Origin of the sequence: Azospirillum sp. TSH64 (genome assembly GCF_003116035.1) — a bacterium.
Taxonomy (GTDB): Bacteria; Pseudomonadota; Alphaproteobacteria; order Azospirillales; family Azospirillaceae; genus Azospirillum.
On sequence record NZ_LGQW01000015.1, the window covers coordinates 5,137,418 to 5,180,342 of the forward strand.

Below are 42,925 nucleotides of genomic sequence, written 5' to 3' on the forward strand. Positions count from 1 at the left end.
GAAAACGCCCCGCGTCCCCCAAAATCCACCCCACGCCTCCCCCTCACCCCGACCCTCTCCCCGGGGGGGAGAGGGGGAATCCCCCAACGGGGAGGGCGCCAAAGCCGCCGAATCAAGGAATCCCCCCCATGAACCGCGCGACGCGCATCGCGGTGATCGTCGCCATGGCGATTGCCGTGCTGGCCCCGATCGGCCTGGTCGTCTACCAGAGCTTCCTCGACGGGCCGTTCTTCCAGCCCAAGACCGCCTTCACGCTCAGCGCCTACGAGTTCGTCCTGGACGACGAGGATTTCTTCGACGCCCTCTACAACTCGTGCATCATCGCCTTCGGCATGACCGCCATCGCGGTGCCGGTCGGCGCCATGCTCGCCTTCCTGATGGCCCGCACCGACCTGCCCGGCCGCCGCTGGATCGAGCCGGTGATCCTCGTGCCGATGTTCGTGTCGTCGGTGGTTCTGGCCTTCGGCTTCGTGGTCAGCCTCGGCCCGGCGGGCTTCGTCACGCTGTGGTTCAAGGGCGTCTTCGGCTTCGTCCCCTGGTACCTCTATTCCAAGACGACGCTGATCGTCATCGCCGGCCTGACCCACGTCCCGCACGTCTTCCTCTACACCTCGTCCGCCCTGCGCAGCCTGGGCTCCGACGTCGAGGAGGCGGCGCGCATGACCGGCGCCGGCCCGCTGCGCACGGCGCTGACCGTCAGCCTGCCGATGGTGATGCCGAACATCCTCTACGCCGCCGTGCTGGTCTTCTTCCTGGGATTCGAGCTGTTCGGCCTGCCGCTGGTGCTGGGCGACCCCGAAGGCATCCTTGTGCTGGCCACATACCTCTACAAGCTGACCAACAAGCTGGGCACGCCGTCCTACCAGCTGATGGCGGTAGTCGTGGTCGCGATCATCTGCATCGCCCTGCCGCTGGTGGCGCTCCAGCGCTTCCTGCTGCGCGCCGCCAACCGCTACGTCTCGGTGAAGGGCAAGGCCGCGGCGCAGAAGCCGGTGTCCATCGGCGTCTGGCGCTGGCCGGCCGCGGCGATGATCACCGCGTGGCTGCTGTTCACCGTGGTGATCCCGATCAGCGGTCTGGTGCTGCGCGCCTTCGTGTCGAGCTGGGGCGAGGGCGTCAACCTGCTGGACGTGCTGACGCTGGCGCATTTCCGCGAGCTGATGGAGTTCCCCAACCTGACCCGCGGCATCGTCAACACGCTGCTGATCGCGTCGGTCGGCGGGGCGCTGTCGGTCGGCGTCTACACCATGCTCAACCTCGCCGCCCACCGCTGGCAGTCGGGCTGGACCAGGCTGATGGACTATCTGGTCCTGCTGCCCCGCGCCATGCCGGGCCTCGTCGCCGGTCTGGCGATCTTCTGGGTCTTCCTGTTCACGCCCTTCCTGTCGCCGCTGCGCCAGACCATGATCGCCATCTGGGTCGCCTACACGCTGGTCTGGCTCGCCTACGGCATGCGTCTGGTCAGCGGCGCGCTGCTCCAGATCGGCCCCGAGCTGGAGGAGGCCGGCCGCATCGTCGGCGCCAGCCCCGGCCGGGTGTCGCGCGACCTGACGATCCCGCTGGTCAAGGTCGGTCTGTTCTCCAGCTGGCTGCTGATCTTCGTCACCTTCATGCGCGAATACTCCACGGGCGTCTATCTGCTGGCCCCCGGCACCGAGGTGATCGGCTCGCTGCTGGTCTCGCTGTGGGGCACCGGTGCCGTCGACCTCGTGACCGCGCTCTCCACCGTCAACATCGCGATGATCGGCGGCGGCCTGCTGCTGATGTCGCTCTTCGGGAAACGCTCCCATGGCTAAGCTCATCATCGACGACCTGCACCTGTCCTATGGCAGCACCGAGATCCTGAAGGGCATCACCGCCACCTTCGCCCAGGGCGAGATCGTCGCCCTGCTCGGCCGGTCGGGCAGCGGCAAGACCACGCTTCTGCGCTCCATCGCCGGGCTGGAGGAGCCGAAGAAGGGCGTCATCTCCATCGGCGACCAGCCGGTGTTCGACGCCGCCGCCGGCCTCAACGTGCCGTCGGAGAAGCGCGGCCTCGGTCTGGTCTTCCAGTCCTACGCGCTGTGGCCGCACAAGACGGTGTTCGAGAACGTCGCCTACGGCCTGCGCCTGCGCAATGTGCCGAAGGCCGAACTCCAGCAGCGCGTCGCTGCCGTTCTCGACGGCGTCGGGCTCGGCCATCTCGGCGACCGTTATCCGCACCAGATGTCGGGCGGCCAGCAGCAGCGCGTGGCGCTGGCCCGCGCGCTGGTCTACAACCCGCCGGTCATCCTGCTCGACGAGCCGCTGTCGAACCTCGACGCCAAGCTGCGCGAGGAGGCCCGCATCTGGATCCGCACGCTGATCAAGCGGATGAACCTGACCGCCGTCTTCGTCACCCACGACCAGGTCGAGGCGATGGCGATCGCCGACCGCATCGTCCTGCTCGACGGCGGCCGCATCGTCCAGGCCGGCACGCCGGAGCAGCTCTACACCGAGCCGGTCAGCCTGTTCGCCTCCGAGTTCATGGGCGTCAACAACCAGATCAAGAGCCGGGTGCAGGACAAGCGCGGCGGCTACGCCCGCATCGAGCTGTCCGGCCACCCGCTGTGGGGCAAGGACCGCGCCGGCAAGGGCGTGTCCGAGGAGGCCACCGGCGTCATCCGCCTGGAACAGGTCGAGATGGTGGACGGCCCAGGGGGAGGGGATGGCGAGAATCGCATCCCGGCCGAGCTGGAAACCTCGGTCTATCTCGGCAGCCACTGGGAGCATGTCTTCCGCTGCGGCGACCAGACGCTCCGCGCCTTCGGCCGTCCGCTGGCCGCCGGCACCCACTGGCTGCACCTGCCGCCGGAACAGCTCTGGGTGTTTTAAACGTGTAATTGTCCCGCCCTTATATCCCCTCTCCCCCCCGGGGAAAGGGTCAGGGTGAGGGGGACGCATTGCGAGGATCTCTTCGGCTACGCCGAACCCCCTCATCCCAACCTTCTCCCCGGGGGGAGAAGGGGTTTTCCACGTGATCGTTTAGACCTCGATCAGCGCATAAGGCCGCCCGGTCTCCTTGGGGATGGTCTGCGCCACATTGTAGACCGGCGTCCCCCGCAGCGTCTTTCCGCTGTATGTCCCGTGATGCGCATGCCCATGCGCCACCGCCCGCACATTGTCGAAGCGGTCGATGGTCTCCGCCAGCCGCGACGAGCCCAGGAAGGGGAAGATCTCCGTCGGCTCCCCCTCCACCGTCGCGGCGATGGGGGCGTAATGCAGCACGACGAACACCCGCTCGGTGTCGAGCTGCCGCAGCGCGCTCTCCAGCCGCATCGCCTCGTTCACCGCCTCATGGACGAACTGCTTGATCGCCGGCTCGCCGAAGCTGTCGAGCATCCGGTTGCCGAAGCCGCCGCCGAAGCCCTTCACCCCGGCGAAGCCGACGCCGCCGATCTCCTGCGGCGCCCCGTCGAGGAACCGCACCCCGGCCTGGGCCAGGATGTGCTGGACCTCCTCCACATGACCGCATTCGTAATCGTGGTTGCCGAACACCGCGACCACCGGAATGCCGATGGAGCGCAGGGCGTCGGCCAGGATCTCCGCCTCGCGCGGCTTGCCGTGGTTGGTCAGGTCGCCGCACAGCGCCAGCACGTCGGCCTTGCCGGCGATCTCCTGGAACAGCTCGCGATAGGGATATTGCGTGGTCTCGCCGACATGGATGTCGCCGATGGCGGCGACGGTCAGCCTGCGCTCATCCATTCCCGTTCTCCTTCGGGTTCTGCCTGGTGCCCTCCTCCCCGACCACGTCGGCGAAGCCCCACTCGGTGACGTCGATCAGGTAATCCTCGCGCGAGAACAGCCGGCCCCGGCAGATCCGGGTCTGGGCGACCGGCAGCTTGGCGCGTTCCTGCATCCTCTCCAGCAGCTCCGCCACCAGCCAGTCGGGCACGCGGTCGCGCTCGGTCGGATAGATGAAGCGGAAGTTCAGCAGGTGGATCAGCAGCACTTCCCAATGCTGCTCCATGTGGGCGAGCAGCCGTTTCCAGTCGATCCTGTCATGCTGCTTCAGGATCATGTGGACGACGTCCGGCCCGTCGTATTTGTGGCGCATCTGGACGAAGGATTTGGAGAAGATCATCTCGGTCGGCGCCACCAGCGGCACGTCGCTGCCGCAGATCACCGCGCGATGCTCCTCCTTGAACCAGCGGTCATTGACCGGGTTGATGGCGACCGCCGAGTTGAAGATGACATCGAAGAACAGCTCGCCATGCTTGACCTTGCCGATCCAGCGCTCGTCCTCGATCTCCGTCTCGAAGCCATGGTCCTGGAAATGGGACAGGATGCGCGGGAAATCGCCGCCGCGGCAGAAGATGTCGATGTCCTTGGTCGGCCGCGTGATGCCGGTATAGGCGCTGATCGCGTAGGTCCCGCCCAACAGGAACGGGATGTTGGACTGGGTCAGCAGCTTGAGGCTTTCGGTATAGAAGGCCTCGGCCTCCGCGGTGACGGTGGCGCTGCCCTCACGGAGTTCGCTCATGGACCACTCCCCATTTCACCGGCCTTGCGCGGCGGTGCTGCACGTTGACCCGGTACAACAGGGCAGGGCGGGGAGTGTTGCGGGACAGGCGTCTGCCGTGCCCTGCGTTTCCGGCTGTGCTTGCCGCGGATCGGGAAATTTGATCTGGTGCGGCAGGGTGGCCTTACCGGGGGTTGAACCATGGAGCTGTCGGCGGGAAGTTCCGCGGATGCCGTCGCCGCGCTCAGCCGGGCCATGCTGCGGCCGGTCGAAAGCGCGTCCGCCTTGCGGGAGATCGAGTCCTTGCTGGAGCGTCTCCGCCATGCCCCGCCGGACGAGCGTGCCGCCTGCGCCACGCAGCTCGGCCGCCTGACCGGCGCTGCCGATCCGGTCCTGCGCCTGTCCGCGCTGGCCGCGATCACCGGCGACCTGCGCCGCTACGACGAGTTGCTCGACCTGATCGAAGCCGAGTTCGAGCGCCCAGAGTTCGAGCACCCGGATCTCGACCGCCTGCTTCACATCTATTGCTGCATGGGCCGCCAGCTTTTCCTGATGCGCATGAACGGGGCGAGCCGGCCCGGCTTCTTCGAGGATCGGCTGTTTCCCCACTACACCCGCCTGATCGGCGCGATCCGCGACCGGCTCGGCCTCGCGCCGCGGCCCCGCCCGGCGGGCAGCCCGGCCACCGGGCGGGTCGTGCTGGTGACGAACCAGTTTCTGTCGCTGCGCCACCAGCCGTCGCGCGACCTGCTGTCCTATGCCGCGGTTCTGGAGGAGCGCTGCGGCCGGGAGGTGGTGATTCTCAACACCAACATCATGCCGGCCGACATCCACAGCCTGTTCGTGCCGTCCTTCGCATCCTCGGTGGAGCCGGCCTTCGACGGCAAGCAGGTGATCGAGGCGGACGGCCGCTCCTTCCGGATGCTGTCCTCGACCGGCCGCGGGCTGAGCCGGGACAAGATCGACTGGTTCCTGCGCGCGGTCGACTGGCACGACCCGGACGTGGTGGTGTCGCTGGGCGGATCGGTCATCGTCGCCGACCTGCTGGCGGCGGCGCGGCCCACCCTCTGCATCCCCACCACCAGCGGGGCCACGCCGTCGCTGGCCGGCATCGTGCTGGATTTCGGCGGGGGGAGCCGGCCGGAAAGCGGTCCGCTTGCGGCCTCATGGCGGCCCTTCCGCTTTCTGCATTCACTGATCGGCGCACCGGAACCGGACAGGACGGTTCCCGCCAAGGCACCCTCCAAAGCGGCGGCCAGGGCCGGCTACGGCCTGCCGGACGATGCCTTCCTGTGTCTGGTGATCGGCAACCGGCTGGACGAGGAGGCCGACGGCGCCTTCCTGGCGATGCTGGAGTCCCTCATCGACCGTGCGCCGCGGGTGGCGGTGGCGTTTGCCGGCGAGGCGGCGGCGCTGCCCTTGCGCCTGCAAGGGTCGCGGCATGCGGAACGCCTGGTCCACCTGGGCTATGTCACCGGCATGGCGGATTTGATGCAGGCGGCGGACGCCTATGTGAACCCGCAGCGCACCGGCGGCGGGGCGAGCGCCGCCGAGGCGCTGGCGGCCGGCGTTGTCCCGGTTTCGCTGCCGGTCGGCGACGTGTCGGCCGTCATCGGCGCCCGGTTCGTCGTGCCCGATTATGCCGCCGCCGTGGAGCGGCTAGCCCTGCTGGCCGAGGATCCCGCCGCCTTCGCCGCTGCCTCTGCCGACGCCCGCGACCAGGGGGCGGGGCGCGCCGATCCGGCGGAAGCCGCGGCTGCCCTGTCGCGCTACCTGGACGAGGCCGTGTCGCTGCACCGGCCTTGCCCGTGACCGCCGGCGGGACTGCCCCACAGGGTCATAGCCAAGGCTATAGAATGAAATATTTTTAATCCGACAGTAACGGAGAGCGTTCATCCGCCTTCTGGCCAGGGCCGTGATCGTCTTTGAAGTGCAAATGACTGTTCGACTTGGCGGTTGACGCGCGGTGACTGCCGCTCTATGGTCGCCGCCGTTGGGGAGTAGCTTCCGGCGGCCTCGCCGGGAACGTGTCAACATTCTTGCGCCCGATGCGGCGCATGGCACGTTCAGCGGACATTCGTCTGCCTAGCGAGACCAGTGTGCCCGAGACTCCGCGCCGGCCGGATTTCGGACATGCTGTCTCATGTGTCCGGCAGGAACCGCTCCCGTGACTCCTCTGTCTATCGTCGTGCTGTCGCTCAGCATGTCTGCCGACGCCTTCGCCGCCTCCATCGGCCGTGGCGCATCGCAGCGCCCCAGCGTCGCCGTCGCCATCAAGGGCGGTCTGGTGTTCGGTGTGGTCGAGGCCATCACGCCGCTGGTCGGCTGGGCGCTGGGTCTGGCCGCCGCCAGCTATGTCGCCGCCGTCGATCACTGGATCGCCTTCGTGCTGCTGTCGCTGGTCGGCGGCAAGATGGTCTGGGAAGGCTTCCAGCCCGAGACCGACGATCCAGAGCGGCAGGCCCGCCGCGCGAGCCCCTGGACGCTGGTCGCCACCGCGGTCGGCACCAGCATCGATGCGGCGGCGGTCGGCGTCTCCCTGGCTTTCCTCGGGTCCGACATCGTCACCATCGCCCTGTCCATCGGCTTCGCCACCTTCGCGATGACCACCATCGGCATGCTGATCGGCCGGGCCGTCGGCCATCGCATGGGCAAGATCGTGGAGGTGCTCGGCGGGTTGGCGCTGATCGCGCTCGGAACGTCGATCCTGTTCGAGCATCTCGAGCTGTTCGCCTGACCGGCGGCGGTGGGGAACGACGAGAAGGGGCATGCATGAAATGAAAATAATCCTATAAAACGGGAAAATTTCTTATAGGCTTGCCGCGTCCTTTTGCCAAACGCGGAGCCACGCCATGCCCCTCGATCCCCGCAGCTTCACCACCGACAATTTCCCCCGCTGGGCCGAGGAGCCGCCGACCCCGTCGGAAGGCGCGCTGGTCCCCGGATCGCAGTTCCAAGAGGAGCAATGGATCATGGCCGCCGGGATGCTGGCCCGCGGCAACAGCTTCCTCCAGGTTTCGCGCGCCATGGGGTGCAGCCGCACCACTTTGTGGCGGGCCTATTACGGATCCAAGGATTTCCGTCACAGGGTGTGGTGGGAGCGGCAGGCGCTGAACCGCGAGGCCGAACTGCGCCTGTCCTCGCTGCGGGTGCTGGTGGCCGAGCAGATCGAGCGGCTGGTCACCTCGGGCGATCCCGCCACCGTCCGCTGGCTGGCCGAACGGCTCGGCCTCATCCCCGGTCTCGGGGCCGCCCGCAACCCCGCGCGGGACAATCGGGAGATGGGGGCGGAGGAGGGTCCGGATGAAATGCCGCGTGCGCCGCGCCCGGAGGACCCGCCCGCCGTCACCGTCCCCGAACTCGACGACGACATCCCCGGCGCCATCCGCGAACGCTGCCCGCCCAGCCCGGAACTGGTCGCCGCCGTCGTCGCCCAGCCGGAAGCGGTGGGGCCGAAGGGTGTCTTCCCCTGGACCATCAACCAGTATGAGGAGTACCCGAATCTCAACCCCGGCCCGGTGAGCCGCCGCGCCGCCGGCCCCTTCTGCCGGCGGTAGATGGAACAGTCGGCGGAGTCTGTTCCACGCCGTTCCATCCCCCCGCCGGCCAGGACGGAGACAACATCCCCCGGTCAGCCCCCGAAATTCGGCTTCCCCGCCAGGATGTTGGAAGTCACGTGCCGGATATCGCGCAGGCCGCACATCGCCATGGTCACGTCCATTTCCTTACGGATGATCTCCAGGCACTGGGACACGCCGGCCTCGCCGCCGGCCCCCAGCCCATAGAGGAAGGCGCGGCCGATGAAGGTGCCCTTGGCGCCCAGCGCCAATGCCTTGACCACGTCCTGGCCGGAGCGGATTCCGCCGTCCATCAGCACTTCGATGCGGTCGCCCACCGCCTCGACGATGGCCGGCAATGCCGAGATGGAGGAAATCGCGCCGTCGAGCTGCCGGCCGCCATGGTTCGACACGATCAGCGCGTCGGCGCCGGTGTCGGCCGCCATCACCGCGTCCTCGGGATCGAGGATGCCCTTCAGGATCAGCTTGCCGCCCCAGCGGTCCTTGATGCGGCGCACGTCGTCCCAGTTCAGCGTCGGGTCGAACTGCTCCGCCGTCCAGGAGGACAGCGACGACAGGTTGCTGACCCCGGTGGCATGGCCGACGATGTTGCGGAAGGTGCGGCGGTGGGTCCGCAGCATGTTGATCGACCAGCGCGGCTTGGTCGCCATGTCCAGGATGTTGCCGACGGTCAGCTTCGGCGGGGTGGACAGCCCATTCCTGATGTCCTTGTGGCGCTGGCCGAGGATCTGGAGGTCGAGCGTCAGCACCAGCGCCGAGCAGCCCGCCGCCTTGGCGCGGTCGATCAGCTTGTCGATGAAGGCGCGGTCGCGCATGACGTAGAGCTGAAACCAGAAGGGCTTGTCGGTGTTCTCCGCCACGTCCTCGATGGAACAGATGCTCATCGTCGACAGGGTGAAGGGCACGCCGGCCTTGGCCGCGGCGCGGGCGGCCAGGATCTCGCCGTCGGCATGCTGCATGCCGGTCAGGCCGGTCGGGGCCAGCGCCACCGGCATCGCCACCGGCTGGCCGACCATCGTGCTGGCCAGCGTCCGGTTGGTCATGTCCACCGCCACGCGCTGGCGCAGCTTGATCCGGCCGAAGTCGGACTCGTTGGCGCGGTAGGTCGATTCCGTGTAGGAGCCGGAATCCGCGTAATCGTAGAACATCCGCGGCACGCGCCATTCCGCCAGTTGCCGCAGATCCTCGATGCAGGTGACGGGCCGGTCGGTGAACAGGTTCGCCCAGCGCGACGGCGGCCGCGAGGAGGGCATGCGAACGGAGGTCATGGGGCGTGTCTCAACGGTTGCGCGCGAAACGGAAGGGCATCGATTTGGCCACTCCCTCCGCGCACCGTCAAGCCATGGCTGCGGCACCCCCGCTTTCAGCCGGTCGTGCGTCCGGCTTTCAGCGCGCCGGCTTCGACCTAGGCTTCGCGTTGGGCTTCGGCTTCGACGGCTTGGCCTTCGGCGGCGTCATCATGGCCTTGACCATCGCCGTCTGGGCCGCCGACTGGTTGCGTCGGGCCGCTGACATCGCTGCGGCGGTCCACATGCCGCCGGCACGGTTGGCCCAGGACAGCCACGCGCTCATGAAGGGATTCTTGGTCATGGTGCAGGCGACTCCGGAATGAGGGATACCGACGACAACAGCGCCGGGCCGCCGATGTTGCGCCGCACAATTTTGCGGCGCTTGCCCGCCCAAATTTTTGGCGGACCTGCCGATTCTTGGGCAGATGCACCAGGGCCGGGCGGCCCTGTTCGCCGGAAGACACCCTTATCCCCGCAAGGGAAGAGGGGCTTTTTCGCCGGCATATCCCTGGCATATCCATTGCTTGTGCAGCCCCAGGGGCTGGGCGATGTCGGGGGAACGGGCTGGATGGGTATGGAACGCGACGCCATGAAGAAAGGAACCAGCGCCGCCGCGGCGCGCTTCCTGCGCACCGCCAAGCTGTGCCGCATCCGCGACGTCGAACAGCTTCTGGCGGTCAGCGCCCTGGTGCGCGACCTCAGCGCCCTGATCCATGCCCTGCAGAAGGAACGCGGCGCCTCCTCCATCTATCTCGGGTCCGGCGGCACCCGCTTCGCCGAGGACCGCGCCCGCTGGCAGGCCGATGCCAGGACGCTGGAGTCGGTGCTGCGCGACCGGCTGGACCTCGTGGACGAGCAGCTCGACCGCCTCAGCTGCGGCGCGCAGTTCTACAGCCGGGCCGCCATTGCGCTCTATGCGCTGGACGGGCTGCCCGCCCTGCGCGATCAGGTGTCGTCGCTGGCGCTGGTGCCGCAGGATTCGGTGAAGGCCTTCACCGACATCGTCGGCCATCTGCTGTCCGTGCTGTTCGAGGCGGCCGACATCGCCGCCGATCCGGCGATCTCCCGCGCGCTGGTCGCCCTGTTCAACGTCGTCCAGGGCAAGGAATTCGCCGGGCAGGAGCGGGCGACCGCCAGCGCCGGCTTCTCGCGCGGGCGCTTCGACGGGGTGGAGCATGGCCGGCTCGCCCATCTGATCGACGCCCAGAACCGCGCCTTCCGCATCTTCGCCGAGTTCGCCGACCCCGCCCATGCCGCCGCCTTCCGCACCGCCCTCACCGACCCGTCGGTGGCGGAGGTCGAGCGGATGCGGGCGGTGGCGCTCAGCGACGATGCCCGCCACGGCGAGCTGTCGGGCATCACGCCGGAGGTCTGGTTCGACCGGTCGACCCGCCGGATGGAATTGCTGAAAACGGTGGAGGACCGTCTGACCGACGATCTCCGCCGCCTGTGCGAGGCCAAGCTGGCCCACGCCCGTGCCGATCTCGGGCAGGCGGACGCCGGCGGTCCCGACGCGGTGCTGCCGGTCGCCATGATGCTGGTCGATGCCGGTGCCGCGCTGTCGGGATTCACCGGGCCGGTATCGACTGCGCCGGGCCAGGACGGCGCCGGTCTCTACGCCCCCGACGGGCTGCCGCCGAAGCTGATGCGCTCGGTCCTCGACGTCATGCAGGCGCAGTCGCAGCGCCTGCGCGACGTCAGCCTGGAGCTGGAGACGGCGAAGGCGGCGCTGAACGAGCGCAAGGTGATCGACCGCGCCAAGGGCCTGCTGATGTCCACCCGCAACCTGTCGGAGGAGGAGGCCTACAAGCTGATCCGCAAGACGGCGATGAACCAGAACAAGCGGATCGTCGAGGTGGCGGAGGCCATCCTCAGCATGTCGGACATCCTCCGCGGCGTCACGGCGGGAACGGGGGGAGGGGGGACGGCGGGAGGATGACCTGACTACTGCACCGTCCGCACCGGCGAGAAGGGCAGCCCCGCCTGATCGAGCGCCCGGTCGATCACCTCCTCGGACTTCTGGTCGAACAGCTGCAGCAGCAGATCGTCGACCATCCAGTCGTTGGTGGGCGTGCAGGCGGTGAACAGCTCGCCGATGACCTCCGCCTGGAAATCCTCGCGACGGTCATCGCCGCCCTCATACTCCATCCGCTTGGCGACGCCGACCGCCACCTGGAAGGGCTGGGTCAGGCCGGGGGTGACGGCCGCTTTCTTCATCAGCGCCGCCATGCCCAGCTCGCCGTCGTCCCAGGCCAGCCGGCGGGCATTCTCCGCCGGGATGCCGGCGCGGACGGCCATGCCGGCGACGAACAGCGACAGGTCGCCGGCGCACAGCGCGCGGAACAGCAGGACCGGCGTCAGGCGGCGGTTGGCGTGCAGCCACTGGATCACCGCGTCGATGTCCTCGGCCCCGCGCAGGACCGGGCGCAGCAGGCGCATGGTCGCCGCCTCCCGGCCGCGCTCGACCAGCCGCTCGACCAGTTCGCGCGACAGGCCATGCGCCTGCATCAGCGTGGTGCGCATGCTGTCGGAGACGAAGGCGACCACCCGCTCGACCATCGCCAGCGACAGGCCGGGGCGGGTCGCCGCCGCCTCGCTGACCATGCGGACGCGGCCGAAACGGTCGAGCGCGCGGCTCATCGCGCTGTCCGGCACCTCGGCGCCGTCGTTGCGCAGCAAGGCCGTCACCGCGATGACGTTGCCGCGCTCGGCAATCGCGCCGGACACGCGGGCGGAGACGGTGGAGCGGCTGGCGACCGCCACATGCTTGCCGGCATCGGGATCGGACAGCACGTCGAGCAGCAGGTCGTCGGTCAGGCCGGCGGCATCGCGCAGGATGGGGAAGGCCACCCGGCCGACGTCGCGGACCAGCCGCTCCGCCAGATCACCGGTCAGCAGCGGGCTGTTGCGCAGCTGCCAGGCCACCGCCTCGCGCACCGCCACCTGGGCGTCGCCGGCGAAGCAATGGACCACCTCGATGGCCAGCGACCGTTCGGCCGGGCTCAGCGCGCCCGATTCCAGATCGTGGAACAGCTTGTTCATCGTCTCGATCCGCGTTTCCGCATTCGGCGAGACGAGCAGCCGCTCCACATCCTTCGACGACAGGCCGTTGGGGTGGGGGGCGTCTGGTTGGGCGGCGGCGTGTGGCATCATGGCACCCGGCTGCGGCATCGGAGGAGACCCTTCAGTCGAAATCGAGGCAGGAGTAGCGGACCATGTCGCCCCACAGCCGGTCGAGCCGGCGGAGCGTGCGGTAGCTGGCCTTCAGGTCGCGGACCTCGGTCTCGTTGCGCACCAGCGCCTCGGCCTGCGCCTGCTCCATCCGCCGCAGCCCCTCCCACAGCTCCCGCCCCTTGTCGGTCAGCTGGAGCCGCGCGGTGCGGCGGTCGCGCTGGTTGGCGGCGCGGTTGATGTAGCCGGCATCGACCAGGATCTTCAGGCTGTAGGACGCGTTGGATCCCAGGTAATAGCCGCGCTCCATCAGGTCGCGGACCGACAGCTCGTCCTCGCCGATCAGCATGACCATCAGCGCCTGCACCGGGCCGATGTCCTCGATGCCCTGCTTGGACAGGCCGACGCGGACGACGTCGAGATACCGGCGGTGCATCCTCTCGATCAGCCGCGCCATGCCGTGGAAGTCGGCGAGGTCGAGATCCTCGCCGGGCTTGCCGCCCGCCCGGTCGGTTGCCTTGTCGTCCGCGCCCGGTTCGGGCGCGTCGTCATCGTCCCAGTTCAGGTTGCTCATCGCGTCCATGATCCTGCCGGCTCAACCATTCCTGTTTCCTTCCTGCCCGGCTCACTCCGCCGCGGCGGCAAGGCCGCGGAAGCCATGCGGGTGCGCGCTGCGCCATGCCCAGGCGCTGCCGATGATGCTGTCCAGTTCCGGGAAGCGCGGCTGCCAGCCGAGATCGCGGCGGATGCGCTCCGACGAGGCGATCAGCACCGGCAGGTCGCCGGGGCGGCGCGGACCGACCTTGACCGGGACGCTGCGGCCGGTGATGCGCTCCACCGACGCGATCACCTCGCGCACGCTGTAGCCGGTGCCGTTGCCCAGATTGTAGCGGACAGACCGCTCGTCCAAGGCGTCCAGCACCCGCAGATGGGCGTCGGCCAGATCGCAGACATGAATATAATCGCGGATGCAGGTACCGTCGCGCGTGTCGTAATCGGTGCCGAAGATCTCGATGTGCGGGCGCTTGCCGGTGGCAGCGTCCATCACCAGCGGGATCAAGTGGGTTTCGGGGCTGTGGTCCTCGCCCAGCCTGCCGTTGGGATGGGCGCCGGCCGCATTGAAGTAGCGCAGGCAGGCCGACCGCAGTCCATGGCAGCGGTCGGCCCAATGCAGGGCGCGCTCGATCATGAACTTCGATTCGCCGTACGGGCTGCCGGGGTCGATCGCCTCGTCCTCGTCGATGGGGATGCGCTTGGGCGAGCCGAACAGGTTGGCGGTCGAGGAGAAGACCAGTTTCATCACCCCCGCCTTCACCGCGGCGCGGATCAGGTTCAGCGAGGTGACGGTGTTGCCGTGCAGGTAGGCGTGTGGGTCGCGCATCGACTCGCCGACCACCGACAGGGCCGCGAAATGGAACACGGCATCGAAGCGCCATTGCCCGAACACGCGGGCCAGCGCCGCCTCGTCGGCCAGATCGGCCTGGACGAAGGTCGCCTCGGGCGGCACGGCGGCGGCGTGGCCCTGGCGCAGATTATCGAACACCACGACCCGGTGGCCGCGGTCGAGAAGCTCGGTCACGCAGTGGCTGCCGACATAGCCGGCGCCGCCGGTTACGAGAATGGTTTGGGACGTCGTCATGGAGTGTGGGTTTCCTTGAACCGGTTTTCGGGCCGCAACCGGAATCGGGCGGCCGGCGTGGTGGAAGGAAAACGGGGGGCGGGTTTGGGGCGGTGCAGGGGGCCGGATGGGGGGATCACGGCGCCTTGCGCAAATCTCATGCAGCGCAGCATGCACGATGTCGGCCGCGTCTGACCAGATTGCTGGAAACCCTCCCCCGAAGGGCCTAAGACCTTAGGTGAAGTCCGGTTTCTTCTTTTTCTGTCAGTGACTTAGCTGTTGTTTCCTACCCCTTTTTCGAGTGCTGGAAAGGGGTGATGCCCAAAACTTGTCACACGTCTCTAAAATGTCTCCGGTGTAAAGCTTAAGCGTGCCAAATCCGCCGACGCTTCCCCCCGCGTCCGGATCTGTCCCAGCATAGGCGGTCTCCCGGTCACCGGGCAGGCTGCATCCGGCATCCCCCCAGCCGGCTTCCTGTCCCGCGTCCGTCGCCGCCGGCAGCTTTTCCTGTTTTCCCCGATTTCCAGCGCCGCATAGGTGGCGAATCCTCCTTCAGGAAGGATCGAAGATGAGTTCCGTGGATCGGCCCCTGCTGACCCAAGCCTACCGGAAGATCGGACAGGGCCTGCTGCTGGCCGGTGTCCTCAGCCTGTTCGTGAATGTCCTGATGCTGGTGCTGCCGCTTTTCACCATGCAGGTCTACGACCGTGTGATGAGCAGCCGCAGCCTGGAAACGCTGACGATGCTGGCGATCATCGCGGTTGGGGCGTTGGCGCTGTACGGCGTGCTCGACTTCATCCGCGCCCGCGCCTTCCTGGTGACCAGCGCGGTGATCGCCCACCGCTTCAACGTCCCGGCGCTGGAGGCCTCCATCGTCGACGCACTGTCGGGCGGCCCGCGCAATGCGGCGCAGACCATGCGCGACCTGAACGACCTGCGCAGCTTCATGACCAGCAGTGCCGTGACCGCCCCGCTGGAACTGGCCTGGGCGCCGATCTTCCTGGCGATCCTGTTCCTGCTGCATCCGGTCTATGGCGTGCTCGCCATCGTCTCCGCCCTGGTGCTGCTGGTGATGGGCGTGCTGACCGACATGCTGACCCGCCGGCCGATGGCCCAGGCGAACGAGGCCTCGGCCCGCGTCTTCGCCGACATCGCCGGCACGGTCCGCCATGCCGAAGCCATCGAGGCGATGGGCATGCTGCCGGCGCTGGCCCGGCGCTGGCAGTCGGCGCAGAGCGGATCGGCCGGGATGATCGACCGCGGCGCTACCCTGTCGCGCGGTCTGGCTGCCGCGTCGCGCTCACTGCGGATGATCCTGCAGGTCGGGGTGATCGCCGCCGGCGCCACGCTGGTGATCGACAATCTGGTGACGCCCGGCAGCATGATGGCCGCCGGCCTGATCACCGGCCGCCTGCTGCATCCCTTCGAACAGTTGGTGGATGGCTGGCGCCAGTGGGTCAAGGCGCTGGAGGCGCACCGCCGCATCCGCGAGCTGCTGAACAACGGCGCCTCGGCCCGCTCCACCATGCCGCTGCCCCAGCCGCAGGGCGCCCTGACCGTCGACCGCGTCACCCATGTGCCCTCCGGGCTGAACCGACCGGTGCTGCGCAACGTCACCTTCGCGGTCCAGGCGGGGGAGGTGCTGGGCGTCATCGGCCCGTCGGGGGCGGGAAAATCGACGCTGGCCCGCCTGCTGGTCGGTGTCTGGCAGCCGACAGCCGGCGGCATCTATCTGGACGGTACCAGCACCTACCTGTGGGAGCGCGAGAGCTTCGGCAAATATGTCGGCTACGTCCCGCAATCGGTGGCGCTGCTGGACGGCACCATCGGCGAGAACATCTCGCGCATGGCCAGCGCCGACCCGGCGGAGATCGTCCGCGCCGCCCGGCTGGCCGGCGTGCACGAGATGATCGGCCGCTTGCCCTTCGGCTACGACACGCCGGTCGGCGACAGCGCCTTTTCCCTGTCCGGCGGCCAGCGGCAGCGCATCGCGCTGGCCCGCGCCCTGTTCGGCCGCCCGCGCCTGCTGGTGCTGGACGAGCCCAACTCCAACCTCGACCATGACGGTGAGCAGGCCCTGCTGAGTGCCGTTCAGAAGGTGAAGGCGGATGGCACGACCGTGGTGATGATCGCCCACCGCCCCTCCATCGTCGCCATCGCCGACAAGCTGGTGGTGATGAAGGACGGCGCGGTCGAGCATTTCGGCGCCCGCAATGACGTCCTGAAACTGGTGCAGCCCGGCGGTGCTCCCGCCGGCCCCAACACCACCATTGCCCGCCTCGTCCGCAGCGGAGAACAGCGATGAGCAGCGATACGCCCCTCCTGTCGTCCCAGCCGGTCTGGACCGCGACCATCGATGTGGCTCCGGTCGAGCCGTCCCTGCGCGGCACGGCGCTGGCCGGCGCGCTGGCGGTGCTGGTGGGCTTCGGCGGCTTCCTGACCTGGGGCTTCACCGCCAGCCTGGACAGCGCGGCACTCGCCGCCGGCACGGTGATGGTTGAAAGCCATCGCAAGACCCTCTCCCATCTGGAAGGCGGCATCCTGCGCGACCTGCTGGTCAAGGACGGCGACCTCGTGCATGCCGGTCAGGTGCTGCTGCGGATGGACTCCACGCAAAGCCAGGCGGTGGTGGCCCAGTTGCAGGGGCAATATTGGACGGCCCTGGCCCGGTTGGGCCGGCTGCGGGCCGAACAATCGGAAGCACCCAAGCCGCTGTTCACTGACGAGTTGGTGAAAGCGGTGCGTGACAATCCGGTGGCTGCGGAGGCGATGGCGGTCGAGGAACGGCTGTTCCGGTCCCGCCATGACAGCTATGAGGCGCAGCTGGGGATCCAGCGCAGGCAGATCTCCCAGCTGCGCGACGAGATCGCGGCACTGGAATCCCAGCGGATCGCCACCGCCGACCGGCTGCGCTACACCCAGGAGGAAACTCGCGTGGTGCAGGGCCTGCTGGCGAAGGGATACGAGCGCAAGCCGCGCCTGCTGGAGCTTCAGCGCAACGTCGCCGATTCCGAAGGGCGGCTGGGCGAGCTGATGGCAAACAAGTCCAAGGCGGAACAGGCCATCGCCGCCGCCGAACTGACCATGATCAACATCGGCAACACCCGGCGCTCGGAGGTATCGACCGACCTTCAGGCCGCCCAGGCCAGTGTCGCCGACCTGTCGGAACGGCTGCGCAGCGCCGATGACGTGCTGCTGCGTCAGGCGGTCACCGCACCGCAGGCCGGGCGGGTGACGGGCCTGAAATTCTTCACCACCGGCGGTGTGATCCCGGCCGGTGCCGGCATCCTCGACATCGTGCCGCAGGACGACGCGATGATCGTCGAGGCCCGCGTCTCTCCCCACGACGTCCAGAATGTGGAGGTCGGCAGCAAGGCGATGGTGAAGCTGACCGGCTACCGTCAGCGCGCCGTGCCGCCGGTGGCGGGACAGGTGGTGTCGTTGTCGGCCGACCAGCTGGAGGACGAACGCACCGGCGCTTACTACTTCGCTGCAAGGATCAGCATGGATGCGGGGGAACTGAAGGCCCTGCCCAATGTCGAACTGCATCCCGGCATGCCGGCCGAGGTGATGATCCACGGCCATGCCCGCCGCGCCATCGACTATTTCCTGACGCCGTTGACCGACGGTCTTCAAAGAGCCTTCCGCGAAAAATAAGCGGAACCGCCTTCCCACCCGGCCCTCCCCCGTTCGGGCCGGTGCGGGTGGGGGCTCTTGCACGGGTTCCATCCCCTGGCAAGCGGCCCCGTGGAAGGGCCGGCGTCCCCCACGCCGGCCCTTTTGCACGCCCGCGACAGAAGCGATGCATTTTTATTGCAGTCAAATCCGCCTATGCTTGCATAAGAGAGTATTCAGGCATTGTTTTGGTCGCTGACTGATAAAATGATTTTCTTTTTTCATCGCCGATGACGGTTTCGTCATGGGCGGCATGAGCGGTCCCGCCGTCGCCGGAAAATTCGCTGTGGCTTTGGGCGGGCCATTCGATTTTTAAAACTTTCTTTTAACGATTCGGGCTTTTTCCTGCAAATCCAGCCAGTCTATGGCGTTCCGGTGGCGAAAATGCGGGTCTGACCATCATTTCTAAAGCGGAAACTGCTTAGAAATTCGATGCAATTCAAAGTAACTGTCTTTTTGAAAATATCGACAATGCGTTCTACTGCAAGAATCCGCGGTCTAGACTCAACTTTCTCTTCCATGTGCCCGAGTTTTATCACACTATCCGCCCGATAGATTTGGTTACACCGAAAGGCGAGCTCAGCCTTTCGAGCGAGGCCTAAAGAAGGCCCAAAAATCCCAATCACATCGCAAGGAGACACCTACGATGGCTACGGTTCCTGGGGGCAGCTACGACGTGCATATCGGCACGAATCACGACGATCTGCTGGTCGGCGGCGAGGGTGACTCTCTGTTGCTGGGGGGCAACGGAAGCGACACTCTGCTCGGCGGCAATGGACATGACCTTCTGTTGGGGGGCAACGGAGCGGACGTGATCCATGGCGGTTCGTCGGCGGATGTGCTGCTGGGGGGTAACGGCAACGACATCATCGACGGCGGTTCGGGCGACGACATCATCCTGGGGGGGAATGGTGACGACGTGCTGATCGGCGGTGCCGGGCGCGATCTGCTGGATGGCGGCAAGGGCGACGACGTGCTGTCGGGGGGCGACGGTGACGACGTGCTGAACGGCGGCGCCGGCGACGACACGCTGTACGGTGGCGGTCATAACGATATCCTCAATGGCGGCAAGGGCGACGACCTGCTGCGCGGCGGCACCGGCGACGACGTGCTGAATGGCGGTGACGGCGACGACACCCTGTTCGGCGACGACGGCAACGACCGCCTGGAAGGCGGCAAGGGCGACGACCTGCTGATCGGCGGGGCCGGCCACGACGTCTTCATCTTCTCCGGCGGCGGCGGCCAGGACGTGGTCCTGGACTTCAAAGCCGGCGAGGACGTTCTGCAGATCTCCCGCAACATCAACGGCCTGAAAGTGACCGACGCCGCCGATCTGGCCGCCCGCGTCACCGACCAGCATGGCGACGCCGTGATCGACCTCGGCCATGGCGACAGCATCACGCTGAAGGGTGTCTCGGCTGCGGACATCCACAACCACCCGAACGACTTCTTCGTCATCCACTGACCGAGCACTGCCCGGGCACTGATCGTCCACTGCTTATTTGAGCAGTGAACAAGAAGGACGGACCGGTGGTGTCACAGCCGCCGCCGGTCCCCCTTTGCCCGCAGTCAGCCGATTTCGACTTTCCAACCCACCGACGCTGCCGGAATCCCATCCATGACCGTCATCGCCGTTCTGCCGAATTCGGTGTCGATCGCCCCCGCCCAACGTCTGGCGCTGGGTCCCCGCTTCCTCCTCGTTTCCTGGACGATGGATGGAAAGGCGGACGGCGCGGCCGATGCCGTCGGCCCGATCACGCCGAGCGTCGACGGGAAGCCGGTGCGTCCGCCCTTCACCACGCTGACCATCGACACCGGCTGGGGCGGACGGCGCGTCCTATCGATCCTGCCGGCGCCGCGCGATCCGCGCATGCCCATCCATTTCATTGCCAGAAATCGCGTGATCGCCGAGCTTCGCACCGAGTCCGGTGCCGCCGATCTCGATCCCGCCGGCTTGCTGGGCAGCCTCGACGGCGCCGCCCGCCTGCGGGTGCAGCGCTTCCTGTTCGATTTTGCCTGCTCTACCCCGGCGCTTCGCCGCGATGCCGCCTTTGCCGGGCTGTGCCGCCGGCTGGTTCTGGACCGTGCGGCGGAGCCGGCGATGCTGGCGGTCCGCGCCACGGCGGGCGGCGACCTTCTCCTCTGTGCCGGGGCGCTGTCCGGTCGCTTCGGCGCCATCAGCGGTCTGGTGGTGCTGTCGCCGAACGCGGTGGCGCGGGCGCCCTTCGATGCCTGCATCGGACCCGACCCGGCCGGCAAGGGGCGCATCGCCTTCGACCTGCTGATCGACCGCAGCCTGTGCATGCCGGGCAATCTGCTGGTTGTGCTGGGCGCCAACGGGGTCGCCTGCCGCCGCTTTCCCGTGGAATCCGCCGGCCTGCCGACCCTGACCGACCGACTGAACGCCCGTCCCGACACGCCGGCCGCACTGCGCCATTATCTGCTGACCTGCCTCGCCCAACGCGGCCGCAGCGATGCGTCCGCCGCCTCGGCGGTCAGCGAGTTGCAGGCGTTGGCCCCGCTGCCGCGCCGGCAGGCCGCCGATGCCAAGCGGCCGATCGGTGCCTCGCTCGACCTCGCGGTTCCCACGGCCGATGGCGGCCTGTTCCTCGCCGGCTGGCTGCACGACCCGCATGGGCTGGCGGCGGAGTTGGTGGTGCGCACACCCTTCGGCGGCGAACGCCGGGTCGAGCGGTTCGCCCACCGCTTCCCGCGCGAGGATGTGGCGAAGCTCTACGGCACCGGCGGCATCGACCGCAGCGGCTTCGTCCTGCATCTTCCCGGCAATCCCGAACCGGCGGAAGCGCTTCAGGTGACGGCGGAGCTTCGGCTGGCCTCGGGCGGGGCCCTGCGTCTGGTTCCGCCGCCGCGTCCGCGTGCCCATGCCGATGCCCGCGCCGCCGTGCTGGGCAGCCTGCCGCCGCGCTTTGCCACGCCGGAGCTGCTGGAGACCGTCATCGGTCCGGCCGTCGCCCCGCTGCATGCCGCCCATCTCGCCACCCGCGGCGAGCCGGAACTGGTCGTCTATGGCGAGCGCAAGGCCAAGCCCGCGGTGTCGGTCATCATCCCGCTCTACCGCACGCTGGAGTTCCTGCGTTTCCAGATCGCCTGCTTCGCCACCGACCCGGCGATGGCCGACGCCGAACTGGTCTTCGTGCTCGACAGCCCGGAGCAGCGGGACGAGGTGGTGCATCTGCTGCGTGGCTTCCACGGGCTCTACGGCCTGCCGATGCTGCTGTTGGTGCAGAGCGCCAATTACGGCTATTCCGCCGCCAACAATGCCGGCGTCGCCGTTGCCCGAGCCAACCGCCTGCTGCTCCTCAATTCCGACGTGGTGCCCGACCGCGCCGGCTGGCTGCCGCAGCTGGTCGCGGCTCTGGAAGAGCGCCCCGGCATCGGCGTCGTGGGGCCGAAGCTGCTGTTCGACGACGACAGCCTCCAGCATGCCGGGCTCTATTTCGACCGCGACCTGCAAGGCGCCTGGTACAACCATCATTACTTCAAGGGCTTGCCGCGCGACTTCGCCGCGGCCTGCCGGCCGCGGTCGGTGCCCGGCGTCACCGGTGCCTGCCTGCTTACCACGCGCGCCGCCTACAGCGCCGCCGGCGGCTTTTGCGAAGACTACATCATCGGTGACTTCGAGGACTCGGACCTCTGCCTGCGCATCCGCGACCAGGGGCTCGACATCCGCTATGCTCCGTCGGTGGAGCTGTACCATCTAGAGCGCCGCTCCATCGGCCGGCACCAGGGCTACACCCGGGGAGTCGCCTCAGAATACAACCGCTGGCTCCATGGCCGCCGCTGGGCCGACCGCATGGCCGGACTGATGGCGCACGACTGGTGTGCCGATGACGAGGCGCAGCCGTCCCGGAGCAGCCGGACCCGCAAGACAGCACAGGTGATCCGATGAATGCGATCGTGCCGACCCCGCAGCTTGCCGTGCTGCGCCGCCAGACCGATCCGCGGCTGGAGTGGCTGTGCGCCCAGATCGCGCGCAACCGTTTCCTGCCGGTGCCGCCGCCCGAGCTGCATTTCATCGGCGACGGCGATTTTCGTGCCATCGGGGCGGAGTTCCTGCGCCATTTCGTCCGTCTTGGGGGCCTGCGTCCCGACCACAAGGTGCTGGAGATCGGCTGCGGTGTCGGCCGCATGGCGCTGCCGCTGACCCAGTATCTGGACTCGTCCTACGATGGCATCGACATCGTGCTGGACGGCATCCGCTGGTGCGCCTCGACCATCACGCCGGCCTACCCGGAGTTCCGATTCCACCATCTCGACGTCGCCAACGGCCTCTACAATCCCGATGGCCGGATCGAGGGGGAGACGGCGACGCTGCCCTTCAAGGCCGGCGCTTACGACTTCGTTATCCTGACTTCCGTCATCACCCACCTGCGCACCGCCGATACCGAGCGCTATGCGGCGGAGATCGCGCGGGTGCTGAAGCCGGGCGGACGCTGCTTCCTCAGCCTGTTCCTGGCCGACGCCACGGCGCGCGCCGGCATCGCCAAGGGGACCGCCCGTCCGCCTTTCCGCGACGCGCCCGGCGTGGAACTGCTGGCCGATCCCGAGCATCCCAACGCCGCCGTCGCCTATGACGAGGAATTCCTGCTCGGCCGCTTCGCCGCCCATGGCCTGCGTCCCGCCCGCGTCGTCATGCGCGGCCACTGGAGCGGCCAGCGCGAGGCCGAGAATTTCCAGGATCTGCTGGTTCTGGAGAAGGGGACCGTGCCATGAGCCGGCGCCGCCTTCCGCTGCTCCCCGCCAATCAGGCCGCCCGTCCCGCTCCGCGCCAGCCGGCGCGGCCGCTGGTGGCCGCCCGGCCGCCGCGGGTGCTGCTGATCGCGCACAACCACCCGAGCCTGCATCCGGGCGGCACCGAGATCTTCGCGCATGAACTGTTCGGCGGCCTGAAGGCGGCCGGTGCCGAGTGCCTGTTCCTGGCCTGCACCAACGACATCCACCGCGCCCCGCGCCCCGGCACCGGTTTCCAGACTCTGGGCCGCAGCGCCGACGAGGTGCTGCTGTGGGCCGGCCATTTCGATCACTTCCATCAGAGCCAGATCGACCTGCACGGGCTGGTCCCCGACCTGTCCAACCTGCTGCGCGCCTTCCGGCCGGACATCGTGCATGTGCATCACACGCTGTTGCTGGGCGTGGAGATGCTGTTCCTGATCCGCCGTGTCTGCCCGGATGCGAAGATCGTCTACACCCTGCACGACTACTACCCGATCTGTGCCAATGACGGGCAGATGGTGACGCCGCCGCGCGGCGAAGGCGGGACGCGAACGCTCTGCACCAAGGCGTCGCCGGACGCCTGCCACCGCTGCTTCCCCGACCGGCCGGCCGACCAGTTCCTGCTGCGCGAGAAGCACATCAAGGCGATGTTCGGGCTGGTCGACCGCTTCCTGGCGCCCAGCCGCTTCCTGCGCGACCGTTATGTCGCCTGGGGCCTTGACCCCGCCCGGATCGAGGTGATGGCGAACAGCCGCCCGGCCGTCGAGCCGGCCCCGGCACGCGACCTCGCCCCCGGTGCTGCGCGCGACGTCTTCGCCTATTTCGGGAATCTCAATCCGTTCAAGGGCGTCACCGTGGCGCTCGACGCCGTCGCCCGCATGGCGCGCCAGGGGCTTTCCCCATCGTTGGCGGTGCATGGCGGCAGCCTGTACCAGACGCCGGAGTTCCGACAGCGGGTGGCCGACGGCTTCGAGGCGACGCGCGGTCTCGCCACCGCCCATGGGCCTTACCGGCCGCAGGAGATGCCGGCGCTGATGGCTGCCGCCGACTGGGTGGTGATGCCGTCGATCTGGTGGGAGAACGCGCCCCTGGTGATCCAGGAGGCCTTCCAGCACCGCCGCCCGGTCATCGTCAGCGGCATCGGCGGCATGGCGGAAGCGGTGCGCGACGGCGTCGACGGCCTGCATGTCCGCCCCAACGATCCCGTCGACCTCGCCCGCGTCATGACCCGCGCCCTGACCGAACCCGGTCTGTGGGAGCGGCTGTCGGCCAACATCCCCGCCGTCCGCCCGACCGAGGAGGCCGCATCGCTCCACCTCGCGCTTTACGGCGAACTTCTTTCACCGGCTCCCGCCGCTCTTATCCAGGGGAATCGCACCCGATGAAGGACCGCAGCACCAAGGCCGACATCACCGCCGCCGTCCTGCTGGACGAGGACACGCTGATGCTGTTCGGCGCCATCGACCAGCCCTTGCCGGCCGACAGCGTGGTAATGCTGGACGGCATGATCGACGGGCGCTTCCGCGGCGGCTGCTGGACCGACGGAGCGGGGGAGCGCTGGTTCCTGGGCGCCATCCGCGTTGCCGGGCTGGCCCACATGCGTCCGTCCCGCATCGAGATCGAGGATGCCCAGGGCAAGCACCTGCTGCTGCCCCGCCTGTCGAATGTCCGCACAAACCCCGCCCATCTGGTCGCGGCCTTGCGCGAGGTGCAGCCGCAGTCGCTGGACGTCGCATTGGACGTTGCCGTGACCCTGCTGTCCGGCCCGGCGATGGGCGAGGGCGAAGCCGGGGAGGGCCACCGCCGCACGCGCCTGCTGTCCGGTCTGGCGCATGAGGCATCCCGCCCCGACGGCTTCGCCGAGGTGCTGGGCCATTTCCGTGACGGCGCGCTGATGGTTCAGGGTTGGTCGCACGGCTTCCCGGCCGGTGCCTCCCATATTCTGCCCCCTGTGCTGGTCGAGGCGGATGAGGTGCGGCCCCATGCCATCGCCGCCGCGCCCTTCCACCGTCCGGACCTGCCCGACGATGCCGCCGGTCTTCTGACGGTTCTGGAAGGCCCGGTCGCCGCCCCTGACACCATCCGCCGCATCCATTTCCGCGCTGCCGACGGCTGGCGCCATCTCGCCATCTTCGAACACCGGCAGCTTCTGGCCGATGGCGTCGCCTCCGCCCATGCCCGCGACATGCTGGGCCAGTTGCAGGGCGATGCCGCCCGCCGCGGCGTCGCCGCCGCCCTCGCCGCCCGTTACAACGGGGTGGAGACGGTGTCGCAGATTCAGGCCCCCGTGCGCATGGGGCTGGACATGGCGGTGCGCGTGCCGGGCGCCGGGCTGTTCGTCTGCGGCTGGCTGCTCGACCCCACGCAAGCGGTCCGTGCGGTGACGGTGAAGGGTGGCGGCATGACGGCGCGGCTGGACGCCGACTGGTCGCGGCTGGCCCGCAAGGACGTGTCTGATGCCTTCGCCCATGATCTGCTGTTCGCCGGCCGGCTGCTGCCGGGCAACGACGGCCACGGTTTCACCGCCTTCGCCCGCGAGTCCGCCGGCATCGCCGCCGATGCCGAGTTCCATCTGGAGTTGACGCTGGCCGACGGCATCGCCTTTCTGCCGCTGCCCTGCCAGCCGCCGACCGACGATTCGCTGCGCCGCATGCTGGGCGCGGTCAATCCCGACAGCCCGGCCATCGACGGCGTCGTCTCCACCCATCTCGGGCCGATGCTGCGCACCGCGGCCTCAGCGAAGGCGGCGCCGTCCTCCGTCCTGCACCCGATGGGCCGGACGCTGAAGACGCCGCGGGTGTCGGTGATCCTGCCGGTCTGCGACGGGCGCGAGGATGTCGACCTGAACCTCGCCCGGATGGCGAACGATCCCGACTTTGCCGAAGCGGAGATCCTGGTCGTCGCCGGTGCCGCCACCCACGAGCGGCTGGCCGGCATGGTCCGTCAGGCCGCCGGCTTCTACCGGCTGGCGGTCGGCTTTGTGGCCGCTCCCACCGCCGCCGACCCGTTCGAGGCGATGGCCGCATCCCTGCCGCATGCGCGAGCCGACCGTGCCCTGCTGCTGTCGCCATCGGTCCTGCCGACCGAACACGGCTGGCTCTCGGCACTGGAACGCGCGACCCGCAAGCCGAACGCCGTCGGCTCCGCCGCACTGGCGCCGGTGATGGTCAGCCCGACCTTGCTGTATGAAGATCATTCCGTCCGCTTCGCCGGCATCGTCGCGGTGGAAGGGCCGGGCGGTGCCGTCACCTATGAGCGCCGCTTCGCCGGCTATCCCCGCGACTGGCTGAAGGATCAGGAGGCGTCCGCGGTCGATGCCGCTTCCGCCGACTGCGCGCTGCTGCCGCGCGAGCTTCTGATGCGTGCGATGGCCGATGGCGGCCGCTATCTCGGGCTGGAGCCGAAGGGGCTGGACCTGTGCCTGCGGGTGCGGGCGGCAGGCGGCTCCTGCCTGTGGCTGCCGAAGGTTCGGCTGGTGGCGGTCGACGAGCAGTCCCGCAATGCCCGCGACCCCAGGCTGGAGCGCATGAGCGCCCTGGTCGACGACTGGAGCTTCGCCGAGCGCTGGAAGGCGTCGATTGCCGCCTAGTGCTTCGCCTCCACCCGGTTTTCACCCCCTCCGCTTAGGACAGACGGTCACCCGATGAGCAAGACCAAGCGCGCGCTGATCATCAGCCATGGGCACCCCTCCTTCTCGCTGGGCGGGGGTGAGGTAGCCTCCTACAACCTGCACAACGGCCTGCACGACCTGCCGGGCTGGGAAAGCCATTATCTGGCCCGCGTGGCACCGCCCATCGCCCAGCACCGCGGCTCCGCCCTGATGGCGCTTCGCCAGAAGGAGCGGGAGGTGCTGTACTACGCCAACGACTACGACCATTTCCGCCTGTCCAACCGCAACCTGCCGGGGCTGGAGAAGGACTTCGTCCGCTATGTCCGCGACCTGCAGCCGGACGTGGTGAACTTCCACCATTTCCTGGGGCTGGGAATCGAGACGATCCAGGCGGTGCGCCAGGCCCTGCCGCGCGTTCCCATCGTGGTGACGCTGCATGAATACCTGTCGATCTGCCATCACCACGGACAGATGGTGAAAACCAGCCGCAACGCGCTGTGCTACCGCTCCAGCCCGGCCGACTGCGCCGGCTGCTTCCCGCACATCGGCGAGGCGGAGTTCTTCAAGCGCGAGCTGTTCTTGAAGACCTTCCTGGAACAGGCGGACTTCTACATCAGCCCGTCGAACTTCCTGATCGACCGCTATGTCGACTGGGGGCTGCCGCGCGAGAAGTTCCGCATGATCGAGAACGGCCTGACCATCGAGGGCATCGCCCCGCCGCGCCCGGTCAACCGCGGCGGCAAGCGCAACCGCTTCGCCTTCTTCGGCCAGCTGACCGAGTTCAAGGGTGCGCACCTGCTGGTGGAGGCGGTGTCGCGCCTCTCCGACAAGGCCTGGGGCGAGGACGGCGCGCTGATGATCTTCGGCGGCAATCTGGAGCGCCAGCCGGAGGCCTATCAGAAGCGCTTCAACGACGCGGTGGAGAAGGCCGGCGACCGGGTGCGCTTCTACGGCAGCTATCGCTCGGCTGAACTGCCGGGCCTGATGAAGGACGTCGACTGGATGATCATTCCGTCGATCTGGTGGGAGAATTCCCCCGTCGTCATTCAGGAGGCCTTCCTGCATGGCCGCCCGATCATCGCCAGCAACATCGGTGGCATGGCGGAAAAGGTGACCCACGGCGTCGACGGCCTGCATTTCCGCAACGGCAGTGTCGAGGATCTGGTGGACCGCATGACGGAGGCGCTGACCACGCCCGACCTGTGGGACCGCCTGCGCCTGCGTATCCGCCGGCCCATCGACCGCGCCGAGTGCGCCCGCCAGCATTCGGAGGTGTTCGACGCCCTGCTCGCCGCCGGCGGTGCCGCACCCTCCATGCCGGAACGGGCAGTGGCCCAGCGGTCTTGAGAAAAACGAGATGTGCTGTGATATTTTCGGAAGTATGGAATAATTCTCTCCGATATCCTCTGAATAAATTGCTAGTATTGGAATGAAAGTCACGAGGCCTTCCAGAAAAGGTCTGTGCGCCAATTTGAATTATCCCGGCATTAGTCCGGGTGCTATCCATCCCTATTGACGCCAAACCCGGGGAGATCCGCTGTGGCTAACATTCTCGTCATGATTCCGTCGGGCGAAGTCTATGATCACGACTGCGTGCGTTGGTACAGTTATCAGGACATTCAGCGCAGCATCGACCACTACCACAACATCGGCGATGCCTTCGTCTTCGACTCCTCGTTGAAGCTGCTGACCTACGACAAGCTGGATGTGCTGGAGATTCGCGAGTTCCGCCAGGAGGTGGTCGACCGGATCAACGCCGAATACGACTATGTCTTCCTGCGCGGCAGCAACTACATCCACGATTCAATGGACTGGCCGGCGGCGACCATCCAGGTGCTGGCCAAGCTGCGCATCCCCGTCATCGGCTTCGGCGTCGGCGCTCAGGCGCCGGCCACCGGCAAGCTGACGCTGACCGAGGAAAGCAAACGCATCTGGCGGATGATCGCCGACAAATCGACGACGCTCGGCGTGCGCGGCACCTACACCGCGGAAGTGCTGTGGGACCTCGGCATCAAGAACACCCGCATCGTCGGCTGCCCGACCGCTTTCCGCAACCGCGATCCGGAGCTGCGCATCGACCTTCCGGCTCTCGACAGCGTGCGCAATGTCGGCATCACCATGCGCCGTGAGGTCTCCAAGCATTATTCTCCGGACGTGCGCAAGTATCTGGAGCGCCACCGCGACTTCGTGAAGGACATCTCCCGCCGCTTCGACACCGTGCTGATGATGCAGGGCGAGGTCGAGGAGAAGAAGCTGCTGTGGGGCAGCGAGGAGCAGAAGGCGGCAGCCTGGGCCCACCTGCATGACAGCGCCTGGCTGAAGCAGTGGTATTTCGACGACGAGATGGATTCGCTGTACCGCGAGCGGCTGTGGTATTCGGATGTCGTCGCCGATTACGAGACCCTCGTGCGGTCGAAGGATCTCGTGCTGGGCTACCGCCTGCACGGCAACCTGATGGCCCTGTCGAACGCCACCCCGTCGGTTTACTTCAGCTATGACAGCCGCACGGCGGAGTTCGCGGAGACCTTCGCGATCCCCTGCTACAATGTCTATTCGGACAAGCCCTTCGTCCTTGAGGAATATTGGGACCAGAGCCTGTTCGAGAAGTTCAACCGCACCTACTACCAGCGCTATCGCGACATGCGGGAGTTCCTGGACGAGAACTACGTCCCCCACCGCATGCCCAGCCACACCCTGCGTCGCACCGCGGAACGCAAGGCGGCGTAAGCGCAAGCGCACCTTTCCAAGCCCGACAATCGTCCAGAACAACCGGAAACCGGTCCCATGTCCGCCACTGCCAAGATCGTCGAGCTTCGCGACTCCACCCCTGTGGCCGATCCCCTCGACGCACGCCAAGCGGCGGCCATCGTCGGTCATATCGACGCCCTGCAGGGGGGCCGTGTCTTCGGTTGGGCCTGGGACGGCAACCATCCGGCCGACCGGCTGGAGATCGAGTTGCGGCTGGAGCGGGACGGCGGTCCGCCCGAAACGCTGGCACGGGTGGCGGCCGACCGTCCGCGGCCCGATCTGGCCGGCGGCGGCATCGGCGACGGCTCCCATGCCTTCGAGGCGGAGGTGATCCTGCCGGAGGGGGCGGACCCGTCGCGGGTGGTGGCGGTGGTTAGGTCGCCCTCCACCGGCGAGACGTCGACCTTCGCCCAGCCGAACCCGGAGGACCAGCGGCTCGACCGGCTGCTGGGTCCGCATCTGAATCGCATCGGCGAGCGGATCGACGCTCTGCGCCGCGACCAGCGCCAGCTTGCCGCCGCCCAGCAGACCATCGGCCGGCTGCTGCGCGATGCGGGCGAGGGGGTGACGGCGCTGCGGGCCGACACCGCCCGCTTGGAAACATCCGATGGCGAGCGTTCCGAAGCCCTGGCCGAGTCCCTGCGCGAATTGTCCGAACGTGTCGGCGGGCTGGAGGTTTTCCTGATGCGGATGGACCAGAGCCTGCGCGGACTGGACAGCGCGTCGGCGGAAAAGACCGGCGGGGCAGGGTGGTCGCCGCTGCTGACCGTGCTGGGGTCGACGGCGGGCGCCTTCCTGGCGGTTCTGGTCGGTTGGCTGGTGCTCCACTGATCGGGAAGGTTCCGCTAGACTGAAGGGTAGGCAACCGCGGGGGACCCGGCGGTGTTTATCCTTCGCGGCCCCGACGACCCTCCCATCGGGGGCCGTGCGGTGCGATAGAGCGGAGCCTGCCCACATGCTTGACGGATTTCCCGTCGCCGAACCCGCCCCCGATGCGCCGTTTCCGGTCCCGGCATCGTCTCCTGCCAGCTTATCCGTCGGCAGCGAAGGCGAACTGGCCGTCCGGCTTGCGGCCCTCGCCCGGAGGCCCGGCGGTGTCCTGCTGCTTGCCCGCAGCGACGCGCGCGCCACCCGGCTGGCGCGGCTGGTGGGCGACCTTTTCCCCGACCTCGACACCATTCTGCTGCCCATCGACGAGACAGCGGCCGGCGACCGTGCCGCCCCGTCGCGTGCCGTGCTGGGCCGCCGCGCCGCCGGGTTGATGCGGCTTGCCGAAGGGGGAGAGCCGGCCGGTGGGCGGCTGGTGGTGGCCTCGGCCGATCTGGCCTTGCAGAGGTTGCCGCCGCCGCAGGCCTGGGCGGGCGGGCATTTCCGCCTGACCCGCGGCATGACCTATGACGAGGCCGCTTGGCGCGGCTGGTTCGCCCGCAACGGCTATGTGATGGACGACCGGGTCGACGAGCCCGGCGAGGTGGCGATCCGCGGTGCGGTGGTGGAAGTCTTCCCCGGCCACTGCGACCGCCCGGTCCGCTGCGACATCGCCGACGGGGTGGTCCGCGACCTGCGCCTCTACGATCCGGTGTCCCAACGCTCCGTGGACTCGATCGACGAGCTTGCGCTGGGGCCGGTCACCGACCTGATCGTCGGGCCGGAGATGCTCGACCGGCTGGCCGCCGGTCTTGCCGGATTGGGATCCGCCCTGCCGGAGGGGCTGCGGCGGGAGTTGGAGGAAGGCCGCCGGCCCTATGCCTTCGACCTCCAGCTTCCCAATGTCTACGACGATTGCCCGTTGCTGCTGGACCTGCTGCCGGAGGCGCTGGTCGTGCTCGATGCCGGTGCGCGCGACCGCATCGAGGCACGGGCCGACGATCTGGCCGAGGCCGGAATCGACAGGCGGATCCGGCGCGACGACCCGTGTCTGCTGCCGGTCCCGCCGTTGGAGCGCCGGCTGATCGACGCCGACGCGCTGGAAGCAAAACTGGTCGCCCGGACTGTGCTGCCGGTGGAGGTCACTGCCGGTTCCGCCATGGAAGTGGTACGCACCGAGCGCACGCTGCTGCGCCGGGCGGCGGGTATGATCGGGGAGGGCCGGGCCGTGCTGCTCGCCGCCCGATCCGGTGCGGGCGAGGCCGACCGGCTGGCCGAGCGGATGTCTTCGGCATTGGGGCGTCCGGTGCCCCGGCTGGCCCGCTGGCCCGAGCCGCCGCTGGCGGCGGGGGACTGCGCCGTGCTGGCGTTGCGGACCGCCGATGGCTTCACCTGCGACGGCATGACCGTGCTGGTCGCTCCCCGCCATGCCGAGGAGCGCGGCGGCGAGGCGCAGGTCCGGCCACCGCTGGCCCCGTCCGAACTGTCGACCGGCGACTTCGTCGTGCATCTCGACTATGGCATCGGCCGGCTGATCGGGCTGGAGTCCATCGCCTCCGGCGACGGCGAGGAGTCCACCGCCGATTTCCTGGTGCTGGACTATGCCCATGACGACCGGCTGCTGGTGCCGACCGCCGATTTCGACCGGCTGTGGCGCCACGGCTCGGCCGACACCGGCGCAAAGCTCGACAGCCTGAAGAACGCCCATTGGCTGGAGCGCCGCGCCGTGCTGGAGGCGGAGATCGGCGAGACCGCCAAGGGCATCCTGCGCGAAGCCCGTCGCCGCGCGCGGGAGACGGCACCGGTCATCGACCCGCCGGCCGACCGCATGCGCCGCTTCGGCGCCCGGTTCGGCTTCGACCCGACCGAGGGGCAGCGCCGCTCCATCCAGGCTGTGCTCGACGCCATGCGCCGGGGCCAGCCGATGGACCATCTGGTCTGCGCCGACGTCGGCTATGGCAAGACCGAAGTGGCGTTGCGCGCTGCCGCCGCGGTGGCCTTCGCCGGCCATCAGGTCGCGGTGATGGCGCCGACTTCCGTCCTCGCCCGCCAGCATCTGGAGGTGTTCCGCCGCCGCTTCGCCGGCTTCGGCATAAGGCTGGAGCCACTGACCGGCGCCATGACCAAGGCCGAGAGCGACCGCGTGCGTGCCGGGCTGGCCGACGGGTCGGTCGACATCGTCATCGGCACCCATGCCCTCTTGTCCAAGGAAGTCCGCTTCCAGCGCCTCGGCCTGATGGTGGTGGATGAGGAGCAGCGCTTCGGCGCCACGCAGAAGCAGGCGTTGAAGCGGCGCATCAAGGGCGTCCACAGCTTGGCGCTCAGCGCAACCCCGATTCCGCGCACCTTGCAGGGTGCCCTTGCGGGTCTGCGCGGCCTCAGCATCATCGATACGCCGCCGGCCCGCCGCCGGCCGGTGCGGACCGCCGTCACGCCCCGCGACCCGACCACCGCCCGTGCCGCCCTGCTGCGTGAGCTGGGACGCGGCGGACAGGTCTTCTGCGTCACCCCGCGCATCGCCGACCTCGGCGAGCTGGAGGCGTGGATCCGCGGGCTCGTCCCATCGGCCCGCATCGCCGTGGCGCATGGCCGGCTGGGGGCGGCGGCGCTGGACGATGCGGTGATGGGCTTCGTCGACGGCGAGAGCGACATCCTGCTGGCGACGCCGATCATCGAATCCGGCATCGACATCCCGCGTGCCAACACGCTGCTGCTGTTCCGCCCCGACCTGTTCGGGCTGGGCCAACTGCACCAGCTGCGCGGCCGGGTCGGGCGCGGGGCGGTGCAGGGCTATGCCTATCTGCTGACCGACCCCGACCACCCGCTGGAGGAGCGGGCGGCGCGCCGGCTCGGCTCGTTGGAAGTGATCGAAAGCCTGGGCGGCGGCTTCGTGCTGAGCATGCTCGACCTCGACCAGCGCGGAGCCGGTGACCTGCTGGGCGAGGATCAGAGCGGCCATCTGCGTGCGGTGGGGACCGAACTCTACCAGCGCATCCTGGCCGACGCCCTGCGGGCACTGCGCCGCCAGCCCGATGCGCGCTGGGATCCGGAGGTGACGGTCGCTGTGCCGCACTGCATCCCGTCGGCCTACATCCCGGAGGAGGAGCTGCGCATCGGCCTGCACCGCCGCATCGCCCGCACCCGCGAGGCGGGCGAACTGGACGCCCTGCGCGAGGAGATGGAGGATCGCTTCGGCCCGCTGCCGGACCCGGTGGAGCGGCTGCTGGCCATCGCCGGGCTGCGCTGCCGCTGCCGGACACTGGGCATCGCCTCGCTCGGCTGCGGCCCGGCAGGCGTGGCGGTCACCCTGCGGGGCGAGCGGGCCGCGGCCAGGGCGGCGACGCTTGCGAAGCGCTCGAAGGGCGTCCTGCGGGCGCAGGACGACCGCCTGTCGGCAGCGCTGGAGGCGCCGGATGCCGAAAGCCGGCTGGCGAACGCGTCCCGCGTGCTCGACTGCATCGAGGCGATCGTCCGCAAGGCACAGCGGCGAAAGCGGGAATAACCCCCTTCAGCGACAGGCGTGCCCGATGACCCGCGGCAGGATGGCGGTCAGCGCCAGGGCGTCGAAGCAATGCTCCAGATGCGCCGACCGCAACCTTGCGCGGCGGTCGGCGTCCCCGGACAGAGCCGAGAGAAGGCTGACGGCGTCGTCCTCGCCCGCGAAGGTCAACCCGTCCTCATTCGGCCCGAAAAGCCGGTCGGTGTCGGCATGGCGCCAGCTGACCAGCAGCCCGTTGCGTTTGACGATCTCCAGCGTTCTGGGAAAAATCGCCGTGTCGAAGGCGAGGCTGCCGAAATCCAGGCAGGCCGCCGCGTCGGGATAGGCGTTGCGCGGTGCCGGCGAGACTGGACCTGCCTTGAGGCCGAACCGCTCCCATCCATTGCCCCACAGCGAGAACCCCTCGCCCAGGCCGCGGCGCAGGGCGGTGGCGAAGCGGCGGCGGTTCTCCACCGCGAAGGCGATGGTGAAGGCGCGGTTGAAGTCCAGTGTCCAGGCCGGGTCCGCCGAGCGGTCGGCCAGCCCGCAACCGTCCATGGCCTGCACCCGATGGAGTGCCGGCTGTTCCGTCATCGCCGCCGCCACCGCTTCCGCATCGCGTTGGATCGACGCTGCCACTGGCTCACGCCCGGCTTCCAGATGCTCCGGCCAGCCCTGTCCCAGATAGAGGACGCGGTCCCGCACCGACGATTCCGAATCGGCATCGGACTGTCCCTTCATCGCCGCATAGGGGTGACGGTGCAGTCCAGGCGTGTCCGGCGCCATCCAACGCTTGTACAGATCGACCGACCCGTCCGCTGCCGGGGCGGTGCAAATCCAGCGATGGACGCCCAGGGGCTCGTGGAAGACCCGGCTCAGCCCAAGCCGGACGGCTTGCTCGGCCGATCCCCGGCACATGCACCACATGGAAATGCCGTTCTCGGCCATCCAACGGTCGGCATCGCGGATCTGTTCGGCATTGACGGCGCCGATCTCCTCCAGCGGGTGTTTCAGGCACACATGCACGATGGCCGGCGCAGTGCCGAACTGCGCGATGTAGCCACGCAGCATCTCCACGGTCGGCCTGGGGATCTCGAACAAATTCAGCACGAACAGGGCATCGATGCGGCGGTCGATCACATCCTGTGAGATGTCGGGCAGCGCCAGCACCGACTCATGACCCAGATCGACCAGAGCCGCCTGGATCGACCACAGAATTTCCGAGGTGCCCTGTCCGCACAGCAGGAAGCGCATGCCGCTATCTCCGCTTATCGAACAGGCTGACCGCCTCGGCCATATAGGCGGAAAGCTGCGCGAAGTCGGCGCCCTCCCGCTCGACCACCTCAATGCGGGTACGGGCTTCCTGCCGCGTCTCGGCCAGCAGCGCCGGATCGCCCGCCAGGGCGACGGCGCGGGCGACGAAAGCGTTGTCGTCGGCGACCACGAAGGACGGTCCGGCCACGCTGGCGACGTCACCGACCTCGAAGGACAGCACCGGCACACCGCCGGCCATCGCCTGGGCCGCTCCCGCCCCCCCACCGGCACGGCGCGGGTTCACGAACAGGTCGCAGACCGACATCAGCGCTTCCATGCGGTCGACATGGCCCAGGCTGTGCAGCCGTCCGGCGTGGCGGTCGGTTGCAAGCCGTCCGGGCAGGCTTTCCACCCCGCCGGCGAACAGCACCAGCGCTTGCGGGATCGCATCCAGGATCCGGCCCAGCAGATCGAGGAACCCGCCGCCCGTCTCCGCATCCAGGCGGTTGCCGACGACGACGCAGACGAAATCGCCCTCCTGCAAGGCGAACTCCGCCCGTGCCGCCGTCTCCCCGGTGTGGCGCAGCGACAGGCCGAAGCGGGCTGGGCGCCAGGATTTTGCCAGCCTTCCGCCTTCCGGCGGTCGCGCATGGCCGCCGAAATCCAGCACGATGTCGGCGAGCGACATGGTCTGCCCGCTGGTGGTCGGGACGCACATGACCGGATACGCGCTTCCCAGCAGGTCGGCGACCATCACCGAACCGCCGAACGCGATCACCAGATCGGGGTCGAAGCTTTCCACCGCCGACAGGAAGCCGGACAGCTTGTCGGCTGTGACGCCCGGAACGGTAGAAGACAGCATGCGGATCCGCTCGCCGCCGCAGCGGATCGTCTGCTCTCCCGACAGCCTGTCTTCGACCGCTGCGGCGAAGGGCGGGACGAAGGCACTGTAATAGCGGTCCGGCATCATGTTGGTGTTGAGCACCAGCACCGTCCGGCCCAGGTCACGTTGCAGCCGCACCGCCAGCAGCAGCAGGTCGCGCGATGGCTGGTGTTCGGCGGACAGGAACTGGCTGGTCACGATGACCACCCGTCCGGTATCGGGCATGCCCGCCGGCCGTCCGACCGGAACCAGCTCCAGCCGCACCGCAACCTGCCGCAGGAGCCGTTCGTAGAAGGGAAAGAGGTGTCCGGCGACGAAATCGGGCACCGAGCCCAAATCCATCCGCATCAGGAACAGCTGGCGCTGCATCGACCAGAAGATCTGGTTGATGCCGTCCAGCGATGCCAGATCCAGCACAGTGTCCAGCATCTGTAGAATATGCAGGTAACGGTGCAGATCGCCGGAGACAGAGGCCAGTGCCGATTCGCGCAGGATGGGATCCAGGCCGGCGGTCGCACTGTCCAGCCTTTCCATTGCCGTCGCATCCTGCCCCAACCCTGCGGCCCTGGCGGACTCGCAGCTGTCGGAGATCGCCTTCAACGCCTCGCCGGTTCCGGCCGGACCGCACAGGCGGGCAATCAGGTCGGTCAGTTCCGTGCCATGTAAATCGGAGGCTTGCATCGTTGGAAAAGTCCCGGCTGGCGCAGCGGCCACCGGCGGCGCCTCGACGGGGCGGGGTTGTGCCGGCATCCGTTTCCACCGATAGGTGCGATGCCGACAGCTGTCAATGCACTCGCTCCGCGGCACGGTCGCCATGTCGGTTGCCAGGCCGGTCGCCACATGCCGCCCCGGATCGGGAACGGCACGTGGCACCCGGCTGCCGTTACCAAGTTGGGAAGAACAGCAGCAGCAGGGAGAGAGCCGCGAGGATGCCAAGAATGGTCCACATGGCGGGGCGTCCCATGCCCCGCGAGGTGCCGGCCTTCGGGAGTTCGGTGCCCACATTCCGGGAAGGGCCAGCCATTGCGTTTGCTCCTGACAGTGTCGATCTGTCGGTAATCAACAAGGCAAGGCCGGTAAAGTTGCCGCTTCCGGTCATGCCCCCCCCCCATCTGCCCCGATACGGCGCGGGCTTGGCGCCAAGAGGCGGTACGGATTTTCCGAAAGCGTTTTTTGCTTTACCGCCAATGGGTTGATTGCGTCTCGCGGATTTCCCGCGGGAATCGGCGAAAAAACCACTTCCCAAGCGCGTCAGCCATCGGCAAACTCTACACAAGAAATAGAAAAGTTGCCGCGGGTACCACGAAAAATTCCCGTGCAATTCAGGAGCCACCGAAGGAGACCCCCTGTCATGTCGCTTCGCCGCCTGACTCTTCTCGCCGCCGGTCTGACCATGGCCTGGCTGGGTGTGGCCGCCGCCGATTCCAAGGACACGCTGCTGAACGTGTCCTACGATCCCACCCGGGAATTCTATGTTGAGTTCAACAAGGCGTTTGCCAAGAAGTGGGAAGCCGAAACCGGCCGTGCCCTGACCGTGCGCCAGTCGCACGGCGGCTCCGGCAAGCAGGCGCGCTCGGTGATCGACGGGCTGGATGCCGACATCGTGACCCTGGCGCTGGGCTACGACATCGACGCCATCGCCGATACCGGGCTGCTGCCGAAGGACTGGCAGAGCCGCCTGCCGAACAACAGCTCCCCCTACACCTCGACCATCGTCTTCCTGGTGAAGAAGGGCAATCCGAAGGGGATCAAGGACTGGAACGATCTGGTGAAGCCGGGCGTCCAGGTCATCACCCCGAACCCGAAGACGTCGGGCGGCGCGCGCTGGAACTATCTGGCCGCCTGGGCCTACGCCCTCCAGGCGAATGGCGGTGACGAGGGCAAGGCCAAGGAATTCGTGGCGCAGTTGCTGAAGAACGTTCCCGTGCTGGACAGCGGCGCCCGCGGCGCCACCGTGACCTTCACCCAGCGCGAGATCGGCGACGTGTTGCTGGCCTGGGAGAACGAGGCCTACCTGTCCCTGCAGGAATTCGGCGCCGACAAGTTCGAGATCGTGGTTCCCAGCCTGTCGATCCTGGCCGAGCCGCCGGTCGCCGTCGTCGACAAGGTCGTCGACCGCAAGGGAACCCGCAAGGTGGCGGAGGCTTATCTCCAGTTCCTCTATACCCGCGAAGGGCAGGAGATCGCCGCCAAGAACTTCTACCGTCCCCGTCTCCCGGAACTGGCGAGCCAGTATGCGGGACGCTTCGCCGATGTTAAGCTGGTCACCATCGACCAATTCGGGGGCTGGCGTGCCGCACAGGAGAAGCATTTCTCGGACGGTGGTGTCTTCGACCAGATCTTCCAGAAGGGGCGTTGACCTATGGTCGCCGCTGCCGACAGCGACGGCGCTCTGGCAGGAAAGGGGGGTGCGGTGACGGTCCGCGCCCCCGTTCCTCTCTTCCGGAAGCCCAGCGTTCTCCCCGGTTTCGGGCTGACGCTGGGCTTCACGCTCAGCTATCTCGGCTTCATCGTGCTGGTCCCGCTGGCCGCCCTGATCTTCAGGTCCAGCGGGCTCGGCTGGAGCGGGTTCTGGTCGGCGGTGACGACGCCCCGGGTTCTCGCCGCCTTCGAGGTCAGCTTCGGGCTGTCCTTCGCCGCGGCGCTGACCAACGCGATCTTCGGCTTCCTCGTCGCGTGGGTGCTGGTCCGCTACGACTTCCCCGGCAAGCGGCTGGTGGATGCGCTGGTCGATCTGCCTTTCGCCCTGCCGACGGCGGTGGCCGGCATCGCGCTGAGTGCGCTCTATGCCCCGAACGGCTGGCTGGGGAAGCCGCTGAACGAGCTGTTCGGCATGAAGGTCGCCTTCACGCCGCTCGGCATCGCCATCGCGCTGACCTTCATCGGTCTTCCCTTCGTCGTCCGCACGGTGCAGCCGATCCTGCAGGATCTGCCGGCGGAGGAGGAGGAGGCCGCGGCCTCGCTGGGCGCCTCGCGATTCCAAACCTTCCGCAGCGTCATCCTGCCGGCCATCCTGCCGGCGCTGGTCACCGGCTTCGCCCTGTCCTTCGCCCGTGGGGTCGGTGAATACGGCTCGGTCATCTTCATCGCCGGCAACATGCCGGGCCTGACGGAGATCCTGCCGCTGCTGATCGTCATCAAGCTGGAGCAGTACGACTACGCCGGCGCCGCCGCGGTCGGTACGGCGATGCTGGGGGTGTCCTTCGTCATGCTCCTGATCCTCAACCTCCTTCAGCAGTGGATGAGGTCGCGCCATGCCCGCTGACACCAGCATAACCGCCCCGGTATCCATCCCGGTGCCGCCGGGGCGATCCGCGCTGACCGAACCCACCTGGGTCCGGGCGCTCCTGATCGTCGGAGCCCTGCTGTTCCTGGCGCTGTTCCTGCTGCTTCCCCTGGTGGCGGTGTTCGCCGAGGCCCTGCGCCGCGGCTTCGGTGCTTATTGGCTGGCACTGACCGAACCGGATGCGGTTGCCGCGATCAAGCTGACGCTGATCGTCGCCGCCGTTTCGGTGCCGGCCAACCTGCTGTTCGGCGTTGTCGCCTCCTGGTGCGTCGCGAAGTTCGACTTCCGCGGCAAGAATCTGCTGATCACGCTGATCGACCTGCCTTTCTCGGTGTCGCCGGTGATATCCGGGCTGATCTACGTCCTGCTGTTCGGCATGAACGGGTTTTTCGGCTCCTACCTGCGCGACATGGGCGTTCAGATCATCTTCGCCGTGCCTGGACTGGTGCTCGCCACCATCTTCGTCACCTTCCCCTTCGTGGCGCGCGAACTGATCCCGCTGATGCAGGAACAGGGCTCCGACGAGGAGGAGGCGGCGCTGGTGCTGGGCGCGTCCGGCTGGCAGACCTTCTGGCGGGTGACGATTCCCAACATCAAATGGGGCCTGCTCTACGGTGTGCTGCTGTGCAACGCCCGCGCGATGGGCGAGTTCGGCGCCGTGTCGGTCGTCTCCGGCCATGTCCGCGGCGAGACCAACACGATGCCGCTGCATGTCGAGATTCTCTATAACGAATACAATTTCGTCGCCGCCTTCGCGGTCGCCTCGCTCCTGGCCATGCTGGCCCTGGTCACGCTGGTCGTGAAGACCGCGCTGGAGTGGCGCTTCGGGGACGAGCTGGCGGCGTCCCGGCACTGATCGCCGGGCTCTGGAGAGGAAAACGGGACCAATGGCGATCCAGGTTTCAGGCATCACCAAGCGCTTCAACGACTTCACCGCCCTCGATTCCGTCGATCTGGAGGTGAAGTCGGGGGAGCTTCTGGCCCTGCTCGGCCCCTCCGGCTCGGGCAAGACCACGCTGCTGCGCATCATGGCCGGGCTGGAAAGCCCCGACGGTGGCGGTCTGCTGCTGAACGGAGAGGAGGCGCTGGGGCTGAAGCCGCGCGACCGGCAGGTCGGCTTCGTCTTCCAGCATTACGCCCTGTTCCGTCACATGACGGTGTTCGACAACGTCGCCTTCGGCCTCAAGGTGCGGCCGCGCGGCGAGCGCCCCGGCTCCGCCGAAATCAAGCGGCGGGTGACCGAGCTGCTGGAACTGGTGCAGTTGTCGCCCTTCGCCGGGCGTTATCCGGCGCAGCTGTCAGGTGGCCAGCGGCAGCGCGTGGCGCTGGCCCGCGCCCTGGCCATCGAGCCGAAGGTGTTGCTGCTCGACGAACCCTTCGGCGCCCTCGACGCCAAGGTCCGCAAGGAGCTGCGGCGCTGGCTGCGCAAGCTGCATGACGACATCCACATCACCTCCGTCTTCGTCACCCACGACCAGGAGGAGGCGCTGGAACTGGCCGACCGCGTCGTTGTGATGAACCAGGGCCGGATCGAGCAGATCGGCACGCCGGCTGAGGTCTACGACCACCCGGCCTCCGCCTTCGTCTACGAGTTTCTCGGTCAGGTGAACCGGTTCGACTGCACGGTGGAGGGCGGCATCGCCCGTGTCGGCGACGGCGCCCTGGCGATCCCGACCCAGGGAGGCGTGCAGGGGCCGGCGGTCGCCTATGTCCGCCCGCACGATCTCGGGGTCACCCCGGCCTCGGCCGGTCCGGCGCGCATTTCCGGCATCCATGTCGTCGGGCCGGATGCCCGGATCGATATCGACCTCGCCGGCCTGTCGCTGGAGGCGGAGATGGACCGCGAACGCCTCGCCACGCTCGGCATCGCCGCCGGCGACCGCTGCGCGATCCACATCGACCGGGCGCGGGTGTTCGCCCGATAACGTCGCTCAGCTTGCCGACTGCTGATCGGCGAGAGTCCGGTAATTGCCGTCGCGGTGGGCCTTCAGGCTGAGGTCCACCGCCGCGGCCTCGACCCCGGCGCTCCGCAGCACCAGGCCGGCCAGTTGCAGGCTGGCCTCCATGGTTTCCGGTACGATGGCGCTGGCTCCCGCACCCGCCAGTGCAGCACTCTGGCCCAGATCGTGGGCACGGGCGATGATCGGCAGAGTGGGGGCCGTGGCATGGATTGCCTCCACCGCGCGGTGGGCGGCGTCCGGCCGGTTCAGCGTAATGACGGCGGCCCGCGCCCGTTCGATCCCGGCGGCGCGCAACACCGTGCCCTGGCTGGCGTCGCCGTAATAGACCGGCAGCCCATCATGGCGTGCGGCGGCAATGCGCTGCGGTTCCAGATCCAATGCCACATAGGCGATGTTGTGCTCGGTCAGCAGCTTGGCGACCGCCTTGCCGACACGGCCATAGCCGCAGATCAGCACATGGCTTTTCAGATCGCTGGTTTCGATGCCGAAGGCCTCGGCGCCCAGCCGTGCCTCGATCAACTGGGCAATGTGCTGGGCGACCGCCCCGATCGCCGGTGTCACCGCCATGCTGAGCGCCACCGAAGACGACAGCAGCAATCCGGTGTGGCCGTCCAGCACCGACAGGCCGACCGCCTTGCCGATCAGGACAAAGGCGAACTCGCCGCCCTGCGACAGCAGCAGCCCGATCCGGAGCGAGGTCGCCAGCCCCAGCCCCGACAGCCGGCAGAGCAGGAACAGCAGCAGGCTCTTGCCGACCAGCAAAGCGACGGTCAGCGCCGCGATGGTCTGCGCCTCCACCGCCATCGCCGGCAGATCGAGCGACATGCCGACGGTCATGAAGAACAGGCCGAGCAGCAGGCCGCGGAACGGCTCGATGTCCGCCTCGACCTGATGGCGGTAGGCGGTGTCGGCCAGCAGCATACCGGCGAGAAAGGCGCCCAGCGCCATCGACATGCCGGCTTCCGCCGTCAGCCAGCCGACCGCCAGCACCACGAACAGGTTGGTGGCGGTGAACAGCTCCGGATTGCCGGCCGAGGCGATGAAGCGATAGGCCGGCCGCACCACGAACCGGCCCAGCAGCATGATGCCGAGGATTGCGGCCACCGCCTTCACCGCGGCGAGCGCCAGGGCCAGCGGAATGCTGGCGTCGGGATCGGCCAGCAGCGGCAGCAGGGTCAGCAGCGGCACCACCGCCAGATCCTGGAAGATCAGCACGGCCACGGAAATGCGGCCGAAGCGGGCGACCGTCTCGCCACGCTCCACCAGCAGCTTCAACACCGTTGCGGTCGAGGAGAAGGCCAGCATGCCGCCGACGATCAGCGCCGCCTCGGGCGCCAAGCCGAGCCACCAGGCGGCGACGCCGATGGCGGCGCTGGTCAGCCCGACCTGCATCAGCCCCAGGCCGAAGATGTAATGCCTCATGGCGCGCAGGCGCGAGACCGGCAGTTCCAGCCCGATGGCGAACAGCAGGAAGACGACGCCGAATTCCGACAGCACCTGCGGCACCGCGAGATCGACCACTGGACCCGGCGTGTGCGGACCCAGCATCGCGCCGGCCACCAGATATCCGAGTACCGCGGGAATGCGCAGAACCTGGAACAGCGGCACCACCAGAATCGCGGCCAGCAGCAGGAACAGGACGTCGAACAGAAGGGCGGGGTCGTGCATGGCCGGATAGGAAGATTGGGGCAGGGGCGCCCCTGTATCGTCCCCCAGTTGCCTCTTCCGCAAGCGCGATGGCATCGGAAGGCGGCCATTTGCCGGCCGACAGCAGAGCTTTACGCCGCCACAGGCGGGGTAAGGCAAAATCGCTATGCGGGTGCATTTTGTCCTGGACGGGTCGCAAAGGGCTGCGTATATACCCGGCCCTCGACCGGCCGCGTCCTTCACGAGAGCGAAGACGCCAAGGAACGAGACCCCGATGGATTGGGGCAGTTGCGTTTCTTCTCATTGCTTCGCCGACGCTTCGGTGGAGCAGCCGAAAAAAAGGGCTTGACCCCTTCGGCTGAAAGAGATAGAAAAGTTGCCTGCCAGCGTGAGCCGACCGGTTTGCGCTCTTCCGATCTTAAAATGACGACGCATCAGGCCGGTTCACCGGATGATGGTTTGTCGTGATCGGGATGGATCTTGGACATTGTAGATCGTGAAGTCGAGAAGGGATGCGCAGGCGGCGGCAGTTGGTAGCCGTTGCGGCCTTGGGGTGTTGGTTCCCTGTTGGGGATCGGCACAATCGAGGATCGTCTGTGCATCTTTTGAGCAGAGAAACTGTATCAGTATCGACGTTTCAGGAGAT

33 protein-coding genes and 1 riboswitch are annotated in these 42,925 nt (G+C 68.0%); of the genes, 21 read left to right on the plus strand and 12 right to left on the minus strand.

The window, feature by feature from the left end; genetic code table 11:
- Positions 1 to 128 precede the first annotated feature (128 nt).
- Both TSH64_RS35690 and TSH64_RS24635 read left to right on the plus strand, forming a co-directional pair.
- Positions 129 to 1,796 (plus strand): iron ABC transporter permease, encoded by a 1,668-nt coding sequence (locus TSH64_RS35690; protein WP_158285454.1) that lies wholly within the window; start codon positions 129 to 131, stop codon positions 1,794 to 1,796.
- Positions 1,789 to 2,853, plus strand: coding sequence for an ABC transporter ATP-binding protein (locus tag TSH64_RS24635; protein WP_109051464.1), 1,065 nt, complete (start codon positions 1,789 to 1,791; stop codon positions 2,851 to 2,853). The genes TSH64_RS35690 and TSH64_RS24635 overlap by 8 nt, the downstream gene beginning before the upstream one ends.
- 150 nt (positions 2,854 to 3,003) lie before the next feature.
- Here the strand turns inward: TSH64_RS24635 and TSH64_RS24645 are convergent, their stop codons facing one another.
- Positions 3,004 to 3,723 (minus strand): metallophosphoesterase, encoded by a 720-nt coding sequence (locus tag TSH64_RS24645; protein WP_109449062.1) that lies wholly within the window; start codon positions 3,721 to 3,723, stop codon positions 3,004 to 3,006.
- A complete protein-coding gene (locus tag TSH64_RS24650; protein ID WP_109449064.1) occupies positions 3,716 to 4,501 on the minus strand; it encodes a nucleotidyltransferase family protein in 786 nt (261 codons plus the stop codon). The genes TSH64_RS24645 and TSH64_RS24650 overlap by 8 nt, the downstream gene beginning before the upstream one ends.
- A 180-nt stretch (positions 4,502 to 4,681) precedes the next feature.
- On the opposite strand from TSH64_RS24650, the gene TSH64_RS24655 reads away from it, so the two are divergent.
- The 3 genes from TSH64_RS24655 to TSH64_RS24665 all read left to right on the plus strand — a co-directional run bounded on the left by TSH64_RS24655 (position 4,682) and on the right by TSH64_RS24665 (position 8,037).
- Entirely contained in the window at positions 4,682 to 6,292 is a 1,611-nt protein-coding gene (locus TSH64_RS24655) for a glycosyltransferase (RefSeq protein WP_109449066.1), read from the plus strand.
- A gap of 171 nt (positions 6,293 to 6,463) precedes the next feature.
- A riboswitch (yybP-ykoY riboswitch) is annotated at positions 6,464 to 6,644 on the plus strand.
- A 3-nt stretch (positions 6,645 to 6,647) separates the two neighbouring features.
- The gene (locus TSH64_RS24660) at positions 6,648 to 7,217 is read left to right on the plus strand and encodes a manganese efflux pump MntP family protein (protein ID WP_109449068.1); all 570 of its coding nucleotides are present in this window, start codon (positions 6,648 to 6,650) and stop codon (positions 7,215 to 7,217) included.
- Between the two features lie 115 nt (positions 7,218 to 7,332).
- A complete protein-coding gene (locus TSH64_RS24665; RefSeq protein WP_109449078.1) occupies positions 7,333 to 8,037 on the plus strand; it encodes a hypothetical protein in 705 nt (234 codons plus the stop codon).
- Positions 8,038 to 8,111: 74 nt separating this feature from the next.
- Here TSH64_RS24665 and TSH64_RS24670 read toward each other — a convergent pair whose 3' ends face one another.
- Both TSH64_RS24670 and TSH64_RS35410 read right to left on the minus strand, forming a co-directional pair.
- Positions 8,112 to 9,326 carry an alpha-hydroxy acid oxidase gene (locus TSH64_RS24670; RefSeq protein ID WP_282188121.1) on the minus strand — a complete coding sequence of 405 codons (1,215 nt, stop codon included), beginning with the start codon at positions 9,324 to 9,326 and terminating at the stop codon, positions 8,112 to 8,114.
- Between the two features lie 118 nt (positions 9,327 to 9,444).
- Positions 9,445 to 9,648: a hypothetical protein gene (locus tag TSH64_RS35410; RefSeq protein ID WP_146208064.1), complete on the minus strand. Its 204-nt coding sequence runs from the start codon at positions 9,646 to 9,648 to the stop codon at positions 9,445 to 9,447.
- A gap of 288 nt (positions 9,649 to 9,936) precedes the next feature.
- Here TSH64_RS35410 and TSH64_RS24680 point away from each other — a divergent pair, with 288 nt between their 5' ends.
- The gene (locus TSH64_RS24680) at positions 9,937 to 11,286 is read left to right on the plus strand and encodes a nitrate regulatory protein (protein WP_247873130.1); all 1,350 of its coding nucleotides are present in this window, start codon (positions 9,937 to 9,939) and stop codon (positions 11,284 to 11,286) included.
- 5 nt (positions 11,287 to 11,291) lie between these two features.
- On the opposite strand, the gene TSH64_RS24685 is transcribed toward TSH64_RS24680, so the two are convergent.
- From TSH64_RS24685 to galE, 3 genes are read right to left on the minus strand one after another with little or no spacing between them, the layout of a single operon-like run.
- The gene (locus TSH64_RS24685) at positions 11,292 to 12,518 is read right to left on the minus strand and encodes a DUF2336 domain-containing protein (protein WP_109449084.1); all 1,227 of its coding nucleotides are present in this window, start codon (positions 12,516 to 12,518) and stop codon (positions 11,292 to 11,294) included.
- Positions 12,519 to 12,531: 13 nt separating this feature from the next.
- Positions 12,532 to 13,092: a winged helix DNA-binding protein gene (locus TSH64_RS24690; protein WP_247873131.1), complete on the minus strand. Its 561-nt coding sequence runs from the start codon at positions 13,090 to 13,092 to the stop codon at positions 12,532 to 12,534.
- A gap of 51 nt (positions 13,093 to 13,143) precedes the next feature.
- Entirely contained in the window at positions 13,144 to 14,157 is a 1,014-nt protein-coding gene (gene galE, locus TSH64_RS24695; RefSeq protein WP_109449088.1) for a UDP-glucose 4-epimerase GalE, read from the minus strand.
- 547 nt (positions 14,158 to 14,704) lie between these two features.
- Between galE and TSH64_RS24700 the strand changes: the two genes are divergently transcribed.
- The 11 genes from TSH64_RS24700 to TSH64_RS24750 all read left to right on the plus strand — a co-directional run bounded on the left by TSH64_RS24700 (position 14,705) and on the right by TSH64_RS24750 (position 33,272).
- A complete protein-coding gene (locus TSH64_RS24700; RefSeq protein ID WP_109449090.1) occupies positions 14,705 to 16,441 on the plus strand; it encodes a type I secretion system permease/ATPase in 1,737 nt (578 codons plus the stop codon).
- The gene (locus TSH64_RS24705; protein WP_109449092.1) at positions 16,438 to 17,793 is read left to right on the plus strand and encodes an HlyD family type I secretion periplasmic adaptor subunit; all 1,356 of its coding nucleotides are present in this window, start codon (positions 16,438 to 16,440) and stop codon (positions 17,791 to 17,793) included. Before TSH64_RS24700 ends, TSH64_RS24705 begins: the two co-directional genes overlap by 4 nt.
- A 664-nt stretch (positions 17,794 to 18,457) precedes the next feature.
- Positions 18,458 to 19,276 (plus strand): calcium-binding protein, encoded by an 819-nt coding sequence (locus tag TSH64_RS24710; RefSeq protein ID WP_109449095.1) that lies wholly within the window; start codon positions 18,458 to 18,460, stop codon positions 19,274 to 19,276.
- Between the two features lie 153 nt (positions 19,277 to 19,429).
- A complete protein-coding gene (locus tag TSH64_RS24715) occupies positions 19,430 to 21,721 on the plus strand; it encodes a glycosyltransferase (RefSeq protein ID WP_109449096.1) in 2,292 nt (763 codons plus the stop codon).
- Positions 21,718 to 22,545 (plus strand): class I SAM-dependent methyltransferase, encoded by an 828-nt coding sequence (locus TSH64_RS24720; protein ID WP_109449097.1) that lies wholly within the window; start codon positions 21,718 to 21,720, stop codon positions 22,543 to 22,545. Before TSH64_RS24715 ends, TSH64_RS24720 begins: the two co-directional genes overlap by 4 nt.
- On the plus strand, positions 22,542 to 23,930 hold the full coding sequence (locus TSH64_RS24725; RefSeq protein WP_247873132.1) for a glycosyltransferase family 4 protein: 1,389 nt from the start codon (positions 22,542 to 22,544) through the stop codon (positions 23,928 to 23,930). Before TSH64_RS24720 ends, TSH64_RS24725 begins: the two co-directional genes overlap by 4 nt.
- Positions 23,927 to 26,134: a hypothetical protein gene (locus TSH64_RS24730; RefSeq protein ID WP_109449098.1), complete on the plus strand. Its 2,208-nt coding sequence runs from the start codon at positions 23,927 to 23,929 to the stop codon at positions 26,132 to 26,134. Before TSH64_RS24725 ends, TSH64_RS24730 begins: the two co-directional genes overlap by 4 nt.
- 54 nt (positions 26,135 to 26,188) lie before the next feature.
- Positions 26,189 to 27,502, plus strand: coding sequence for a glycosyltransferase family 4 protein (locus tag TSH64_RS24735; RefSeq protein ID WP_109449099.1), 1,314 nt, complete (start codon positions 26,189 to 26,191; stop codon positions 27,500 to 27,502).
- A gap of 192 nt (positions 27,503 to 27,694) precedes the next feature.
- Positions 27,695 to 28,882, plus strand: coding sequence for a polysaccharide pyruvyl transferase family protein (locus TSH64_RS24740; protein ID WP_109449100.1), 1,188 nt, complete (start codon positions 27,695 to 27,697; stop codon positions 28,880 to 28,882).
- A 57-nt stretch (positions 28,883 to 28,939) separates the two neighbouring features.
- Positions 28,940 to 29,734: a hypothetical protein gene (locus tag TSH64_RS24745; RefSeq protein ID WP_109449101.1), complete on the plus strand. Its 795-nt coding sequence runs from the start codon at positions 28,940 to 28,942 to the stop codon at positions 29,732 to 29,734.
- A 124-nt stretch (positions 29,735 to 29,858) separates the two neighbouring features.
- Positions 29,859 to 33,272, plus strand: a complete 3,414-nt coding sequence (locus TSH64_RS24750; protein WP_109449102.1) for a DEAD/DEAH box helicase — start codon at positions 29,859 to 29,861, stop codon at positions 33,270 to 33,272.
- A 6-nt stretch (positions 33,273 to 33,278) separates the two neighbouring features.
- Here the strand turns inward: TSH64_RS24750 and TSH64_RS24755 are convergent, their stop codons facing one another.
- The 3 genes from TSH64_RS24755 to TSH64_RS35415 form a co-directional block, all read right to left on the minus strand.
- Positions 33,279 to 34,502, minus strand: coding sequence for a glycosyltransferase (locus TSH64_RS24755; protein WP_109449104.1), 1,224 nt, complete (start codon positions 34,500 to 34,502; stop codon positions 33,279 to 33,281).
- A 4-nt stretch (positions 34,503 to 34,506) separates the two neighbouring features.
- Positions 34,507 to 36,066, minus strand: a complete 1,560-nt coding sequence (locus TSH64_RS24760) for a glycosyltransferase (RefSeq protein WP_109449106.1) — start codon at positions 36,064 to 36,066, stop codon at positions 34,507 to 34,509.
- Between the two features lie 202 nt (positions 36,067 to 36,268).
- Positions 36,269 to 36,484 (minus strand): hypothetical protein, encoded by a 216-nt coding sequence (locus TSH64_RS35415; protein ID WP_146208065.1) that lies wholly within the window; start codon positions 36,482 to 36,484, stop codon positions 36,269 to 36,271.
- 252 nt (positions 36,485 to 36,736) lie between these two features.
- Here TSH64_RS35415 and TSH64_RS24765 point away from each other — a divergent pair, with 252 nt between their 5' ends.
- Genes TSH64_RS24765 through TSH64_RS24780 form a run of 4 tightly spaced genes read left to right on the plus strand, consistent with a single transcriptional unit; the run spans position 36,737 to position 40,596 of the window.
- Positions 36,737 to 37,744, plus strand: coding sequence for a sulfate ABC transporter substrate-binding protein (locus tag TSH64_RS24765; protein ID WP_109449108.1), 1,008 nt, complete (start codon positions 36,737 to 36,739; stop codon positions 37,742 to 37,744).
- A 3-nt stretch (positions 37,745 to 37,747) separates the two neighbouring features.
- On the plus strand, positions 37,748 to 38,650 hold the full coding sequence (cysT, locus tag TSH64_RS24770) for a sulfate ABC transporter permease subunit CysT (protein WP_109449110.1): 903 nt from the start codon (positions 37,748 to 37,750) through the stop codon (positions 38,648 to 38,650).
- Positions 38,640 to 39,527, plus strand: coding sequence for a sulfate ABC transporter permease subunit CysW (gene cysW, locus TSH64_RS24775; RefSeq protein WP_109449112.1), 888 nt, complete (start codon positions 38,640 to 38,642; stop codon positions 39,525 to 39,527). The genes cysT and cysW overlap by 11 nt, the downstream gene beginning before the upstream one ends.
- 31 nt (positions 39,528 to 39,558) lie before the next feature.
- Positions 39,559 to 40,596 carry a sulfate ABC transporter ATP-binding protein gene (locus TSH64_RS24780; protein WP_098737749.1) on the plus strand — a complete coding sequence of 346 codons (1,038 nt, stop codon included), beginning with the start codon at positions 39,559 to 39,561 and terminating at the stop codon, positions 40,594 to 40,596.
- Positions 40,597 to 40,602: 6 nt separating this feature from the next.
- On the opposite strand, the gene TSH64_RS24785 is transcribed toward TSH64_RS24780, so the two are convergent.
- Together TSH64_RS24785 and TSH64_RS36120 are read right to left on the minus strand one after the other, a co-directional pair.
- Positions 40,603 to 42,300: a monovalent cation:proton antiporter-2 (CPA2) family protein gene (locus TSH64_RS24785; protein WP_109449114.1), complete on the minus strand. Its 1,698-nt coding sequence runs from the start codon at positions 42,298 to 42,300 to the stop codon at positions 40,603 to 40,605.
- A gap of 423 nt (positions 42,301 to 42,723) precedes the next feature.
- The coding region (locus TSH64_RS36120; protein WP_211099167.1) for a hypothetical protein at positions 42,724 to 42,925 on the minus strand (202 nt) is incomplete at its 5' end.

Bases quoted from the DNA above. Each gene is read 5' to 3' on its own strand.
- TSH64_RS35415 (WP_146208065.1), bottom strand. From the start codon at position 36,484: ATGACCGGAAGCGGCAACTTTACCGGCCTTGCCTTGTTGATTACCGAC.
- TSH64_RS24700 (WP_109449090.1), top strand. From the start codon at position 14,705: ATGAGTTCCGTGGATCGGCCCCTGCTGACCCAAGCCTACCGGAAGATC.
- TSH64_RS24725 (WP_247873132.1), top strand. From the start codon at position 22,542: ATGAGCCGGCGCCGCCTTCCGCTGCTCCCCGCCAATCAGGCCGCCCGT.
- TSH64_RS24655 (WP_109449066.1), top strand. From the start codon at position 4,682: ATGGAGCTGTCGGCGGGAAGTTCCGCGGATGCCGTCGCCGCGCTCAGC.
- TSH64_RS24690 (WP_247873131.1), bottom strand. From the start codon at position 13,092: ATGAGCAACCTGAACTGGGACGATGACGACGCGCCCGAACCGGGCGCG.
- TSH64_RS24730 (WP_109449098.1), top strand. From the start codon at position 23,927: ATGAAGGACCGCAGCACCAAGGCCGACATCACCGCCGCCGTCCTGCTG.
- TSH64_RS24670 (WP_282188121.1), bottom strand. From the start codon at position 9,326: ATGACCTCCGTTCGCATGCCCTCCTCGCGGCCGCCGTCGCGCTGGGCG.
- TSH64_RS24765 (WP_109449108.1), top strand. From the start codon at position 36,737: ATGTCGCTTCGCCGCCTGACTCTTCTCGCCGCCGGTCTGACCATGGCC.
- TSH64_RS24715 (WP_109449096.1), top strand. From the start codon at position 19,430: ATGACCGTCATCGCCGTTCTGCCGAATTCGGTGTCGATCGCCCCCGCC.
- TSH64_RS24665 (WP_109449078.1), top strand. From the start codon at position 7,333: ATGCCCCTCGATCCCCGCAGCTTCACCACCGACAATTTCCCCCGCTGG.
- TSH64_RS24760 (WP_109449106.1), bottom strand. From the start codon at position 36,066: ATGCAAGCCTCCGATTTACATGGCACGGAACTGACCGACCTGATTGCC.
- TSH64_RS24785 (WP_109449114.1), bottom strand. From the start codon at position 42,300: ATGCACGACCCCGCCCTTCTGTTCGACGTCCTGTTCCTGCTGCTGGCC.
- TSH64_RS24645 (WP_109449062.1), bottom strand. From the start codon at position 3,723: ATGGATGAGCGCAGGCTGACCGTCGCCGCCATCGGCGACATCCATGTC.
- TSH64_RS24720 (WP_109449097.1), top strand. From the start codon at position 21,718: ATGAATGCGATCGTGCCGACCCCGCAGCTTGCCGTGCTGCGCCGCCAG.
- TSH64_RS24745 (WP_109449101.1), top strand. From the start codon at position 28,940: ATGTCCGCCACTGCCAAGATCGTCGAGCTTCGCGACTCCACCCCTGTG.
- cysW (WP_109449112.1), top strand. From the start codon at position 38,640: ATGCCCGCTGACACCAGCATAACCGCCCCGGTATCCATCCCGGTGCCG.
- cysT (WP_109449110.1), top strand. From the start codon at position 37,748: ATGGTCGCCGCTGCCGACAGCGACGGCGCTCTGGCAGGAAAGGGGGGT.
- TSH64_RS35690 (WP_158285454.1), top strand. From the start codon at position 129: ATGAACCGCGCGACGCGCATCGCGGTGATCGTCGCCATGGCGATTGCC.
- TSH64_RS35410 (WP_146208064.1), bottom strand. From the start codon at position 9,648: ATGACCAAGAATCCCTTCATGAGCGCGTGGCTGTCCTGGGCCAACCGT.
- TSH64_RS24780 (WP_098737749.1), top strand. From the start codon at position 39,559: ATGGCGATCCAGGTTTCAGGCATCACCAAGCGCTTCAACGACTTCACC.
- TSH64_RS24635 (WP_109051464.1), top strand. From the start codon at position 1,789: ATGGCTAAGCTCATCATCGACGACCTGCACCTGTCCTATGGCAGCACC.
- TSH64_RS24710 (WP_109449095.1), top strand. From the start codon at position 18,458: ATGGCTACGGTTCCTGGGGGCAGCTACGACGTGCATATCGGCACGAAT.
- TSH64_RS24685 (WP_109449084.1), bottom strand. From the start codon at position 12,518: ATGCCGCAGCCGGGTGCCATGATGCCACACGCCGCCGCCCAACCAGAC.
- TSH64_RS24735 (WP_109449099.1), top strand. From the start codon at position 26,189: ATGAGCAAGACCAAGCGCGCGCTGATCATCAGCCATGGGCACCCCTCC.
- galE (WP_109449088.1), bottom strand. From the start codon at position 14,157: ATGACGACGTCCCAAACCATTCTCGTAACCGGCGGCGCCGGCTATGTC.
- TSH64_RS24755 (WP_109449104.1), bottom strand. From the start codon at position 34,502: ATGCGCTTCCTGCTGTGCGGACAGGGCACCTCGGAAATTCTGTGGTCG.
- TSH64_RS24705 (WP_109449092.1), top strand. From the start codon at position 16,438: ATGAGCAGCGATACGCCCCTCCTGTCGTCCCAGCCGGTCTGGACCGCG.
- TSH64_RS24680 (WP_247873130.1), top strand. From the start codon at position 9,937: ATGAAGAAAGGAACCAGCGCCGCCGCGGCGCGCTTCCTGCGCACCGCC.
- TSH64_RS24750 (WP_109449102.1), top strand. From the start codon at position 29,859: ATGCTTGACGGATTTCCCGTCGCCGAACCCGCCCCCGATGCGCCGTTT.
- TSH64_RS24650 (WP_109449064.1), bottom strand. From the start codon at position 4,501: ATGAGCGAACTCCGTGAGGGCAGCGCCACCGTCACCGCGGAGGCCGAG.